We start from the raw sequence: 57,671 nt of genomic DNA on the forward strand, positions 1-57,671 counted from the left end.
CAATATGTATTACCTAGAATATTGCCGTGTGATGCAAAAAGACGGTCGTGTACTTTATCTTACCGAAGCGAAAAAAGAGAATCTTTACTTCAATATCCCCATCGCTAACACCACTGTATTACTTTTAGGAAACGGCACATCAATCACCCAAGCCGCCATGCGGATGCTCGCTCAAGCAGGCGTTTTAGTTGGATTTTGTGGTGGTGGAGGAACCCCACTGTATATGGCTTGTGAGGTAGAATGGTTTACCCCGCAAAGTGAATATCGTCCTACCGAATATCTTCATGGTTGGCTGCAATTTTGGTTTGACGATGAAAAACGCCTAAGTGTCGCCAAAATATTTCAGCAACAGCGTATCGAGTTTATTGAAAAAGTATGGCAAAGAGATCGCGACTTAAAAGGTGAAGGATTCGACTTTACGAGTCCGGTAATACAAAGCGCACTTGCCACATTCCATAGCCGCACCGACGCCGCCGAAAAACAATCGGACTTACTCCTGACAGAGGCGCAACTGACCAAGGTACTTTATAAGTACGCCGCCAACAACACTGAGTTTGCCAACTTTACCAGACAACACCAATCTCAAGATAAGGCCAACGATTTCTTAAATCATGGCAACTACTTAGCTTATGGCCTTGCCGCAAGTTGCTTATGGGTACTTGGTATACCCCATGGTTTCGCTGTAATGCACGGCAAAACCAGACGCGGCGCCTTAGTGTTTGATGTGGCCGATTTAATTAAAGATGCACTAGTGTTGCCATGGGCGTTTATCTGCGCCAAAGAAAATGCCACCGAGCAAGAATTTCGCCAACAAGTATTGCAAGCCTTTACCGACCACAAAGCCCTCGACTTTATGTTCGATACGGTTAAACAAATTGCCTTACAAAACTATTCAAATGAAGACGTTGAGGCACTAAACCTATGATGGTCACCTTTGTCAGTCAGTGCGAAAAAAACTCGCTCAAAAAAACACGACGCGTACTCGATGCTTTCGCCAACCGCATCGGCGACAACACTTGGCAGACTCTTATAACAGAAGATGGTTTGCTCACCGTTAAAAAAATGCTACGCAAAACAGCCAGCCGCAGCACAGCTGTGAGTTGCCATTGGATCAGAAGTCGTTCACGTAGTCAGTTATTGTGGGTGGTAGGGAATAGATTGAAATTTAATGAACAAGGTGTAGTGCCAGTGAATAGAACCTCTCTTAACTTAGATCATAAAGAATGGGAGCAAGGCTGGTATTTAAATGAAATAGTGGTTTTGGCCTCAAGTATTGCAGGGTTATTTCATGACTTTGGTAAAGCCAATGATTTATTTCAACAAAAGTTAAAAGGTTTAACTGAATCAAAAGGAGAGCCTTATCGCCATGAATGGGTATCACTGCGTCTATTTGAAGCGTTCACAAAGGGTAAAACAGATAATGAATGGTTAAATCAATTAGTTAGTATTTTTGAAAATAGTCAAGGTGTTGAAGTAGAAAAATACGTGCTCAGAAAGTTGTTTGTTGATGGTAAAGGCAATCAAGGTGCATTTGACGACCTTGCTCCTTTTGCAAAGTTAGTTGGCTGGTTAATTGTATCGCATCATCGACTACCTATGGCCAATGGTGGTGCAGTCCAAATTAAAGATATTGATAAGTGGTTGTCTCATTGCTTTGATTGTCATTGGAATTCGCCCAATGCTCTTGACCTTGATAAATACAGCGCCAAAACCATTTCACAAAACTGGCTATTTACGCAAGGTACGCCCTTTGTCAGTAAACCTTGGCAACATAAAGCGAGCCGTTTAGCAAAGCGAGCTTTAAATACGCCTTTATTGTTTACTGGCGAAATACAGTGGTTTGAGCAACGCTTTGTCAGCCACATGGCGAGATTGTCGCTAATGCTTGCTGATCACTACTATTCCTCATTGCCAATTGAAAAGTCAAAAATAGTATGGCGAGATAAAAAATACAAAGCGATAGCCAATACGGATAGACAAAACGCAAAGCAAACAAGTCATAAGCCCAAGCAACAGCTTGATGAACATAATATTGGTGTTGCAGCTAATGCACAGCACTTTGCACAAAATCTACCTGCGCTAAAATATACGCTGCCCGTAATAGCACAACATAAATTATTTAGTAAGCATGCCGAACATGATAAATATCGTTGGCAGGATAAGGCGTTTTCTCATGCAAAGGCAATTTCAAAATCGACTGAAAAACAAGGTTTTTTTGGTGTAAATATGGCATCAACGGGCTGTGGTAAAACAATTGCTAATGCCCGCGTTATGTATGGTTTGTCAGATGAAAGAGAAGGTTGTCGATTTTCAGTTGCACTCGGCTTACGTACCCTTACCCTACAAACAGGGGATGCTTACCGTGATTTATTGAAACTCGGCGATGACGAGTTAGCAGTATTAATCGGCTCTCAAGCGGTTAAAACATTACACCAGCTTAATAAAGAGCCGGAAAAAGTAAACTCTGGAAGTGAATCAGCCGATGAGTTATTTGATCAACTATTTGTTAGTTATGACGGTCAAATATACGATGGCCGTTTAAAGCATTGGCTTAGCGCTAGCCCTAAGTTAGAACAGCTAATTAGTGCGCCTGTGTTAGTGAGCACCATTGACCACCTCATGCCAGCAACAGAGAGCAAACGAGGCGGAAAACAAATAGCCCCAATGTTACGTTTACTCACATCTGATTTAGTGTTGGATGAACCTGACGATTTTGGTTTAGAAGACTTGCCTGCATTATGCCGCTTAGTTAATTGGGCTGGAATGCTTGGTTCGCGGGTGTTACTTTCCTCAGCCACGCTACCGCCTTCATTAATAAAAGCGTTATTTAATGCTTACCAATCAGGGCGTCAGCACTTCAATCAAGCACAATTTCCTCAAAATAAAGAGCTACCTATTTGGTGTGCATGGTTTGATGAATTTAAAAGCCAAACCATCGAAATCGCAAACAAAGAAAGCTTCATCACAACACACAAAAAGTTTGTTGAAAAGCGCGTAGAAATACTCGCCAGTGAGCAAAAAATATTACGTAAAGGTGAAATCATCAATATAGAGCCTTTAGCATCAGAGCGCGCAGATAATCATTCTGTTCCTTGCGAGTATTTCTGTACCGCTCACACTATTTATGAACACATACATCAACTACATAATGCCCACCATGTTATTCACTCATCGGGTAAAAAAGTCTCATTAGGTGTGGTACGTATGGCCAATATTAACCCAATGATCGAGGTGGCTAAATGTTTAACTAGTACGGCGCCTCAAGCAGATCATCATATTCACTTTTGTGTTTATCATTCGCAGTTTCCTTTGGCATTGCGTTCATTTAAAGAAAGTCGTTTAGATAAAGCACTCAATCGCCACGATGAACAGCAACTATGGCAACAGCCAGAAATACGACAAGCTATACAAAATAGCTCAGTTAACAACCATATTTTTGTTGTGCTCGGTACATCCGTAGTTGAAGTTGGGCGCGATCATGATTACGACTGGGCGATAGCCGAGCCTAGCTCGATGCGTTCCATTATTCAGTTAGCGGGGCGAGTACAGAGGCACCGCCAGCAAGTACCAAAAACCAGTAACCTTCGGGTATTGAATAAAAATATCCGCGCGTTAAAAAACGAAACCCCTGCTTATTGCAAACCAGGATTTGAAAGTAAAGCACTGCCATTAGCAGAGCACAACCTAAATGAATTAGTCACAAACGAGCTAACTCATATTTCAGCGATATCTCGGATCATAGAACCTAAATTCACCCTAGGTGATTTTGAAGTGGTTGAAAAATATGGTGCTGCAAAAGCAACGAGCCAATTTATGGTACAAGAGCATCGTGCATTGCGTTTTCATTTAGAAGCAATGGACGGTGGGAAATTTAAAAAAGAATTCTACCGAAATTATAAAGAAGCCGATATATGGTGGAGCGACAGCACCGCGGCACATGCTGGTTGGAATGCTGAGTTTATTAGCCAAACAGAGTTCCGAAAATCTCAGATGCAAGAAGCGTTTGTTTTACGCATTAATGAAGATGAGCAGCTCACGTGGAGTCAGTTAGATGCTACGCAAAAGCCCTACAGCTATACACCAAAAAACAGTCGTTTTAATAATGACGACATTACTTTAGCAAAGGGCTGTTATTGGTGGTTTGAAGAGACTCCAACAGATATTTATCAACACTTTGCAGAAGCACTGAATTGCAACCAACAAAAAGCCAGTCAGCAATTAGGCGAAATAAATTTAAGAGCAGAAAAAAAAGAGCAACTAATCACATGGTCATGGCACCCGCAATTAGGTGTTTATGAACAACAAAAAATAAGGAAAACCAATGGAACTGACCTTAAGTGAGGCGATTGCCGATTATATCGAGCAACGCAAAATAACTAAATTAGAGCCGCTACAAAAAGCGCGCGATAAGGTGCTAGAAAAAAGTGACGACGCTACCGAAATCAGTATGGCTAAGTCGCAATACCATGAAGCAGCAGCGCCGATTGAAGCGGCATTTAAGCCTGTTGATTGGTTAACGGATGCTGCTAAGCGAGCAAAGCAAATAAGTTTAGCGACACATGCCGCAAAGTTTACCCACAGTGACGCTAAAGCTAGTAGTATTCTGGTGACTGCCACAGAGCAACAAAACTCAGGGTATGTCACGACGGCTAGTTTGCAGTCTAAAGAAATAGATGCAGTTTGTAATGCAGCTTTACTTGATGTTGCCAAGTTTTTAAAAATAACTGCCAACGGCAAAAGTTTAATTGATCAGTTACAAAATAAGCATGTTGATGCTTTAAAGGCCTTTACCGATGACACTGCGCTACTTGCCGAGTGGCAGTCTGGCTTTGAAAAAGCGTTAGGTGATGAAAAGCGCTCAGGGCATACCCTGACAAAACAGCTTTATTATCCTGTTAATTTAGATGGCGCTGAAAAGTATCATCTATTGTGCCCGCTGTTTTCATCGTCACTTGCTCATGAGTTACACAAACAGGTTACTAAAACGCGTTTTGGCGAGTCTAAAGATATACGAGAAGCGCGAAGAAAAGGGAATTTCCATCAAGCGTTGGATGAGAGCTTTCCAGCAACTGCAGTGCAAATTTTTGGCGGCTCGCAGCCTCAAAACATCTCTCTTTTAAATAGTAAAAGTGAAAGGGGGGGGAAATGTTTTTTGCTCAATTGCGCGCCGCCAACCTACCAAGCACAGAGTAAACCACCGTTAACCAGTGCATCGATATTCAATCGTGAATTTGGTTTTAAAACGTCAAAGCTTATTCGTGAGTTTAAAGCCTTTTTAATCGGGCTTACTGAGCAAGATAGAAACTTTAAAACGCGTTATAAACGTGATTATGGCTTTGTTCAGCCTTTACTCGACAGCTTGTTTAATTATGCAGTGCAAATTCAAAGCTTAACCGAACACGCGGGGTGGGCAAATAATGATGAATGCCAAATGAAGCGAGAACACGCACTTTGGCTAGATGTAAATAACCCTAGCGCTGCTTTTCAAACTGAGCGCGAAAAGAACGATTGGCTAGCCGTTATTGCCAACGACTTTTCACTTTGGCTGTTGCGCAAACTTGAAAATAAACAGCACTATTTATTGGGAGATGTTGAACAACAATACTTCAAAAAGCTGTGTTTACACGAATTAAAAGCCTTTGAGCGCCATACGCCAAAGTTGGGGGAACAATAATATGCAGCAATATATTCTGCTTAAAAAACTTACCGTGCAAAATGCTAACGCGATTGCAGGCTTAACTTATGGTTTTCCAGCTATCACTAATTTTTTAGGTTTTGCTCATGCGCTATCGCGAAAACTACCAGAAAACCTTCAAGTGAAGTTTGGTGGTGTAGCAGTGATCAGTCATAAAAATAACGTCCATGCTCGCCAGCCTAAAGGATGGGGAGATTACGTTTTCGCTTTAACGCGTAACCCACTTACTCAACAAGGTACTACAGCCCCTATTAATGAGGAAGGTCGCATGAATATGCAAATCTCTTTATTGATTGAAGTGGAAGGTTTAGTTGCAGGCGATCAAACGACACAGCAGCTATTGCAAGAAGAGTTAAATAATTCAATTCCTACTATGCGCCTAGCCGGTGGACAGATAACTGATTTTGAATCGTGTGAACTGTTAAATGACGAGCCGTCACAACAACAAGCCTTGCGCCGCTTAATGCCGGGCTTTGTGTTGCTAGATAGAAGTGACTACCTTGAAGCGCATTTTTCAGCACTACAAGCTAAGCAACCAAATGCAAGCTTATTTGATGCGTGGTGCGATTTTGCCAAATTAAAATTCCAAGCCACGGCACTTGAAAATCAACATTGTGATAATGCTCAAGCGGAGCCAGAGCCAGACAGCGACGAAAGCACAAAAATAAAAGCCACGTGGGACTATGTTGCAAAACCCAATGCAGGTTATTTAGTGCCCATAGCGGCAGGTTATTTCGCTATTTCAGAACTGTATTCAGCCGGTGAAGTCGATAATGTGCGCGATAAAAACGTACCAGTCGCATTTGCCGAAACTGCATATAGCGTTGGCGAGTGGCAAAGTGTACACCGACTAAAAGAGATTAATACTGGCGTATGGCGTTATACCCATCAACACCCTTGGTATCTTGCCAAAACAGCATCAAACATAACAACGATTTTAGAACCAGATACAGAATTACAAACCAGTGATACTGTATTTGACCCTGACTTTTTATAAAAAATGGAGATTTAATCATGGCAGACGTAAAACTAAAAACCCCTTCAGTATTAGCTTTTGAAGCAAAACTAATCCCATCTGATGCCCTGATGTTCGCAGGGAATATTGATGAAAACACATGGCAGCCTATTTTAGTGGGCGAAAAAGCAGTACGTGGTACTATTTCAAACCGTCTTAAAGCTGCTGTAGCAAATGATCCGGCTAAGCTGGATGCCGAAGTATCAAAAGCGAACTTACAAACGGTTGATGTTGCGGCATTACCTCACAGTGCAGATACATTAAAGTTAGTCTTTACCCTACGCGTGTTAAACAACTTACATGTTCCTTCGACCTGCAATGATCCTGCATATCAAAGTGCACTAGCTGAAAAAGTAAAGCAATACCAAATTTCAACAGAATTTAAAGAGTTAGCGAAACGTTATGCACATAACATTGCCAATGGACGTTTTTTATGGCGTAACCGTGTAGGTGCTGAAGCGGTTAAAGTGGTTGTTACTGCGGGCAATAAAGAAAATAGAAAGCAATTTACCTTTAATAGTTATGAATTTAGCCTTCGTGATTTTGAAGAAAACCAACAAGTAGATGAATTAGCAAAAATTATTCAGCTAGGGCTGACCGAAGATCACGCGTTGATTAAAGTAGAAGCTTATAGTCAGCTAGGGCAAGGACAAGCCGTATACCCGTCACAAGAATTAGTAATGGGTGGGGGCAAAGGCGATAAGAGTAAGTTTTTATATCAATTAGATGGCCAAGCAGCAATGCATTCACAAAAAATAGGAAATGCATTACGTACCATTGATACATGGCATTCTGAAGCGGGTGAAATTGGAGCAATAGCAGTAGAACCTTATGGTTCGGTTACAAATCGTGGTGCAGCATACCGTCAGCCAAAAGAAAGTATGGACTTCTATAAGCTGCTTGATGGCTGGATGCTAAAAGGCAAAGAGCCAGACCTCGAGCAACAACATTACATTATGGCTATGTTGATTCGCGGTGGTGTTTTTGGCGAATAAGGAGTAAGCATGAACTACTACCTCGACATCACTTTACTACCAGACGCCGAAACGAATCTTGGTTTCTTGTGGCATAAAGTGTATCAACAAATTCACCTTATGTTGGTAGAAAACAAAGTCAGTGAGAAAGATTCAGCTATAGGATTATCTTTCCCTAAATACGGCAGTAAGGACTTTCCGCTAGGCGATAAATTAAGGCTGTTTGCTAAGAGCGAGCAGGAGCTGACAAATTTAAGCGTTAATCAATGGTTAGGGCGTCTTGCGGATTATGTGCACATAAAAGCACTAAAAGCAGTGCCAAACGATGTGAATGAATTTGTTTATTTTAAGCGTAAACAGTTTAAATCGCCGGATAAGCTACGTAAAAATGTTGATTTGCGAGCGGCAGCCATAGCCACTAAAAACGGCTTTGACATTACTGAAGTAAAAACACGTTTGTTAGCGTCAATAGATAACCTTGAGCAGCAATCAACATTACCCTTTATTAACTTACGTAGTTTATCTACAGATAAAGCGCTAAGCCCTGCTGAACATAAAAAGTTTTTATTGTTTATTGAATGTCAAAAGACCATAAAACCGAGTGATAGCTCATGGTTATTTACTTGTCATGGATTAAGTCGACGCTCAGATGAACATCAATCTGCAGTGCCTTGGTTTGAAGGTTGATTTTTATCCCAAATAACCATAATTTTTTGCTCTTTAAAAATATAATATAAAAACAGCAAGTTACAACGGGTCGTTTTTTATAAGGTTAAATTGAAGTTTTTAACCTAACGACTTGTTGTAACTTATTTTTATACTGATAGTCTATTGTTCACTGCCACACAGGCAGCTTAGAAAGCCTGCGCGCTGTTGTATCCTGCGGCGTACAAGTTCACTGCCACACAGGCAGCTTAGAAAAAAAGCGTTACGCCGTTCCTGTCGAGCGTGGAGTTCACTGCCACACAGGCAGCTTAGAAACAGCGGCGACCCGCGCACCGCAGTGGTGGTAAGTTCACTGCCACACAGGCAGCTTAGAAAGACCAAGACGACGCGATTGTTAAGCGGTACGAGTTCACTGCCACACAGGCAGCTTAGAAAGTTACGTCCCGAGTTGATCCGCAAAGGTGACTGTTCACTGCCACACAGGCAGCTTAGAAAAGCGGATTAAATATTTCATTATTCATTTCAATGTTCACTGCCACACAGGCAGCTTAGAAAGTGAAAAAGACCGAGGTCTTTAAGTTCTAAAGAGTTCACTGCCACACAGGCAGCTTAGAAAGTATAAGTGGGGGACAAATAATATAAATAATAGTTCACTGCCACACAGGCAGCTTAGAAATTAATGTTTTTTGTTACATGTCACATTATTGGGTTCACTGCCACACAGGCAGCTTAGAAAAACAGCAGACTTCATAATTGGATTAATAAGCCGTTCACTGCCACACAGGCAGCTTAGAAAACCAATGGTAAATTTACTTTCTTTTTCTTTCTGGTTCACTGCCACACAGGCAGCTTAGAAAGCACCGGTGACACAACCGACTTTGTAACTTTCGTTCACTGCCACACAGGCAGCTTAGAAATAACATTTAGACCATTCTGTGTGATGTCATCAGTTCACTGCCACACAGGCAGCTTAGAAATTAACCACAAAACAATCAGAATGACGATTGTTGTTCACTGCCACACAGGCAGCTTAGAAAGATAGGCGAGATACTCAAGGGAATTATGCGTGGTTCACTGCCACACAGGCAGCTTAGAAATTAATGGCACTTACTTTGATGGTTGGCTCTATGTTCACTGCCACACAGGCAGCTTAGAAAACGAAACAAAGGCGAAGTGATTAAATTCCGTCGTTCACTGCCACACAGGCAGCTTAGAAATATAGATAACGGAAACTTTATCACGGTCAAATGTTCACTGCCACACAGGCAGCTTAGAAATAGGTCGATTTTTTGGACCGAACTCAGATTAAGTTCACTGCCACACAGGCAGCTTAGAAATCTAAGATCGTGGTATCAAGCTGTTCAACGTAGTTCACTGCCACACAGGCAGCTTAGAAACGAAAGAGAAAATAGCAATCCAGCGGGATAACGTTCACTGCCACACAGGCAGCTTAGAAAAGGAATGATTTCAACACCAAAGACAACAGTTCGTTCACTGCCACACAGGCAGCTTAGAAACTAAAATAATCTTTATGGTTACGGGGTGGCTGGTTCACTGCCACACAGGCAGCTTAGAAAAGCAAAGAAAGATAAAGACGAGGCTAAATCGTGTTCACTGCCACACAGGCAGCTTAGAAACAATTATCTAGTAGGTAGGTGCCGTTCTGTTCGTTCACTGCCACACAGGCAGCTTAGAAAAACACCTTCAGACCAGTATCGTTTGAAAAGATGTTCACTGCCACACAGGCAGCTTAGAAAACTGGGATAGTGTACCCCGCCGCCTCAAGCTCGTTCACTGCCACACAGGCAGCTTAGAAATTGGTTACTTGGCAAATGAAATGGGGGCCAAAGTTCACTGCCACACAGGCAGCTTAGAAAATCAATACCACCCTTGAACTCTCCAGTCTTAGGTTCACTGCCACACAGGCAGCTTAGAAAGGTTAAGCAATAATTTACTAAGGCAATACCCAGTTCACTGCCACACAGGCAGCTTAGAAAGTTGACAAGACGTCTGCAGGGCTAAACACACTGTTCACTGCCACACAGGCAGCTTAGAAATGCCAAAACATTAGCGAAGGTATTAACGTAAAGTTCACTGCCACACAGGCAGCTTAGAAATAACTGATGATTCAAAAGAGCCAGAAACAGAGGTTCACTGCCACACAGGCAGCTTAGAAAGTTGACAAGACGTCTGCAGGGCTAAACACACTGTTCACTGCCACACAGGCAGCTTAGAAATAACTGATGATTCAAAAGAGCCAGAAACAGAGGTTCACTGCCACACAGGCAGCTTAGAAAGTCGTACTGAATTACAGACACCTCGTCTAAATGTTCACTGCCACACAGGCAGCTTAGAAAGCCCATCATTCGATAGCGGTGGTTTTATTTTGGTTCACTGCCACACAGGCAGCTTAGAAATACTGACAAAGTTATCACTCCCAAGCCATGCAGTTCACTGCCACACAGGCAGCTTAGAAAAGAAACAAAACAACTTGGATTGGTAAAAACGCGTTCACTGCCACACAGGCAGCTTAGAAAGATAATTTAAATCTAGGCACTCATCAAGCTGGGTTCACTGCCACACAGGCAGCTTAGAAAGCTTGGCGCTTTGACTGTAAAATCATTTGAAGGTTCACTGCCACACAGGCAGCTTAGAAATCATTTCTTATCTAATGCGTTTGAGAATTCAGGTTCACTGCCACACAGGCAGCTTAGAAAATGAACTTAATTGCTTTCTCAATTGTCCCTTTGTTCACTGCCACACAGGCAGCTTAGAAATTGATATGGATTCATTCGTCTTGTTTGACGCGGTTCACTGCCACACAGGCAGCTTAGAAAATGATGTGAAATTTTGGCGTATCGAATAAGTTGTTCACTGCCACACAGGCAGCTTAGAAAAATGCCGATATTTACCCAGTGCTGTTTATGGGGTTCACTGCCACACAGGCAGCTTAGAAATTTCCTGAGATAATTTTCAGGTGAACCCCCTAGTTCACTGCCACACAGGCAGCTTAGAAACCCCCCTATAGATTTATATTAGCCTCACATGAGTTCACTGCCACACAGGCAGCTTAGAAATCCAGACGAATCGGATAAAGAGGATACCGATCGTTCACTGCCACACAGGCAGCTTAGAAATACTGACAAAGTTATCACTCCCAAGCCATGCCGTTCACTGCCACACAGGCAGCTTAGAAAACTCCCTAGAATGAGCCCTTGTCCTGAATACCGTTCACTGCCACACAGGCAGCTTAGAAAAGCTCGGTCGGGTGCAAAAAGTGCGCGATTTAGTTCACTGCCACACAGGCAGCTTAGAAAAGAAAAGCTTTTGTGTTAGTAGCTAGATTTGAGTTCACTGCCACACAGGCAGCTTAGAAAGAACGATAACGATTATTAGTGAAAACAGTAGAGTTCACTGCCACACAGGCAGCTTAGAAAGATCCAATTCTAAGCCCCCCCCCACAAAAAAAGTTCACTGCCACACAGGCAGCTTAGAAATCAAGATGCAATCAATCTTCCTAGGCATGTTCGTTCACTGCCACACAGGCAGCTTAGAAATACTGTGAATGCAGAGGAATCAGGAGAGGGTGGTTCACTGCCACACAGGCAGCTTAGAAATTTGCGCCCTCAACTGCGTTGAGCATATGATCGTTCACTGCCGCACAGGCAGCTTAGAAAGGACTCGTTCATAACAAAGCAATTGAGCCAAGGTTCACTGCCGCACAGGCAGCTTAGAAAGCTATCGGTGGGGTACTGACTGATGACAATAAGTTCACTGCCGCACAGGCAGCTTAGAAATGTAATCGGAGTTAGTCCATCATCTTCACATGGTTCACTGCCGCACAGGCAGCTTAGAAAAACGGTCAACACCAACACCGCAGTTAATAACAGTTCACTGCCGCACAGGCAGCTTAGAAATAATCAACCTGGCGTTAGCGACTTCAACGACTGTTCACTGCCGCACAGGCAGCTTAGAAATGAGAAATAAAAAACGGCGCTTGTGACCACTTGTTCACTGCCGCACAGGCAGCTTAGAAATGATGATGGTTCCAATCCATTACCACCAGTAAGTTCACTGCCGCACAGGCAGCTTAGAAATTGTAAATCATGAGTGATACCAGCATCAGCAAGTTCACTGCCGCACAGGCAGCTTAGAAAATTAGATATAACAGTTGCATGGATTGGGAGTGGTTCACTGCCGCACAGGCAGCTTAGAAATTAATCGGCCCTCGAAATAGACGGGGCGATTAGTTCACTGCCGCACAGGCAGCTTAGAAATTGGGTTAGCAGAGCAACTGGGCCTGATGCATGTTCACTGCCGCACAGGCAGCTTAGAAATGATGGATAAAGGCGGCGAGCGCTCATCTATAGTTCACTGCCGCACAGGCAGCTTAGAAAGTTAAAATGTAAATTTCGCACCATTAATTATCGTTCACTGCCGCACAGGCAGCTTAGAAATTAAGAGGCCGTGTTGCCTCTCGATGTGGTGAGTTCACTGCCGCACAGGCAGCTTAGAAATATGACAAAATTCACGTTAACTATGCTGGCGTGTTCACTGCCGCACAGGCAGCTTAGAAAACTACTGCGAGTGATACCCAGCATCCTACTGAGTTCACTGCCGCACAGGCGGCTTAGAAACTAACGGTATACAGGGAAGAGATATAAACACTGTTCACTGCCGCACAGGCAGCTTAGAAACTGTGCCGTTGCGTTCAATGCAAACAACTTACGTTCACTGCCGCACAGGCAGCTTAGAAAAATTGATTACTTCAATCAAATCACACGTAAATGTTCACTGCCGCACAGGCAGCTTAGAAATTTTAGAGTTTATCTTAATAACCTAATCAACCGTTCACTGCCGCACAGGCAGCTTAGAAAACAGTGATTCATCAGGACTAACACTAGTTTGTGTTCACTGCCGCACAGGCAGCTTAGAAAAGTTGTCAGCGCAAGACAACCAATAAGGGGGCGTTCACTGCCGCACAGGCAGCTTAGAAAAAATGTCGTGCACTCATTGGATAGCTCTCACCGTTCACTGCCGCACAGGCAGCTTAGAAAAAACGCGCCCGCACCCTCTGGAAAATACTTATGTTCACTGCCGCACAGGCAGCTTAATTAAAGTAGACTTGGTGACTAAATTGGTGACTAAAACCTAGTTAATTATCACCAAATAAACACAACAATCTGAATATTAAGGATTTAAATTTCAAGTTCAACATTCAGATCCAAAACGTAGAATAAATACCTCGCTCTTAGCAAAAAGCCTCAATATGAGGCTTTTTTCGTTTTGAGATGCTGTAAAGCCAAAATGTACGTCCTCACATGATAGAAGGTCTTTTGGCGGAGCTGCTCTCTAAAATTAAGATAGACAATATCGACAAGAGTCTCAGCCAGATGATGAAAATGCATCACCCTGTGGCTGCAACCAGACTTTAAAGGTGACGCTTGGCATGATAAAAAATATCTCCAGCGTGAGCGGCGACATTCAGCTAGCGTTCACTCCAAATAGGGTATAATCGATCCTCAGGTGCCAACCCACAGGCAACATAGAAAAATGGAGCAATCATGTCAAAACGGAGTAAATGGCTACAGTTATTAGTGATTCTCATCGCCCTAGCCCTACTTATACCCGGTCTCAGCCTGCCAATGTTAAGCCTAGATGGCCACGCTGATAAATCCCAATTTGCCCAGACCACCATAGAGTTAATGACTCAAGACAGTGAAACACGCGGTTTGCTCGGCTCGGTATCAGCATTCCTCGGTTTTAACCAGCTGGAGGGCCAGGTGGAAATTTATAGCAAGCACCGTAGTATACTGGGGACGGTACAAGACCTGATACAAAGTGGTAACCTGTTGGTCGGGCTCTTGATTGTCACCTTCTCGGTAATTATTCCTACCCTCAAACTACTGGCGCAAGCCGTTCTGCTTTTCACTCAGGGCAGCACGGCGATAATACTTACACGCGTTATCGACGCCATAGGTAAATGGAGCATGGCCGATGTATTTGTGGTCGCCATCATTGTCAGTTATCTCGCCGGTAACGCCAAAGATCAGATGGGCGAATTGATAGTGATGCACGCCCAACTAGAAATCGGCTTCTGGTTTTTCACCGGCTATTGCCTATTTGCTATCGCTTCTAACTTATTGATGAGTAGACCTAAATATACGTCATACTAATGCTGCCCTTTGCTTCTTTCTGTCCCAGCTCATCGAAACAGGAGTGACAGGTTTGAGGAAAAGGGGCTGATGCGCGACCAGCCAAAAGACCTCAACATAACCAATGCCATAACAGTAAACACCAGGATAACCTTATCGGTATCCTAGCTTGTCTATTAGGGCTGACGCTTCGGCCTGGTTGGCAAAGAATGCTCCCAGAGAACGAGTCAAAGTAGTGCGACTCAAGAGGGAATAAGCCCCTTCGCAGAGGCTATATGTTTATTACAAGATGGAACTAAACCGTGAGTCCCCACATATCGAAGGTTTCTTGGCAAAGCTGCTCTCTAAAATCTGGGTGAGCGATGTCGATTAAGGCGCGGGCTCGCTCTCGCAGTGATTTACCTCGCAAATTGGCGATGCCATATTCGGTGACGATGTAATGTACATGAGCCCTGGTGGTCACCACGCCTGCACCTGGTGATAGCACAGTGGTGATACGTGACACACTTCCGCGCGCTGCAGTGCTTGGCAGTGCGATCACCGAGCGGCCGCCTTCTGATAGGCCCGCACCGCGAATAAAGTCCATCTGCCCACCTACGCCAGAATAGATACGCGTGCCTAATGAGTCGGCGCAAATTTGTCCCGAAATATCCACTTGCAGCGCCGAGTTTATTGCCATCACATTGGGATTTTTACGGATAATCGAGGTGTCATTGACCTGCTCAATATCCATAAAGATCACCGATGGGTTGTCGTCGACATAGTCATAGAGTCGCTGGCTACCGAGGGCAAAACCCGTGACCAATTTACCAGGATGCACTTTTTTGCGGCTATTGTTGATCACCCCAAGTTCGACCAGATTGAGCACGCCATCGGAAAATAGCTCAGTGTGCACACCTAAGTCTTGATGTTCGGTTAAGCAGGCAAGCACGGCGTCGGGGATCGCGCCTATACCCATTTGTAAGCAATCACCATCACGCACTAGTTTTGCCACATTTTGACCTATCGCCAAACTGGTGACATCGCTGGCAGCGAGTGGGTGTTGTGGTAAAGGCATACTCTGCTCATACACAGCGGCAAATTTTTGATAATGAATAAATCCATCACCGTGAGTGCGCGGCATCATAGGGTTGATGTGAGCGATGATTTTTTTAGCTACTTGGCAAGCGGCCAAGGTGGCTTCTACCGAGATACCTAAAGAGCAGATACCGTGTTTATCTGGTGGCGACACTTGAATGATAGCGGTGTCGATGGGTTGCTCGCCCGAGCGAAACAGTTTGGGGACTTCCGAGAGGAAAATAGGTACATAGTCGGCATCGCCACGCTGTAACAATTGACGCGTTGGCAGGCCACCAAAAAAACAGCGGTGTCGCAAATGCCCTTTCAGATTGGATGAGCTAAGCGACTCGGCACATTCGGTATGCAGCTGTAATAGGGTTAAGTCTTGAATCGTCAACGCATGCTGCGCTAGCGCATCGAGTAGCACCTTAGGCGTCGCCCCCATAGAGTGTGTCCACAGGGTTTCACCGCTTTCGATTAAAGACACAGCTTCTAGGGCAGTGTTACAGATAATGGGGGCCATCAATGGTTATCCAATGTTATTAATCTGTAAGCAGTGTAAGGGCTTATGCAACACTTTAATAGTGATTGCGAGGATGAGTTGCACCTTAGTTGATCTTGAGCAACCTAGCCAAATATTGCCGGGAGCCTCAACGGGCATAAACCAAAAGAGCGCATTATTTTGCGCTCTTTTACTTGATTAATCGCTATTGTGCACAGGCTATTGAAAATACTTTTTCAACGTCGCTTGTTGGTTCAATAGGCTTTGATACAAGGTAAACTGATTGGCCGCTCGATCGAGATTATGGGTGTCATGCTGCACATGGAAGTAGCTATCGCCATTGAGATAGTCGGTCAAAAAGCGGACCCCAATCATTAGGCAGATCACTCGCGCGCCTAGCCACAGGCTGCGCTTTTCATCCACAGTTAACACATCACCTAGCTCAGCTAAGTAGCCACGGCAGATAGCGGCAAATATCGACTCGCGAACTTCAACCTTATCAAGGTTGGTGGAATCCTCCTCCTCGGGCGAGGTAAAGGTGCGCACCATATCGCCAAAATCATACATTAAATGCCCTTTCATGCAGGTATCTAAGTCTATGATGGCTAAACTGCTCATGTCGCGCTTATCGTAAAGCATGTTATTGATTTTTGTGTCGTTATGGCAGGTTCGCAGCGGTAATGTCTCAGCCAACAGAGCCAATTCATCAAGTAGATGAGTCTGCGCCAGTGCAAAATCAACCCAGTGTTGGCAGTGTACTAATCGACCCACCATGTCTTGGGTGGCGGCCTGGTTAAGCAGCGCTATTCGTCCGGGAAGATGATGAAATTGCGGGATCACATCTTCCAAGTCGGTCGCATCTAGATCACTCAAGGCGCGTGAAAAATGGCCAAAGGCTTTAGCGGCTGACTCAGCCTCTTGCTCATTAGATACCACTTCGATGCTATGACTGTGGGGTAAGTAATTAATCGCGCGCCAAAAACCATTGTCGGCTAAATCAACATATAAGGCGTTATCCATGGTCAATACAGGTGCCACCACACTTAAATGATAATCACCGCACGCCGCTTTCACTTGCAAGTGGCTGGCTATCTTTTTTGCGTTGTTCACCAAGGCTTCTGGCCTCTTGAAGACTTGAGTGTTAATCCGCTGTAAGACTAACTCGCCCTGCGGTGAGCGCACTAAAAATGTGTCATTGATATGACCATTGCCAAGGGGCGACACTTTAGCGCAATCGGTTATGCCAAAGTGGGGCAGCACCTGCTGCCGAATAAGCTCAATCACCCAATAACTCCATTAATTTTTGTTTGACCCAGAGGGCATCTTGCGGATATGTCACGCCCATCCAGGTGTCGGCGCTAATATTAACGTAAACCGGTTTGACGCTGATATTATGGTCTTGCTGATGCTGTGACGGTAGGCAAGTCTGCACCACAGCGGGCAAGTAACATTCACTGCCAGCAAGATGACCACTATCTTTGATGAAGTGAATCAAGGCCTGCTCTAACACCCTAAAAATATCGACCGAAAACCCCCAGCATGTCATCGACACTAGGCTTTGTGGATCCAGCTCAGCTTGGTGCTGACCATTGTGTCCCAGCAGTTTATCACCTTGCCATGCAATATCGAGCCACTCCTGGACACTGCTTAAATAGTCCCCTTGTGTTTGGCAAATCCCCCGATTAACGCCACCATGTTGTGACAAGGTTTCATTGAGGCAATAAGCCACCATTTGCCACCGTTCGCTAGCGTGTTTAAAGCCATCGACCAGCAATTTAAAGGCATTATCACCATAATAATCATCGGCGTTAATCACTATCATAGGGCCATTAACCCAATGCCTGGCGCACCAAAGTGCGTGGGCAGTCCCCCAGGGCTTGCCCCGCCGCTTAGCTTCACCTTGCAAAGGCAAACACTCGGCTGGTAAGTCATCGGTTTGTTGCACACAAAAATGCAGTGCAAAACCGTCTGGCAAGGCGGTTAACCGCTGCTGCAGCGGTTCGATAAGCTCGGCGCGGGTGATAATCACCGCCGCCGAACATCCTGCCTTTATCGCACTCGCCAGCGAGAGCTCAAGCATGGTTTCGCCATGCGGCCCTAGGTTTGCCAGTTGTTTATCGCCGCCGAAACGACTACCTAAACCAGCTGCCATGATCACCAGCGTGACATTATTGAACTCATTATCGGGTGTACTAGAAGAGTGCGTCGCAACCATTGTCTACAACCAACTGGACTAGGGGCGGCGCGCTGGCCACCGACCATTAAAAATGTAACCGACGAGTTTAATCAGTTATGACGATGAACACCAGCGCCAATGGCCGCCATTCCCCCCCTATTGTATAAAGCTAGCTGTGATAGATCTCGCCGATTAATCACCCGTTCATAGTGTTGAACACTAGCCTAAAGATAGGGACGAAACGCCGCTTGTTTCGCCAACGCCGCCTGACTGCCTTTGAGACTAAACTGATACCCACACAACTTAAGGCTGCCGCGCATGGCGACATCGTTAAGAATGGCTCGGGTATCGAGCGGCGAAAATCGGGCTAACGTCGATGAGTCAGGCAATAAACTCACCTCCATCGGGCGATATTGAGCACCATTATTAAAGGTTAACTCTTGGCAGCTACTATCCCCTTTACCAGTGGCTAATGACCACAATAATCCTGGCTCGCCGCGCTCACCCAACCAACTGATCATCAGCACATCTTCATCGAGTAGTATGCTAAAACCGTCGGGCATTATTGCCTCTTGATAAGAGGCCGTTTGGTTTATGCTACCTGATGCTTCGGCGCTGTTCTGCTGCACACTCTGGGTAGAGCTAGGTTCATCCGACCACATTAACACTAATGCGCTCACTAACATCAAGCTGCCAGCGCCAAGCAAACTGGCTCGGGGCCGGGCTTTAATCACCTTAATGGCACGCAAAGCACCTTGACCTATCACCTTTATGATACTTGCGAGGGCTTCACTATTATGTGTACTCGCGCTGTGAGTACTAGAGCCGATAGCATGCTCAAAAGATTGTTGGTCATTAGCCTGATGCCCCTGATATCGATAGGGGCGCTCATTGGGGTCATCATCAAGCTCAAGGGACATAACAGCGTCGCGCGCATCGCCAGCAATCACAGGCTCGACACGCCTTACGCGGCGATTCGCCGGTGATAATGGCCCCTGATAGCCGTAACAGCTTGCCGTAAATTGGCTTTTAGCTGGCGCTTGCAGCACCACAAACACGCAGGCTGCCAACTCCAGTAACACACCACAACCAATAACTATGGTATTAGCTTCATTAATCAGGCCAACACTCAACAATATCAGCCCAGGCACAGGCAAAAAAGCCCATATGATGGGCCGACCTTGCAACCGACGCTTAGCACTTAAGCTAGCAAACAATGCCGCAGCCAGCCCAACTAACAATAGCGATACATGGCCGTTTAGTAGCACATAGAAAATCAATACGGCAAAGAATGCGGCGAGATTGATCAGCGCAAAACGCACACTGCTATCCACGCCTTGACGACAAAAAAAGGTATTAAACTGCATAAAAATCCTACTACATTGGCTATCGGTTCACAGGTTCAGCCAAGAGTCTACGCTATCGACTCTGAGCTAGAACTTAAAAACTACCATAAATTACCCACTTTGGCGGACAAACAGTGACACTAATAGGCTAAATCACTAGCCTAATTTTACCGCTAGGCTGTATAATGTCTGGCTACCTAAATCAATCAGCTTTTGGATAGCACGCTCATGACCGCTCGCGGAAACCTGTTTATTATTTCAGCGCCTAGTGGTGCCGGTAAGTCTTCTCTTCTTAGCGCTATTTTGCAGGATAATCCTGCCGATATGAAAGTGTCTGTATCGCATACTACGCGCCAGCCACGTGTGGGGGAAGTCGACGGCCAACATTATCACTTTGTCTCGGTTGATGAATTTAAAGCGCTTATTGAAAAACAAGCTTTTTTTGAGTGGGCTGAAGTGTTTGGTAACTACTACGGCACCTCTCGCGAAGCGATTGAGGTGATGCTCGCCCAAGGGATCGACGTGTTTCTCGATATTGACTGGCAAGGCGCGCAACAGGTGAAACAGATGATGCCAGAGGCCATAGGGGTATTCATCTTACCGCCGTCAAAAGCTGAACTTGAGCGCCGTCTTACTGGCCGAGGTCAAGACAGTAGCGAAGTGATTGCTGGCCGCATGGCACAAGCCACTTCTGAGATTTCACACTATGGTGAATACGACTTCATCATAGTCAATGACGACTTTGAGCAAGCTCAGGTCGATTTAAAAGCAATTATTCGTAGCCAACGCCTTACTCGCGCTGGTCAAATTCATACTCTAAATGATATGCTTAACGATCTGTTGGCAGACTAACTGTCATAATGTATAATTTTGCGTCATTTTTTCACCCATAATCACTGGAGTTTCAACACATGGCTCGCGTAACTGTAGAAGACGCCGTAAACCAAATCGGCAACCGTTTTGATATGATCCTGGTTGCAGCGCGTCGTGCTCGCCAAATCGCCGTGCAGGGTAAAGACCCTATGGTTGAAGAAGAGAACGACAAGCCAACGGTTATCGCCCTGCGCGAAATCGAACTTGGTTTAGTCACCGCTGACACACTTGATGCCGATGAGCGTCAAACTGTGCGCGAACGTGAAGCGGCAGAAATTGCTGCTGTTGCTGCTATCGCTGAAGGCCGCAACGCTATATAAGGAGTGCTGCCACTTGTATCTGTTTGAAGGTCTCAAGGAGTCTGCGTCAGCTTATTTAGAACCGACGCAAGTAGAATTACTCAAGCAGGCCTATCAGGTTGCGCGCGATGCTCATGAAGGGCAAATGCGTACCAGTGGCGAACCTTATATTACCCATCCGGTTGCGGTTGCTCGCATCCTGGCCGATATGCGTCTCGATCATGAGACGCTAATGGCCGCTCTGCTGCACGACACTATCGAAGATACCCCCGTCACCAAAGAAGAGCTGTCCGAACTTTTTGGACCCGCCATTGGTGAGCTGGTTGAGGGCGTCTCTAAGCTAGACAAACTCAAGTTTCGCGATAAAAAAGAAGCCCAAGCAGAAAACTTTCGCAAGATGATGATGGCGATGACCCAAGATATTCGCGTCATCTTAATCAAACTTGCCGACCGCACCCACAATATGCGTACCTTAGGTGCACTGCGTCCCGACAAACGCCGTCGTATCGCCCGTGAAACCTTAGAAATTTACGCGCCGATCGCCAACCGCTTAGGTATCCACAACATTAAGACCGAGCTCGAAGATTTAGGTTTTCAGGCTTACTACCCGATGCGCTATCGCGTACTCAAAGAGGTAGTCAAGGCGGCTCGCGGTAACCGTAAAGAGCTGATCCAGCGCATTGAAGTGGCGATAAAAACCCGCTTAGAAGATGCGGGCATCAAAGGCACGGTAAAGGGGCGAGAAAAAAACCTTTATTCCATCTATAACAAGATGCGTAATAAAGAACTCCAATTTCAAGAAGTCATGGATATCTATGCCTTCCGCATCATAGTCGACACCATAGATACCTGTTATCGAGTGGTGGGCGCGATGCATAGCTTATACAAACCACGTCCTGGGCGGTTTAAAGATTATATTGCCATTCCTAAAGCGAACGGCTACCAATCGCTGCACACCTCGCTGTTTGGCCCCCATGCGGTTCCTGTTGAAGTACAAATTCGTACCGAAGATATGGATCAGATGGCAGACAAAGGGGTCGCGGCTCACTGGCTCTATAAAGGCGCCGGCACGCAACAGCAAGGCACCACCACCCAAGTGCGAGCACGCAAGTGGATGCAAAGCCTATTGGAGCTGCAACAAAGCGCCAGCACCTCCTTTGAATTTGTAGAAAACTTTAAGACTGAGCTGTTCCCTGAAGAGATTTATGTCTTCACCCCTGAAGGGCGCATCTTGGAGCTGCCTGTGGGAGCAACGCCGGTGGATTTTGCCTATGAAGTGCATACCGATGTCGGTAACACTTGTGTTGGCGCGCGCGTCAATCGCCAAGCGTATCCCTTGAGTCAGCCGTTGATCTCGGGGCAAACCGTCGAAATCATTACCGCTAAAGGTGCCAGACCTAACGCAGCCTGGCTTAACTTTGTCGTCACAGGTAAGGCACGCGCCAAGATAAGGCAACTACTCAAGAGTCTCAAGGAAGATGAGGCGGTGGTTTTAGGTAAACGTCTACTCAATCATGCATTAGGTGATGTCAAACTTAAAGACATTGCACCAGAACAGATTGACAAAGTCGTGCATGAAACCAAGCACAAAAACCTCGAGTCCTTACTCGCCGATATCGGTCTAGGCAATGCCATGAGCATTGTTATTGCCCAACGTCTTAAAGGCGATAGAATAGAAACCCAAGAACACAAAGAAGCCAATATGATGCCCATTCGCGGCGCCGAAGGGATGCTGGTATCTTTTGCTAACTGTTGCCGCCCCATTCCTGGCGATGCCGTTATTGCTCATGTTAGCCCTGGTAAAGGGTTGGTGGTGCACATGGAAAGCTGCGCCAATATTCGTGGCTATCAGGGCGAACCCGATAAATATATTCCTGTGCATTGGGATAACGCCGAAGGTATCGAGTTCCAAGCCAACTTACGTATCGAAATTGTCAATCATCAAGGCGCACTGGCAAAAATCACCTCTATCGTGGCCGCCGAAGGATCTAATATTCATAGTTTGAGTACCGAAGAGCGTGATGGCAGAGTCTTTTTGATTAACTTACGGATCTCGGTGACCGACCGAGTTCATTTGGCCAATGTGATGCGCCGTATTCGAGTACTACCCGAAGTATTGCGTACCTCGCGCAACCGTTAAGTTGCGCGGCGCTTAGCCTGCATTTATTAACCCGTCGACATAACGACAACTATTAATAACGATAAGTAGGAAAATGTTTATGGCAGAGAAGATTATTATCGCAACCGACAAAGCCCCACAGGCTATCGGTACTTATTCTCAAGCAGTTAAAGTGGGCGGCACAGTGTATCTTTCTGGCCAGATCCCGTTAAATCCTGAAACTATGCAGATGGTCAGTGATGAGTTTGCTGCCCAAGTGGTTCAGGTATTTGATAATTTAACCGCCGTTTGTGAAGCCGCAGGCGGTTCACTGCAAGATATCGTTAAACTCAATATCTATATGACCGATCTAAGCAACTTTGCTACCGTCAACGAGATAATGGGGCGCTACTTTGAGCAACCTTATCCTGCCCGCGCCGCCATTGGCGTTAAGCAACTACCGAAAGATTCGTTAGTTGAAATGGACGGAGTGATGGAGCTTTAATCCAGCCATTACCCTTTAGGGCGCCGCGGCGCCCTTGCTACTTTTTGACCGACAAGTAACACCAATCGCCATGAGCCCAGAACGCTTCGCCCGCATCAATCAAATGCTAGACAATCGCCAAACCGACCTTACTGTTTGCCTCGATAAAGTCCACAAAACCAATAATATTGCAGCGGTTATTCGCACAGCCGATGCCGTTGGTATCCATCAAATCCATGCCGTATGGCCCGACATCGAAATGCGGGTATCGGGTAATACTGCCTCAGGTAGCCAGCAATGGGTGAACACCATAAAGCACTACCATATGGATGAAGCTGCCGTCCAGTTTGCTCAACAAGGCATGCAGGTGTTAGCGACCAACTTTTCTCCCAGCGCAGTAGATTTTCGCGAGGTTGATTACACCAAACCTACGGTAGTGATCATGGGTAACGAGCGCGATGGGGTCAGTGAAGCAGGGCTTGCAATTGCCGATCAGCACATCATTATTCCTATGGTGGGCATGGTGCAATCACTAAATGTGTCGGTCGCATCGGCGTTAATCATGTACGAGGCTCAGCGTCAACGCGAACATGCAGGCATGTATGGCACGCGCACCTTAGATGACGCTTACAGCCAAACCATGCTATTTGAACAGGGTCATCCCATTTACGCCAAGGCTTGTCGGCGTAAAAACATCCCCTACCCGCGCATCGATGATCAGGGACAAATTGTAGCCGATGACACCTGGTGGCAACGGATGCGCGCCCCCGATCCAGACGCGGATCAGTAAAGTATTATCGGCATAATTTAACGCCACTACCTAAGTTATCCTAATGCTAAATCTATGACAATTCGTCTATTATTCAAGCAAAAACAATTGTCATAGATCACATTATTCGCCATACTCATCTAGCGTGCACATATAAACAGAACAACTCGATGCGCTTACTTTCACCCTATGGATAACTATGGAATTGCAGATGGACTCACACTTTAAATCTCCGGTCGACATGTTGCAGCATTGGGTCGACCTCTATGGCGACAGCACCTACCTAAGACAACCCATCAACGGCAAATACGTCGACTTTAGCTGGCGAGAAGTGCAGCAAAAAATGCAGCAAATTGCAGGAGCGCTGCGTCACCTCGGCCTGCAGCCAGGTGAAAAGATTGCCGTCTTATCGAAAAACTGCGCCGAATGGTTTATTACCGATCTGGCGTTAATGCATGGCGGCTACATCAGCGTACCTATTTACCCAACGGCAAACGCCGATACCATTCGCTACGTGCTAGAGCACAGCGAAGCCAAAGCCATCTTTATTGGCAAACTCGATTACTGGGCCGATCAAGAAGCTGGCGTCGGCGGCGATATCCTGCGTATGGCGATGCCCTATGACACCATGCCAGCCCAATATCACTGGGACAATTTGCTCAAATTGGGCCAGCCTTTGATTGACGCACCGGTTATCACCTCAGATAAAATAATGACCATCATCTACACTTCGGGCTCTACCGGTAAGCCTAAAGGGGCGATACAAACATTCGCCAGTTTTGAATGGACCTGTAAAGCCGTGGTGCGCGATCTAAAAACCGATGTAGAAGATAGGCTACTATCATATCTGCCACTGGCGCACATTACTGAACGCGTGGCGATGGAAGGCTCCTCATTCTATTCCGGCAGTAGTGTGGCCTTCGTTGAAAGTCTCGACAGTTTTGTCGACGATGTTAAACGTGCCAGACCGACGGTGTTTTTCTCTGTGCCAAGGCTTTGGAGCCTATTTCAGAAAAATATTATCGATAAAATTGGCTATACCAAACTGAATTTCTTACTAAAAGTGCCTATCATCAGCAGTATTGTTAAGCGTAAAATCCGCCAAGGATTAGGGCTTGAACACTGTCATCTACTGGGATCCGGCTCAGCGCCTATTCCCCCCTCGCTGATCACTTGGTACCACAAGATTGGCCTAGATATTTGCGAAGCCTGGGGCATGACAGAAAACAGCGCTTACTCCATCATTAACCACCCTTTCAATGTGAGTAAAATTGGCACCGTTGGCCGCGCCGTAGAAGGCTGCAGCATAAAGCAAGCTGACAATGGTGAGCTGTTAGTTAAAAGCCCAGGCCTAATGACTGGTTATTATAAACAACCCGAAACCAGCGCCAGCAGTTTCGATGCCGAAGGCTATTTCCACACGGGAGACTTATGCGCTATCGATGATGAGGGTTATGTGACCATCACAGGACGAGTTAAAGACAACTTCAAAACCTCTAAAGGCAAATATGTGGCTCCAGTGCCAATTGAACGTAAATTGGCACAAGATCCTCACGTTGAGCTCATCTGCATCATAGGCTCGGGCTTACCGCACCCTATCGCCTTGGTGCAACTCTCAGAGGGTGCTGCGCTACAACCTAAAGAAGAGATCCGCGCTTCACTCAAGGCGACACTCGACAGCGTTAATCCGCATCTAGAGTCTCACGAAACTGTCGATGCCATAGTGGTCGTCAGTGAGCCTTGGGATATCGACAACGATGTCCTCACGCCGACACTCAAGATTAAACGCCACGTACTTGAAGAGCGCTTTAGTGCCAAAGTCGATGGGCTGCGCGGCGGTAAAATCCGCTGGGAAGATGAACTTTAAGCCCTTAGGCATAAATTAATCGGTGTAACAGCTAAAAGCACGTCTAAGACGTGCTTTTTTACTATTAATTTAACCGCTTATCTTAAATAAAATTTAATCTTGGTAGTGCGAAATTTTAGTTGCCTTCCGAGTGCGAAAGCCTATCCTTGCCGCCTAACGTTTATTGGAGGTAACCATGTTGACTTTATTAGCCATTATCGGTGGTTTTATTATCCTGACCGCGGGGGCAGAAGCCTTGGTACGCGGTGCTAGCTCGGTGGCATTAAAGTTAGGAATTGCACCTTTAATCATAGGATTAACTATTGTTGCATTCGGTACTAGTGCACCTGAACTGGCTGTAAGCCTTAAATCTGCATTAGCTGGCAACCCAGGTATCGCAATCGGTAATGTCATCGGGTCTAACATTGCCAATATTGGTTTGATCTTAGGCATCACCGCCCTTATTCGGCCAATACAAGTACAGACGCAAATGATCAAACGGGATATCCCCATCATGATCGGCGCCAGTCTACTGTTTTGGGGCTTGATTAACGATGGCGATGTCAGCCTGCTCGATGGTGCACTGCTCACAGCATTGCTAGTGGCCTATTTAGGCTTTAGCTATATCAGCAGCAAAGGGGAAGGAGCCGACGATATTCCAGGCTCAAGTTCGGTACATCCCTTGTTAGCGGCTCTACTCATCGCCGTGGGTATCAGCATGCTGGTTGGCGGTGGTATGCTGTTTGTCGATGGTGCGGTGACACTGGCACAGCAATTTGGGGTTAGCGAGTTAATTATCGGCCTGACCATAGTCGCGATCGGCACCAGCATGCCTGAACTGGTGACATCGGTCGTGGCGGCCCGTAAAGGCGAAAGCGATATCGCCATCGGTAATGTTGTTGGCTCTAACCTTTTTAATATATTGGGTATTTTAGGTATTACTGCACTTGTGCATCCTATTACCTCGGGTGGGTTACAAATTATCGATATGAGTGTGATGCTGGCGCTGGCGCTGATCTTACTGCCTGTGGCGTGGACAGGCTTACGCATTGGGCGCCGCGAGGGGGCCTTACTGCTAGTGGCTTACCTTGCCTATATGGGTTATCTCATTAATAGCGCTATGGGATAACACCGCTAATGAAGCAGCCTTAAACAAGGCCACCAAACCCAATAGCTCAACAAATAGACCTAGGCAAGAGTCCTAGGTCTATTTGTATTTGCCTCACCCCTCTCACGCTTCACCACGCACATGTGCTTTTTCCCTCGGACTGTCGCAGCCCACAGCACGTCAATTTGACTAAGATTGCGTTCAGAGTAAACTCTGATAATATATGTATATATTTACAGTGATTGAGCCAATAGTTGTTTAAATGACTCAATGAATCAAATGGGTATAAAGCGTGGATAGACTCGATCTTATGGCTGTTACAGAGCTAAAGGGCGTTGCGATTAAAATGGCGCAGCGGCTAGATAAGCTCGGCATAAAAACAGTCCAAGATCTCCTATTTCACCTGCCACTGCGCTATGAAGACCGCACCCAGATTTATCCCATTGCTGCGCTTTATCCCGGTAGCTATGGCACCATAGAAGCCGTGATTCAGTCATCGCAAATTATTCAAGGCCGCAAACGTATGCTCACCTGCACCGTACGCGATGACAGCGGCATGATGACCTTACGTTTCTTTAATTTTTCAGTCGCCCAGCGCAACGGTTTAGAAAATGGAGCGACTATTCGCGCCTATGGCGAAGTGCGCCGCGCTAAACATTCGGTAGAGATCATCCATCCAGAATATAAGGTCATACATGGCCCCAGCGATGCAGGGCTCAGTGAAACACTCACCCCTATCTACCCCACTACCGAAGGGCTAAAGCAAGCCAGCTGGATAAAATTGACCGACCAAGCGTTGGCATTGCTCGACAGTGGCGCATTGGCCGAGTTATTACCGCCAGCGCTGCGACCTAATCAGATGTCGCTCATAGAGGCGCTCAAATTACTGCATCGGCCACCCACAGGCACCGACCCTTTTACACTCGAACAAGGCTCTCATCCGGCGCAGCAGCGCTTGATCCAAGAAGAACTACTGGCCCACAATTTGAGTATGTTACAGCTAAGGCAACGCAGTAATCGCGACGCGGCCGTATCGCTCACAGGTAGCGGCCAACTGGTCAATCCGTTTTTAACCGCCTTACCCTTTAGCCCAACTGGAGCCCAGCAACGTGTGGTGGCAGAGATCAAGAGTGATTTACGCCAGCAACATCCTATGATGCGCTTAGTGCAAGGCGATGTGGGATCAGGCAAAACCTTAGTCGCCGCATTGGCGGCGCTACAAGCGATTGAGAGCGGTTATCAGGTCGCCATGATGGCGCCCACCGAACTACTGGCAGAGCAACATGCCAATAACTTTGCCGCTTGGTTTGAGCCACTGGGATTAACCGTGGGTTGGCTAGCGGGCAAGCTTAAAGGTAAGGCGCGCGGCCAGTCTCTGGACATGATAAAAAGTGGTGAAGCCCATATCGTTATTGGTACCCACGCGATTTTTCAAGACAAGGTCGAATTTAATAACCTAGCCCTGATCATTATTGATGAGCAGCACAGGTTCGGCGTACACCAGCGACTGGGACTACGTGAAAAGGGGATCAGTCAGGGCTTTCATCCACACCAATTAATCATGACCGCCACGCCTATCCCGCGCACATTAGCCATGACCGCCTACGCCGATTTAGACACCTCTATTATTGACGAACTACCGCCCGGCAGAACTCCCGTAACCACGGTGGCGGTATCCGATAGCAGACGAGCAGAGGTGATTGAGCGAGTCCGCCAAGCCGCTCTGCAACATAATCGCCAAGCATATTGGGTCTGTACCCTGATTGAAGAATCGGAAGTATTAGAGTGCCAAGCGGCAGAAGACACCGCAGAGGAACTCAAGCAGCAACTACCTGAGTTATCAGTAGGTCTGGTACATGGACGGATGAAGCCCGCAGAAAAGCAAGCCATTATGGCCGATTTCAAAGCGGGGTTGATTCAATTATTAGTTGCCACGACTGTGATTGAAGTGGGCGTCGATGTGCCCAATGCCAGCTTAATGATCATCGAAAATCCCGAACGCTTAGGTCTAGCACAGCTGCATCAGCTCAGGGGGCGTGTTGGCCGCGGCGCCATCGCCAGTCACTGTGTCCTCATGTATAAGGCTCCGCTGTCGGCAACCGCGACAAAGCGATTAGGCGTACTGCGTGACAGTAATGATGGTTTTGTTATCGCGCAGAAAGATCTCGAAATACGCGGACCAGGAGAGGTACTGGGCACCAAACAAACTGGTATTGTCGACATGAAAATCGCCGATCTTATCCGCGATCAAGCCTTGATCCCCAATATTCAAAAACTGGCGCAGCACGTGATGCAGCAGGCTCCAGAGAATGTCGATGCCATCATCATGCGCTGGCTCGGGAACAGGCAGCAATATGTGCAAGCCTAATCAGTGCTATAACTTAGGTTATATTCTTTGTTGAAGTTAAATATTTTTTATTTCAGCCAACTTAGCTAGACAAGTTGACTGAATTTTGCAGAATGGAGATAGGCCGTGTTGGCCCCTCCTCAAACACGAGCTATTTTTCAAGGAACTCTCATGCAAGTTAGTCAAGAAGATAGAATTGCCCCGCAAGAAAAACGTGGTGGTGCCAGCGCACTAACAATTGCTATTGTGGTGATTTTGCTGATCGTGGCCGCTGGCGCTTATTATTTCTTTGACAGCAAAGAAACCCAATCAGAGCCAGAACAACCTACAGCAGTGACATTGCCCGAAATCGTCCCCGAGCAGCCATTACCCACTGATGCTAACCTGCCAGAGCCAGAAGCCGAGCCTGAGCCCGTTGTTGAGCCGCCAGTTGCGCAAGTAACAACACCACAAGTTGCACCCATTCCAACACTCGCCGACAGCGATAGTTATGTGAAAGCCAAAACACTCGACGTCGCCAATGGCATGAAAATCGACCCGATTTTAGTTGAAAAAGATATCATCAGACACTTTGTGGTGTTCGTCGATAATATCGCCCAAGGGCAGTTAGCCCGCAAAGTTAGCCCACTTAAGGCGCCTAACAGCCAATTTACTGTCTCAGATGTGAGTAATAGAACTTATCTTAATCCTGACAGTTACCACAGATACGATCTCTACGCCGACTTTATTAGCAACCTTGATGAGCAGCAACTGGTCACCACCTATGAACAGTTAACGCCACTACTGAACCAGGCGTTTGATGAACTCGGGTACAGTAATGGCAGTTTTAACGAACGCATGATCGACGCTATTGACGTGGTGCTGGCTGCGCCCATTATTGAGCAAGCCATTGAACTCAATAGCGTTAGCGTTAACTATAAGTTTGTCGACCCACAGCTCGAATCGTTACCCAATGCACAAAAATTGATGATCCGTATGGGCCCCGAAAACAGCAAAAAAGTTAAAATGGCGCTACGTAAGCTAAAAAAACAGCTGCAAGAGTAGTTACCGCCAACACTTAAAAAACCGCCTTCCTAGGCGGTTTTTTTATCGATTAGCGCTGTATTTTATCTCGCTTGGTCTTCCATAATTACCGCCATAACAGGGCAACATCTGCATAGCGCAAACCGTGCTTTTTCTCTACATATCGGTGTACAATGGCACAATTGATGCGGCCTAAAGCCCATCTTCCCTTGTTATGGAAAACGCAGCCGTGCGCTGCAGATTGAGGCAAAGCAGTGCAGTTAACCTTTAGGATCCAATCGTCAGGCGCTTGGTCACCACGCTACCAACAGATAGCCGATTGGCAACAATGGCCTCACTCGCTCTGCGATGAAGATCATCTGGCGAGTGCACCAACACTGCCTCAAGTTCCTGCGATGCAGCGGCGACGCTTTAGTAAGCTGACCAAAATGCTGCTCGATGCGGCATTTCAATGTGATGCCCCAGCTCAATGCCGCACCATTTTCGCTTCGCGTCATGGCGAGCTCAATCGCACCGTCGAACTCCTCGAAGATATTGTGCAAGAACAGCCCATTTCCCCCATGGGCTTTAGCCAATCGGTACACAATACTGCTAGCGGTATCTTTAGTATTTTGACCCATAACCGCGCGGCCTCAACCTCTATCGCCGCCTGCGAAACTACGCTGGAACAAGCTCTTATTGAGGCTTATGGCCAGCTTTTTGAGGACAATAGCGATGTACTGCTGGTATTTGGCGATGAGCCAGTCTCTGATGTGTATAAAGAGTTCACCCATGAACCTGAGCTGCCTATCGCTATCGCGCTGCAATTGTCGCTGCCAACGCCTGACTCGCCACCCGCCACGTTGCTGCAATTACACACCCAACCCAACGCCCAACAGTATCTCGATGCGCCACCCTTAAGTTATGGCCAACTGCTCCATGCTATCGCCTGCAAACACCCCCTATATGGGCGTTTAAACCGCTTCATCTGGCAACTCTCCCATGGCTAGCACAACAGGCACAGGTTTACACTCACTGGCCTATATTCCGCGCTGGTTAGCAGGCGTCAGTTGTTATGTGGCTTTCGGCCTCGGAGGCTTACTGCTCTCTTTAACAGTGATCCCTGTGCTGAGGATATGCTCAAGCAATCCACAGCAACGAGCCGCGCGCGTCCAGCGTACGGTTCATAGGATGTTTGGCGGCTTTGTCACCTTACTGACTTGGTCAGGGGTAATCAAAGTGACCAGTCAAGATCTGCATCGCCTTAATGGCGCTAAGGGCAAAGTGATTATCGCCAACCATCCCACACTGGTGGATGTCGTGGTGCTTATCAGCCTAATGCCTAATGTGGGCTGCATCGTTAAGCAAAGCTTGTGGCGTAACCCCCTGTTACGCGCCGTGCTTTCTAGCGCCGGCTATATCCCTAATCGCGGTGCTGATCTACTCTTAAAAGATTGCCAAGCGGTGTTGCATCAGGGCACTTGCCTAATCATCTTCCCCGAAGGCACCCGTACTCAACAAGGAGCCATCATCAACCCATTTGCGCGCGGGGCGGCCAATATCGCCCTACGGACGAAAACAGACCTGATCCCAATTGTATTGCGCACCAATGCCGTTGGCCTCACCAAACAGCAGCCTTGGTATGAAATACCTCGCCAAACCATAGGCATGCATGTTGAAGTAGGCGAAACCATTGCCCATATCGGGTATGATGCTGGCCCAGGCGGCGAAGCCAAGATGGCGCGTCAACTGACTCGAGATCTTGAAAACTATTATAAACAACAACTTGATACTAATTATGAGCTTACAAAACGAAATTAAACAACTGATCATTGATTGCCTCGATCTTGAAGACGTCAGCATCGACGATATCGACACCGACGCCCCCCTTTTTGGTGAGGGCTTAGGCTTAGACTCAATAGATGCACTAGAACTGGGCTTAGCGATAAAGAAACAGTTCGATGTAAAAATTGAAGCCAACTCCGAAGCGACCAAGGCACACTTTTTCAGTGTGGCTAGCTTAGCCGACTTTATTGAATCGCAACGCGCGTAGGGGGTTACATGCAAAATCGTCAACAGATCCTCGACATGCTGACAAAAATATTAGTCGAAGAGTTCGAAATTGAAGCGCAAGATATTACCCCTCAGGCCTCATTATATGACGAGCTCGATCTCGACAGCATAGATGCGGTCGATTTGGTGATCAAACTGCAACAACTCACGGGCAAGAAAATCCAACCCGATGAGTTTAAAGCGGTGCGCACGGTCGATGATGTAGTATCTGCCATCGAAGGACTCGTTAAGCAGTAATGCGCCTGATAATACAAGTAATTAGCACCCTGCTGTTATTGGGCTACCCCATAGCCGTATATTTTGGGCTGCATTACTTGCCACCAGGCGTGATTGCTTTAAGCCTATGCCTTTTGTTGGTGGCACGCTTAGCCATTCAACAACAGCGCGTCAAGGCGATGGCCCTGCCGCTACTGGCTGGCATCGTCTTGACCGCGGGCAGTTTTATTGCCAAGCGTAACGACTGGTTACTCTACTATCCTGTGGTGATCAATCTGACTATGTTGGGGTTGTTTGCTTATTCGCTTAAACACGGCCCCAGCATGATAGAGCGTCTGGCGAGGTTGAAAGAACCCAAGCTGCCTGACGCGGCGATACCCTATTTGGCCAACGTCACCAAACTCTGGTGCGGGCTATTTATTGTTAACGGCGTAGCGGCCTGGTATACGGCCCACTACACCAGCTTAGCAACTTGGACCCTGTACAACGGTCTCATCGCGTATCTGCTTATTGGGCTGCTACTCGGTGGGGAATGGCTATATCGAACACTGTGGTTAACAAAGTCATGACAGAGCTATTAAAAACTTGGCTGTCTCAAGGCCCCTCGAGCCAGCAACTTATCAGCTTCAATCACCACGACATCGTCACGGGTAGCGCATTTACCGCCCAAGTGGCCGCCCTGCATGCTAGCCTAAGTGAGCAACCCGCCAAGCGCTGGTTACTGGCAAGCGACAGTAGCGATCTCTTCGCCATAGGGTTGTGCGCGGGGTTGCTTGCGGGTAAACAATTGATCTTACCTAGCAATACCCAAGCTGGCACCTTGAGTGAACTGACACACGAGTTTGACGGCATCTTGTCTGACAGTTGCCTGTGTGAAGGTAAGCTGATGTTGACGCTCAAAAAAGAGCACTCTGGCGCCGAATCTCACTGGCCGCCCCTTGCAGATAACGCTGTCGTGGGTGAACTGGTGCTCTTTACCTCAGGCAGCAGCGGCCAACCCAAAGCCATTACCAAGACCCTAGCCCAGCTCGATGCCGAAGTCAGCGTACTGGAGCAAACATTTGCGGCGCACCTGCCCCATTGCAGCGTGATATCGACAGTGTCACACCAACATATTTATGGGCTCTTGTTTAAAATTCTCTGGCCGTTAGCCGCCAGTCGCCCTTTTCTGAGCGATCTGGTGGAGTACCCAGAAACCTTAACCTATTACACTAGCTTATTTCCTAACTTATGTTTGATCAGTAGCCCGGCGCAACTGTCGCGACTTCCCGAAGCACTCGAGCATCAGCCACAGCTGCATTCGCCCAGCTTAGTCTTTAGCTCTGGCGGGCCGCTCAATTTCCAAGCGGCAGCAGAAATCGCCCACTGCTATGGCAAACCGCCCATTGAGGTGTACGGCAGCACTGAAACCGGTGGCATCGCTTATCGCCGTCAAAGCGCCGACAATCAACCTTGGCGCATTTTTGCCTCACACCAGATTAAGCAAGATACAATGGATGGCGCGCTGCTGCTCAAATCGCCTTATCTGGACAATGACGACTGGCTAAAATGTGACGATAAAGTCAATCTTGTCAGCGACAGCGAGTTTCATCTGTTGGGTCGACTCGACCGCATCGTCAAAATTGAAGAGAAACGTATCTGCTTAGTGCAGATGGAACAGTTACTAGAACGCCACCCCATGGTGTCTCAAGCCATGTTAATGGTATTAGAGCAACCACGCATGCAGCTTGGCGCGGCCATCGTACTATCGGCTCAAGGGCAACAACTGCTCAACAATGAAGGTAAGTTAGCGGTGAATAACCTGCTCAAAGCCCACCTGTTAACCCAGTTTGAACGGGTCACTCTGCCTAGACGCTGGCGCTATCCTGAGGTGCTTGAGCTGACCCCGCAGGGCAAGCGTGATAATCAACGATTAATCGAGTTATTTAGCCATGATTAAGTCCAGTTTACCGCCCATTATCGGTAAGACCACACTCGCCGATGGCGTCGAATGGCACCTCGATATTACGGCAACCCTACCCTATTTCGACGGCCATTTTCCACAGCAAGCCGTGTTACCCGGGGTGACTCAGTTAGATTGGGCGGTGCAACTCGGCGCGCACGAATTTGGCTATGAAGCACAAGTCGACAGCCTTGAAGTACTAAAGTTTCAGCAACTTATATTACCTAACAGCCAGGTGTTTCTCAAAATCAGCCTCAATGCCAGCAAGCATAAACTCACCTTTGCCTATTACGATGGTGACAAACGTTTTGGCTCGGGTCGTATCGCCCTGAGCGGCGCTAAACTCGAGGAGAGCGCCTGATGCAATTAGCGTTAGTCATTCCCAATTACAACCATCAACAGGCGATTAAGCAAACCCTTGAGCGTTTAGCGCCGCTGGCCCTGCCCTGCTATCTGGTTAACGATGGCAGTAACGATGAGACCCGCTACCTATTAAGCCAATTAGCCGAACAATATGATTGGGTTACCCTACTGCATCACCCCTATAATCGGGGTAAGGGAGCCGCGGTCACCACGGGACTAAGGGCGGCTTACGCCGATGGTTTTAGCCACGCCTTGCAAGTCGATGCCGATGGTCAGCATGATTTGGACGATATTCCGGCCTTTATCGAGCACGCCAAAGCCCATCCAGAGGCGGTGATTTCCGGCCAGCCGCAATACGATGACTCTGTGCCTAAAGGCCGTCTCTATGGCCGCTATATCACCCACTTTTGGGTCTGGGTAGAGACCTTAAGTTTTGAGATAAAAGATGCCATGTGTGGCTTTCGCGTCTATCCGCTGGCGGCGACAGAGCGACTATTTTTAACCGAGGCGCTAGGCGAGCGCATGGACTTTGACATCGAGATCTTAGTCAAACTCTACTGGCAAGGCACACGTATCGTGCACCTGCCCACCAAGGTGATTTATCCAGAAGATGGTAGCAGCCACTTCCAAGCGGTACGCGATAACCTACGCATCTCAGCCCTGCATACCAAACTGTTTTTCACCATGCTCAAACGCCTACCTAAGCGACTGCTGCACCAGCCCGAGCCACAACAAGCCAGACACTGGTCGCGCATCAGCGAACGCGGCAGTTATTGGGGCATCAAGCTGCTCGCAAGTAGCTATAAGATTGGCGGCCACTGGTTATGCCGCGCCATTATGTATCCGGTGATCGGCTATTTCTTTCTTACCGGCAGCAGCGCTCGAGCCGCCTCTTTGCAATTTTTACAGCAAGTTAAAAGCGTTGAACCCCAACACCCCCAACTCAAGGGCAAAATAGGGTGGCGCCATAGCTTAAAACACTTCATCAGCTTTGGTAATGCCGCCTTAGACCGTATCGATGCCTGGTGCAATCGGCTACAAATAAGCCAAGTAGACTTCGCGAACCGCGAGCTACTCAACCAACAGATTGAACAGGGGAAAGGCGCGGTATTGCTGGCCTCACACTTAGGTAACATAGAGCTGTGCCGAGCGATATCCAGCCACCAGCACAAGATTAAAGTCAATGTGATGGTGTTAACCGAGAACGCCGAAAACTTCAATCGGGTACTTAAACAACTCAACCCAGACAGCGCACTAAACCTTATCCAAGTGAGCGAACTGGGCCCCACCACCTCCATGCTGCTGCACGAAAAAGTCGCCCAAGGAGAGTTAGTGGTTATCGCAGGCGATCGCACCTCATCGCGCAGCGAAGGCCGAGTGGTTTACGCCCCCTTTATGGGTAAACCTGCGCCATTTCCTCAGGGGCCCTTTATTTTGGCAGGGTTACTCGACTGCCCCGTATATTTAATGTTTTGCTTGCGAGAGCAGGGCCGCTATCGCGTCTATTTAGAACACTTTAGCGACACCCTGAAAGGGCCACGCGCCGGACGCATGCAACGCCTAGAGCAAGCCATTGGCCGCTACAGCGCAAGGCTTGAATACTACGCACGGCGCGAGCCACTGCAGTGGTTTAACTTTTTCGATTTTTGGCGCAAGGATGACGAGCACCTGCGCGCGGCGAGTGTAACTCGCCCCTCAACCGCTAACAGGACAGATAAATAGATGACGCAACCCGCAGTAAACCTCATTGAGTTCGGCCAACGCTCATTGACGCTAGAAGAGGTGGTGGCCATTGCCAAAGGCGCTCAGGCCAAACTCAACCGCCACCCAGATTACCAAGAGTCGATTCAAAAAGGCGCCCGCTTTATCGACAGCCTACTGGCCGAAGAGGGCGTGGTTTATGGTGTCACCACAGGGTATGGCGACTCCTGCACTGTTGCCGTGGGGCTGGACTTGGTCCATGAGCTGCCGCTGCACTTGTCACGCTTTCATGGCTGCGGACTCGGCGACACTTTCAGTGAAATGCAGGCCCGCGCGGTAATGGCGTGCCGGCTCAACTCGTTGGCACTGGGTAAGTCTGGGGTGAGTTATGAGCTGCTGCAGCGCATCGAAACCTTGCTCAATCTTAATATTATTCCCGTGATCCCCCAAGAAGGTTCGGTCGGCGCCAGTGGCGATCTCACCCCGCTCTCCTATTTAGCGGCGGTATTGGTCGGCGAGCGCGAGGTGTTTTATCAAGGCAAGCGCCAAGCGACAGCCCAGGTGTACGCCCAGCTATCCATCACGCCGCTCACCTTACGCCCCAAAGAAGGGCTCGCGCTGATGAACGGCACCGCGGTAATGACGGCGCTGGCTTGCCTTGCATACGACAGAGCCCAGTATTTAGCCCGCCTGACCAGCCGCATTACCGCCATGGCCTCGTTAACGCTTAAGGGCAACGCTAACCACTTCGATGAGATACTGTTTGCCGCCAAGCCACACCCAGGGCAAAACCAAATTGCCGCTTGGATCCGCGCCGATTTGAATCACCATGAACATCCACGCAACTCTGATCGCTTACAAGATAGATACTCTATCCGCTGCGCGCCCCACATTATTGGCGTATTGCAAGATGCCCTGCCGTTTATGCGCCAGTTTATTGAGACCGAACTCAACAGTGCCAACGACAACCCCATTGTCGACGCCGAAGGTGAGCATATTCTCCATGGCGGCCATTTCTATGGCGGCCACATCGCCTTTGCCATGGACTCGATGAAAAATACAGTGGCGAACCTTGCTGACCTTATCGATCGCCAGATGGCCTTGGTGATGGACCCCAAATTTAACAATGGCTTACCGGCTAACTTGTCGGGGGCGACCGGCCATCGCCGCGCCATTAACCATGGCTTTAAAGCGGTGCAAATTGGCGTATCAGCCTGGACGGCCGAAGCGCTAAAAAACACCATGCCCGCCAGCGTCTTTTCACGCTCGACCGAGTGTCACAACCAAGATAAGGTCAGCATGGGCACCATTGCCGCGCGAGACTGCATGCGGGTATTACAGTTAACCGAACAAGTCGCGGCCGCCGCCTTACTCGCCATGACTCAAGGCATTCATTTGCGGGTAAGCCAACAAGAGTTATGCCAAGCATCCTTGACCCCATCGGTGGCGAAAACCCTGCAACAGGTGAGCGCTGACTTCGACTTTTTAAGCGAAGACCGGCCGCTAGAGCAGGTATTACGCCAAACGGTCGATAAAATACAGCAAGGGTTATGGGAAGTGTGCCACTAAGGAATGATGCCGATGAAAGCCATATTGACAACCGAAATGGACATGCTGATCCCCTTCCATGATGTCGACTCCATGGGGATCACTTGGCACGGTAACTACCTGCGCTATTTTGAGGTGATCCGCTGTCAGCTGCTGGATAAAATTGATTACGGCTATCGCAAGATGCAAGAGTCAGGCTATGGTTGGCCCATTGTGGATCTGCAGATCAAATATGTGCAGCCCAGCACCTTCGATCAAAAGGTGAAGCTCACCGCGTCACTGGTCGAGTGGGAAAACCGCATTAAAATCACCTATGAAGTCCGCGACCTCGCCAGCAACAAGCGTTTGACCAAAGGCTATACCATTCAAGCGGCGGTCGACATGCGTGACCAGCAGCTGTGCTTTGTGACCCCAGAGTGTTTTCGCGACAAGATTGCACATCTGCTCGACAGCAGCGGAGACTAGCCATGGCCACCTTAAGCCGCTACCTTTGCGCCCTATTGCTGGGCTTAATCCTCAGCACACCAAGCTATGCCGAGCAGGTCAGCCCTACTACCGATAGCACCTTTACCAGCTTGTTTGCTACGCCCGCAGATAAGCTCGCACTGCGGCAACTGGCCGAGCAGCTCAGCAGCGGCGACACTGCTCAAGGGCAATTTACTCAATATCGCTACTTAGCCGTGCTGCAACGCCCGCTTGTCAGCCATGGCGAATTTGTATTTCAAAGTGACTTAGGTTTAGCTTGGGTGCAGCTGCGCCCATTTGCCAGCACCTTAGTGCTGAGCCAAGACACCTTGGTGCAGATCGACAGTGACGGTCAGCGTCAGGTCAATCGAGCCGATGACAACCCTCAAGCACAAGCATTAGCACGCACCATACCTTTATTGATGAGTGCCTTGCTGCGTGGCGACATAGCGCCGCTCAGCCAGCAATTTAGCCTGCATCTCATCCAAGAGGCCAGTGGCTGGCAACTCGGTTTGATCCCAAAAGATCCCATGCTAGCGCAAGCGCTGCCCAAAATGGTGATGCAGGGGCAAACCCAGATAAAGTCACTCACCTTACTTAATAGCAATGGCGATCGTAGCCTCATTGAGTTTGAGCAGATAAGTGAGCAGCCATTATCGCCCCAGCAACGGGCGCTATTTGGCACCGACAATTTTGCCACCGACAATGATGCCGACAACCGGCCTGACGCGCGCCGATGATCGCCCTTCTCGCACGTCAACTCGACCGTCTATCGGCCAACAGTAAGCTGTGTATGTGGTTGCTGCTACTGGGGACTATGTTCGCCTTAGGCGCAGCGCAGCTGCAACAAGGCGCTAAGCTGCAAAGCGATATTTTGGCCATGCTGCCAACATTACAGCAAGATGCGCTCACACAAGCGGCCATTGACCGGGTTGAGCAGCAACTCAGCGACCGTATCTATATCGGGTTAGTTGCCGACACCCAGGCCCAAGCTATCGATGCCGCAAAGCGGCTCATGCAGGCACTGGCGCAACATCCAAACAGTTTTACCGACATCAGCAGCGCTAATAGCGATAGCGCCAACGCGTTTAATCACTTTTACTTTGCCCATAGGTTTAAGCTACTCACCGAGCAGCAGCGTAACTTGCTCAGCCAAGGTCAGCTAGACAAATTAGAGCAGCAAGCACTCGCCCAACTCTACAACGCCTTTGGTTATGCCAATAGTGCGCTGCTGAGCCAAGATCCACTGCTGCTGTATCCCGCTAACCTACAAGCCTTAGCGCCAAGCCAACAACTGCAAAGCGCGCAAGGGATCTTGCTTAGTACCCAACAAGAGGCTTCAGGGAAGACTCGCTACGGGGCCATAGTGATGGCTAAAGGCGTAGGCAGCGTTTTTAATCCTAACGCCCAGCAACAACAGATAACCGCCTTAGACGCCTCACTTAACCCGTTAAGCATGACTGGCGACATCGAGGTACTGAAAGCGGGGGCACTGTTGCATGCCAGCGCCGCGACAACCCAAGCCAAGCAGGAGATCTCAACCTTAGGAGCCGCCTCACTTATCGGGGTAATTGCACTCGTGTGGTTGGCGTTTCGCTCGATTTTCCCATTAGTGATAGCCAGCCTAACGATCGCCACCAGCTTGCTGTTTGCCTGCGTGACCACCTTGAGTGTGTTTGGCGAGCTACACCTACTCACCTTAGTGTTTGGCACCAGCTTGATTGGGATCGCCATCGACTACAGCTTTCATTTTTATTGTGAGCGCCTCAGCCAACAACAAGCGGCAGCACCTGCGATCAATGCAGTGTTTCCGGCGGCGTCCTTGGCCATAGTGACCACAGTGCTAGCGTACCTTGGCATTGGTTTAACACCGTTTCCGGGCATGCAACAGGTCGCCATCTTCTGCGCGGCTGGATTAATTGGCGCCTACCTGACATTACTGCTGGCCTATCCCAAATTAGCCAATAGCCCACTTAAACCAAGGTCGAGCACCTTGGCATTGGCTCAGAGTTACTTAACGCGATTAGCCTTGCTGCACCGCCGCCTGCGCAGCAAAGGGGCAGCGCCACTGGCGCTAATTATGGCGATGCTCTGTCTGTGGGGGCTGGTGCAACTGACTACAGATGATGATATTCGTAACCTACAACAGAGCCCGCTTGAGGTCGTGCAGCAGGAGCAGCGCCTGCGTCAGTTGCTCAGTGGCGGCACCGATAATCAATTTATCTTGGTCAGGGCCCAAGGCGCGCAGCCGTTATTACAACAACTCGAGCAACTTGCTGAGCCGCTCAAGCAACTGCAGCAGCAAGGCGTGATAGGCAATGCGATTAATTTGGCCAGCTATATCCCTAGCCATCAAAAACAGCAACAGGCGTATCAACTACAAGGCCTTATTTATCAAGATATTGAAACGGTTCTGGGCAGACTAGGGCTCGACCTAGGCCTAGCCCCAAGCCTGCACCAACAATACCTAGACAGTGCCAGTTTACTGATTGAACCCGACGCCTTTTTGGCGTCACCCGCTGGCATATCGCTCGCCCCGCTCTGGTTAAGCCCAAGCGGTACCGATCCTACGCCGCAATATGGCGCCATAGTATTGCTCGGCGGCATTACCGATCTGGCGGCGCTGCAAGCGAGTATTGCACCGTTCACTCAGGTAGAGCTGGTGGATAAAGTTGCCGATATCTCCAGCGTGATGGCCAAATACCGCGGCCTCACCTTAGCCTTGTTGGCACTGGCGCTGGTGCTGGCCTCGTTGATTTTCTCGCTGCGATTTGGCATCAAGCTGGCGTTATGGATCACCGCGGTGCCTGCATTGGCGGCGTTATTGACCCTAGCAACGCTCGGGCTGCTAGGTTCACCACTGACCTTATTTCATGCCTTGGCACTGATTTTAGTATTCGGGATCGGGGTAGACTACAGCCTATTTTTCGCCGAAACCCAACAGGGTGAAGGGGTGATGATGGCGGTGTTTATGTCGGCCTGCTCCACCTTAATGGCCTTTGGCTTATTGGCATTTAGCCACACGCCAGCAATACACTATTTCGGCTTAACCCTATTATTGGGTATCGCATTCACCTTCGTGCTTGCGCCCCTCATTTACACTTTCACAAGGATAGACAAGTGACCGACTCAACCCATGCTAACGCACCACTCACAGGCCATTATGATGTTGTCATCATAGGCGCAGGCCCATCAGGAAGCGTGGCAGCCAGTCTACTGCATCAGCAAGGTAAGCGAGTCTTGGTGATTGAAAAGCAGCATTTTCCGCGCTTTTCTATTGGCGAAAGTCTACTGCCTTGTTGTATGCAGATGCTAGAAGAAGCCAACATGCTAGCGGCGGTTAATCAGGCGGGTTACCAATTTAAAAATGGCGCTGCCTTTAATTGGCAAGGCCGCTCGACCATGTTTGATTTTACCGACAAATTCACCCCAGGTCCCGGCACCACTTACCAAGTCGAGCGCGGCCATTTCGACAAATTATTGGCCGACACTGCCGCTAAGCAAGGGGTTGAGATCCGCTATGGCGATACGGTAACTGCCGTTGACTTATCGGCGACGCCGACGCTCACCATTGTCGATAGCGCCCAACGCACCTATAACATCAGCGCCGAGTACCTGCTCGATGCCAGCGGCTACGGCCGAGTGTTAGCGCGCCTCTTACAGTTAGAGCGCCCCTCGAGCTTACCTAGCCGCACCGCCATTTTTACCCATATCGAAGACAATATCGATAAGGTTGAGCTGGGCAATCGCCCATTCGATCGCAATAAAATCTTAATTAGCGTGCATCCTGATAATCGAGATATCTGGTACTGGCTGATCCCCTTTAGTAATGGCCGCTGCTCACTGGGCGTGGTGGCAGAGCCTCACCTATTGGGCGACTTAGAGACTGATACTAGCAACATATTGATGCGCTTAGTAAACCAAGAGCCGTACCTAAAACAGCTACTGGCTAAGGCCAAGATTGTCAGAGAATGTGGTCGCCTAGCGGGCTATTCGGCCAACGTCAGCACGCTGGCAACCGACAAGTTTGCCCTATTAGGCAACGCGGGGGAGTTTCTCGACCCGGTGTTTTCATCTGGGGTCACCATCGCCATGCAATCGGCGTCGATGGCAACGCGCTGCATTGTCAGGCAGCTAGAGGGGGAAAGCGTTGACTGGCAAGCCGAGTACGCCACGCCACTCATGCGCGGCGTCGATACCTTTCGCACCTATGTGCAGGCATGGTATGACGGCCGTTTTCAGGACGTGATTTTTTATGAGTCGCCCAACCCCAAAATCAAACAGATGATTAGCGCGATTTTGGCCGGCTACGCTTGGGATGAAAACAACCCCTTTGTGACAGAGTCTGAGCGGCGACTCAATATGATTGTCGAGCTATGCCAATGACCGCAGTTAAGCGCCTAGGTTTTACGCTAAGCGTATTTATCGTGTTTGCCCTTAGCGGATGTAGCCAACATCTGCAGCGGCAAACCTGTATGCCGCTAGCCAGTGAGGTCAGCTACTGTTTAGCGCCGCTGCTCAATGAGCCACCCCGCAGCCAAAGCCAGCAGGTTAACTTAAGCATCGCAGGCAATCGGCACCAATTATTGAGCCAACTCGAACTCAGCCCGCAGCAGCTGACCTTGGTCGGGCTCGCGCCACTGGGGCAAGCGCTATTTACCTTAACCTTCGATGGTCAGCGACTCGACAGCCAACAAAGCCGCATACTCGGCGAGCAGTTTAAAGCCGAATACCTGCTGGGGTTACTGCAACTTATCTATTGGCCCACCGACACGGTTAATCGCCATTTACAAGGCGCGACAATGGCGACGGTTAAATGTGATGCGCCGCTGTGCCGCAGGCTTTATGCTAACGATAACGAGGTCAACATTATTGATATTCGCTATAGTCAGCCACAACCATGGCAAGCTCAGGTGGAGCTGGCGGTTATCCCAGCGCAACTAACACTGCACATAACGCCGGTTGAGTAACCTAATGCCACTCTCACAAACCATAAGAACCAACACGATGACAGAGATAGCAATCACCCATTTAGGCTTATGTACCCCACTGGGCCAGACTCAAGAGCAGGTATTACAACGCCTGCTCGATGGTGATACCCAAGGGATGCAGTGGCGGGAAGATCTGATCCCCCAGCAGCGGGTATTAGTCGGCGCCATCGCAGAGCCCTTGCCGGCCATCCCAGAGGTTTATCAGCGCTTCGACTGTCGTAACAATCAATTACTCTTGGTGGCCGCCATGCAGATTGAGGCACAAGTGACGCAGGCTAAAGCCCAGTATGGCGCCGATCGCATTGGCATTATTTTAGGCACTAGCACCTCGGGTATCGCCAAAGGCGAAAAGGCACTGGCTTATCGCGCGGCGCACGGAGTACTGCCCGATGATTACCTCTATTCCAAACAAGAACTGGGCAATAGCTGCGACTTTTTACAACACTATTTTGACCTTAAAGGGCCATGCTATACGGTATCGACAGCTTGTTCATCCAGCGCCAAGGTGTTTGCCAGTGCCAAGCGCTTATTGGCCGCTAACCTGTGCGATATGGTGATTGTTGGCGGCGCCGATAGCCTGTGTAAATTGACGTTAAATGGCTTCTATTCGTTAGAATCTATCTCCAAAGGTCACTGCCAACCCTTTAGCGCCAACCGCGACGGCATCAATATTGGCGAAGGGGCGGCGCTGTTTACCCTGATCAGAGGCCGCGCCGATGTGATGCTTGCCGGTGTGGGAGAGTCGAGCGACGCACATCATATGTCGGCGCCTCACCCTGAGGGACTTGGCGCCATCGCCGCTATCGAAATGGCGCTTAACCAAGCCAATATTAGCGCCAAACAGATCGACTATATTAATCTGCACGGCACCGCGACTATCAAAAATGATGCCATGGAAAGCCGAGCATTAACCCAAGTGTTTGCCGATGACTTACCTTGGGCCAGCTCCACTAAACCCTTAACAGGCCACGCCCTTGGCGCAGCGGGTGCCATCGAGGCGGCCTTTTGTTATTTACTCTTATCAGCCAGTAACCCAAGTGGACGCTTACCGCCGCAGTTGGGCGATCAGCTGTGGGACGATAGCAATCCGCCACTGCGCTTTGTCCCCGCTCACAGCGATAATGCCCATGTGCGCACGCTACACTATGTAATGAGTAATTCTTTTGCTTTTGGTGGCAGTAACGCCAGCGTTATTTTTTGCCGCCCCGAGATGTAACCCAATGAACCAGAGCAACACCCACAACCCAAACTACCCATTAGCGCTGCTCGATGTGGCCGATTATCTGCCCCATCGCGCGCCCATGATCTTGATCGACCGGCTGCTTGAGCATCAGCCAGATACCTTGCTAAGCGAAGTATTTATTCAACCCGGCAGTCCCTATTTTGATGACAATACCCAATCGGTGCCCAACTATGTGGGAATAGAATATATGGCGCAAAGCATCGCCGCACTTGCGGGAATTGAAGCCGCCGCCAAGCAGCAACCTATCCGCGTCGGATTTCTACTGGGCACCCGTAAACTCCAGCTGCACATTAAGGCGTACCAACTGGGGCAGCGTTACCAGATCAGGGTCAGCCGCCTATACCAAGAGGAGAGCGGACTGGCGGTGTTTGACTGCCAAATTCTGCAGCAAGATACCCTTGTGGCGACGGCCAATGTCAATGTATTTCAGCCGCAAGACACACAAGCCTATATCGCTCAAAGCAGCCAAGACAACAGGGAAGATAACTCATGAACAAACGCGTATTAGTCACCGGCTCTAGCCGCGGAATAGGTAAAGCCATCGCCCTCAAACTGGCGGCCAATGGTTTTGATATTGCGCTACATTTTCACCGCAATCAAGATGCCGCTAACGCCACCCAAACGCAGTTGCAAGCCTTGGGCGCACAGGTCAGTTGCCTGCAATTTGATGTGGCCGATCGCGCTGGCGTCAAGGCGGCCATTGAGGCCGATATCGCACAGCACGGCGCCTATTATGGCGTGGTGTTAAATGCCGGCATTAATTGCGACACCGCCTTTCCCGCCATGAGCGAGCAAGAGTGGGACAGCGTGGTGCACACCAATCTCGACGGCTTCTATAATGTGATCCATCCCTGCACCATGCCGATGATCCAAACCCGTCAAGGCGGGCGCATTATCACCATGGCGTCTGTATCTGGGATTGCGGGTAATCGCGGCCAGGTCAATTACAGCGCCTCTAAAGCGGGGATTATTGGTGCAACCAAGGCACTCAGTTTAGAGCTGGCGAAACGTAAAATTACCGTTAACTGTATCGCGCCGGGTCTTATCGAAACCGACATGGTGACCGATATTCCAAGCGATATGGTTAAACAACTGGTGCCGATGCGCCGCATGGGCACGCCGGCAGAAATCGCTGGGCTGGCGAACTTCTTAATGTCTGAAGACGCCGCCTATATCACACGTCAGGTTATTTCAGTTAATGGTGGCATGATTTAATGACAAGCTCGACAAGACGCGTAGTGATCACCGGAGTCGGTGGTGTGAGTGCATTGGGCCACGACTGGCCAACCATTGCCAAGCGGTTGCAGGCACAACAAAATTGTGTGCAGCGCATGGATGAGTGGGACAAATATGACGGTTTAAATACGCGCCTCGCCGCCCCCGTCAGCGACTTCGATAAACCTGCGCACTATTCGCGTAAAAAGATCCGCGCCATGGGACGCGTCTCTATCATGGCGACATGGGCTAGCGAAAAAGCCTTGATCGATGCCAATCTACTTGACGACCCTGTGGTGAGTTCTGGCGCCATGGGCATCGCCTACGGCTCATCGACGGGCAGTACAGATCCGCTAATCGCCTTTGGTGACATGCTGAAAACTGGCGATATGTCTGGCGTCACCGCCACCAGCTATATACGCATGATGGCTCATACTACCGCGGTCAATGTGGGGGTGTTTTTTGGTTTAAAAGGCCGAGTGCACACCACCAGCAGTGCCTGTACGTCGGGCAGCCAAGGCATAGGTTATGCCTATGAAGCGATCAAATTTGGTCTGCAAGATCTGATGTTAGCCGGCGGCGCCGAAGAGCTTTGCCCAACCGAAGCTGTGGTGTTTGATACCCTGTTTGCCACCAGCACTCAAAATGATCAGCCCAGCATGACGCCGCGCCCTTTTGATAGCGATCGCGACGGGCTGGTTATCGGTGAAGGTGCCTGTACCTTAGTGCTAGAAGAGCTTGAACACGCCAAGGCGCGCGGCGCAAAAATTTACGCCGAACTGGTGGGCTTTGGCACCAATGCCGATGGGTTACACGTGACCCAGCCCAATGCCGACACCATGGAAGTGGCTATCCGCTTGGCATTAAAAGATGCCCAGCTCGCGCCCCAAGCCATAGGCTATGTTAACGCTCACGGCACGGCCACCGACCGCGGTGATATTGCCGAAACCCAAGCAACTGAGGCAGTATTTGGTCAGCAGATGCCTATCTCGTCGCTCAAAAGCTACACTGGCCATACACTCGGGGCGTGCGGCTCGCTAGAGGCTTGGTTAACGATTGAGATGATGAATGCGGGGTGGTTTGCGCCGACGCTAAACTTGCAGCATGTGGATCCGGCCTGCGGCAAACTCGATTATATTAAAGATGGCATTCGCTACCTAGAAACAGATTATGTAATGAGCAATAACTTTGCCTTCGGCGGGATCAATACTTCACTGATCTTTAAGCGCTGGCGCGGCTAGGCTGGCAACACAAAAAGACGTAATAGACTATGCCATCATTGTTCATTGACAGTGGCGTCATAGGTCATTGATTGGTCATTTGAAGTGCCGCAATTGACCGTGGCACAATGAAAAATGGCGTAACCTAGGTTACGCCATTTTAATATTCGGCCTTATTCAGTCAAGGCAGCCACACTGCCAAAGCTTAGAGGCTGCGAGCTTATCTGAGCGGATTACGCGACCAGCAGCTTAATCTCTTGCTGCGCCTGCTGTATTCCTTGCTCGGCGGCTTCAGGGCCCATATTGAGCGCTTCGGCGTAAACGGTATCGACATTTTCAATACCAATAAAGCTTAATACCGTCTTAAGATAAGGTACAACATGGTCAGTCGCTCCGGCTTTATGCACACCGCCACGAGTGGTGACGACAACGGCCCGTTTACCTTGGATCAAGCCTTGAGGGCCGGTATCGGTATAAGTAAAGGTCACACCGGCACGAGCGATCAGATCGATCCAGTTTTTTAGCTGCGTCGGAATGCTAAAGTTGTACATGGGCGCAGCGATAATCAGGGTATCGTGAGCCTTAAGCTCGGCAATCAGCTCATCAGACACTGCAACTGCTTGCTGCTGCTTATCCGATAGATTGTCAGCACCTCTTAGTGCTAGTGCAATTTCACCGTCAAGCACGGGTAATGTTTGCTCAGCTAAATCTCGCACCGTCACTTGAGAGTCCTCTACTTGCCATTGTTGTAGTAACTCATCAACTAACTTAGCCGATTGAGAATACTCACCCAAAATACTCGATTTTAAAACCAATACACTCGCCATAACACACTCCAATACCGACTAAAGATGAGCCATTATAAATATCGATTAATCGAAACTAAAGCGCATAAAATGCGACACAACAATCGATAAAATCGAATGTTAAAGCCTGCCTTCTCTCTATTGACCGATGCGAATTTAAAATAAGTAAAAGCTAAATTATATCGCATTGATTTTATTTGATTAATTAACGAACAACGTAATGAGTCGTTTTTTTATACACTTTTTTGTGATCTTGTGATCTTATCTCGCCGTAGATAGCTGATGTTAATCAACTGTTATAGAGGAAGGATGCATGAAACGGATATACCCTGCGATACTACTCAGTACAAGCGTGATGTTTGGTTTGAGCGCGTGTAATGACGATGATGACGATATTATCAAGTTACCTGAGCCCGTGCTTGAAACACAGGTACGTGTGATCCATGCTGGCGTCGATGCACCAAAGGTGAACGTCAATGCCAACGGCGTCGAGTTACTCACTGACGTCGATTATGCCGTGTCCAGTGGTTTTACGACCGTTCCAGTTGATACCTATGCCATTGGTGTCGATGCCCAATTAGCCGATGGCTCAGTGCTTGAGGTGTTAACCGCTGAGCTTGATGCCATGGCAGAGATGCAATATACCGCCGTCGCCGTAGGCAAGGTGGCAGACGACACTTTGCAACTCAAACTTATCGCCAATGCGGTCAGTGACATCGCTACCGATTACGCCCGCGTGCAAATATTGCATGGCGCATCTGATGTCGGTTTAGTGGATATTTATGTCACCGCACCGGGAGCCGATATCACAACTCAGGCGCCCACCTTGTCGGCTAACTTCCTCGATGTCAGCGATCAACTTGAGATCTTAGCTAGCGATTATCAGATCCGCATTACCGCATCTGGGCAAAAAACGCCGGTATTTGATTCTGGCACTGTCCCATTGCAAGCCGGCAATGATTACCTGATAAGCGCCATCCCTAATGCTGCCACCGGTGATTCACCTGTAGCACTTCTGGTTGCCTTAGATGATGCACAGGTGGTGCTACAAGACACCATGACAGGCAGTGATGTGCGAGCCATTCATGCAGTAGCAGATGCCCCTGCGGTCGATATTTTCCTCGACGGCGCGGCCACACCAGCGGTTAATATGCTTAGCTTCAGCGAATTTACCGACTACCTTAATGTGCCTGAGGGCGACCATACCATTACCGTGGCTGCCGATGCAGACAACAGCGTAGTCGTAATTGATGCCGCGCCAGTGACGCTAGCGCAAGGCGCCAGCTATAGCGTATTGGCGGTAGGCTCGTTAAGCGATAGTGATATTGCACCATTAGTGGTGACGGAAGATCGTCGCCGAGTCGCAACTGAGGCAAAACTCAATATTATTCACGCCTCCTATTCGGCGGGTAATGTGGATATCTACCTCACTCCAAGCAGTGACATTACCGCTGCCACACCAGCACTTAGCAATGTGCCATTTAAAGCCACATCTGGCAGTTTGTCCGTGCCTGCTGGCGACTATGTGGTCACGGTGACAGGTACTGGCAGTAAAACGGCAGCCATTGGGCCACTTAATGTTACGCTCGCGGCGGGTAACCTCTACAGCGTTGCGGCGGTAGATGCCGCAAATGGTGGCGCTCCACTTGGTGTGATTTTAATGGATGATTTTGTGCCCGCGCTTTAGTTACAGTTAAGCGACTTGGCTTGAGTGACAGCTCTTTAAACTGCAACGCTTTAGCCATAGCGCTATGATGATAGCGCGTTAAAGCACAGCATTACGCTGACCATAGTTCACTGCCGCAGTCATTATTGATGAGGCTAACCACAACAGCGCCTAATATAGGCGCTGTTTTTTTATAAAAGTGGCTCTATCTCAACCCCTTTTTGCCCGTCTAGAGGTGACAAATTAGGGTGTCACTGCCATTTTCTGGTATTCTCTGCATTATTAAAAATGACTTGAATGCATACATAATCATGTCCAAACAAGACTCTTTCTGGTTTAAATCATTACGTTGGATACAAAAGAAGCTGGTTCATACCATAGTGGTTCCCCAGCACCCTTTTGATGACCTTAATCTAGATTCAGATAGACCTCTGGTCTACGTAATGAAGACGAAATCCATCAGCGATATCGCCGCATTGAGCGAGATAACCGCTAAACTCGGCTTACCGAGTCCCTATGAAGCACTCGATGTGTGCGGCGAAAAAGTGTCGCGCGTGGTTTGTCTCGAAGGGGCGAAACCCTTGTTTGGTGAGCGCGAGAGCAACGAGTATTACCTCGACAGTTTCACTCGCCTGCTAAGTGCACACAAACAACACCCTGAGCTGGACATTCAACTTGTACCAGTCAGCTTGTACTGGGGGCGTACTCCAGGCAAAGAAGATGACACCATGAAGGCGGCAGTTTTCGAGCGGGAAAACCCGACATGGCTGCGTAAGTGTCTGATGATTTTGTTCTTAGGCCGACACAACTTTGTGCAGTTTTCTAATGCGATGTCGCTGCGATACATGGCCGATGAACACGGTACAGATAAACGCATCGCGCAAAAACTGGCGCGAGTGGCACGGGTGCATTTTCGTCGTCAACGCAAGGTCATGACCGGGCCTGTATTACCTAATCGCCAAAATTTATTTCACTCGCTGCTTAAATCTGAGTCGATGAAAAAAGCGATTCAAGAAGAAGCCCATAGCAAAAAAATCTCCGAAGCTAAAGCCCGCGAAACCGCACTCGAATACCTAGATGAGATCGCGGCGGACTACTCCGACAGCCTAGTGCGTATTGCCGAACGCTTCCTCACTTGGCTATGGAATAAACTGTATAAAGGCATCAATATCAAAGGCGCAGAGCAGGTTCGTCAGCTACACCATGATGGCCATGAAATTGTCTATGTCCCTTGTCACCGTAGCCATATGGACTACCTGCTGCTGTCTTATATCCTCTATTACCAAGGCATGGTGCCACCGCATATTGCCGCCGGAATTAACCTTAACTTCTGGCCCGCAGGCCCCATGTTCCGCCGTGGCGGCGCCTTCTTTATTCGCCGCAGCTTCCGCGGCAATAAGTTATACACTGCTGTATTTCGTGAATATTTAGACCAGCTGTTTGCCAAAGGCTATTCGGTTGAGTATTTCACCGAAGGTGGACGTTCACGCACAGGTCGCTTGTTAGCACCAAAAACTGGCATGATCGCCATGACACTTAACAGTGTGCTGCGCGGGGTCGAGCGCCCAGTCACCTTAGTGCCTGTGTATCTGGGTTATGATCATGTAATGGAAGTGGCCACTTACCATAAAGAGCTCAGCGGTAAGAAAAAGAAAAAAGAGTCACTATGGCAGGTGTTTGGTGCCATCCGTAAATTGGGCAATTTCGGTCAAGGTTACGTTAACTTTGGTCAGCCTATCACGCTACACAACTTCCTCAACGAGCAAGTACCAAACTGGCGGGAAGAGCTGGCCAAAGACCGAGAACAAAAACCCACTTGGCTCACCCCTGTGGTCAACACTTTGGCTAATCGCGTGATGACGCGCATTAACGATGCCGCCGCAGTCAGCTCAGTGACCTTAACCAGTTTAGTGTTACTGGCCTCAGAGCAACATGCGTTAGAACGCTCACAGCTAGAAAAACAGCTAGATCTGTATCTGACCATACTCAAAAAGCTGCCTTACACTGAGTTTGCCTCGGTCGTTGAAGGCGACGGCGCCAAATTGATAGAGCAGGGTCTTGAGCTGAAAAAGTTTAAACTCGACAGCGACCCACTGGGTGACATCATCTCTATCGATGAGAGCCAAGCGGTGTCTATGACCTATTATCGAAATAATATCATTCACTTAATGGTTATTCCGTCGTTAATCGCCAGTTGCCTAACCCAGCACGATAACTGCACTCGTCAAACGATTATCGATACTGTTGAAGACTTTTATCCACTGCTACAAGCCGAACTGTTTATGGGGATAGACGATATACCTGAGTATGTCTCTCAGTTGTTGGATCTGCTGCTTGAGCAGGGGCTTATCAGTGAAGCAACAAGCTTTAGCGTCAATCCAGAGCATCTCAATCAGCTATTGCACTTAGCGGGCACCATCAGCGAAACCATGCAGCGCTACGCCATTATCTTCAATATCTTGGCCGCAGCACCTAACATTGAACGCTCAGAACTTGAGAGTGATAGCCATCAGTTAGCTCAGCGTCTTGGCGCATTGCATGGCATTACTGCACCTGAGTTTTATGATAAAAAACTCTACGGCACCCTAAGCGTTAAGCTAAAAGAGTTAGGTTATCTGGCCGGCGATGCTAAGCAAGCCGATGTGCAGCGTATTCGCTCACGAGCGAACCACCTGCTGCATACCTCGGTAAAACAAACGATTGTCGACAGTGTCGCTGCGGAGCACCACGCGTAATGGCCAACCATATGAATGCCGCCAAGCATAAAGCCTCTGGCAAATCATTATTGGGTGGCGCAATGATTATCGCAGGTACCGCCGTCGGTGCCGGGATGTTCTCTCTGCCTGTCGTCGGCGCGGGTATGTGGTTTAGTTACTCGCTAGTGATGATGTTAGGCGTGTGGTTTTGCATGTTGGTCTCAGGGCTGTTACTGCTCGAAACCAATTTACACTTTGAACCCGGCGCCAGTTTTGACACCCTGACCCGCGACACATTAGGCAACTTTTGGCGCATCGTAAACGGCCTGTCCATCGCCTTTGTGTTGTACATTCTGGCCTATGCTTACATCAGTGGTGGCGGCTCCATCGTCAACCATAGCCTAGTGGGTTTAGGGATTGAATTACCCCAAAGCTTAGCCGGACTCATCTTCGCCGTTGGCTTAGCCATAGTGGTGTTTATCAGCACTAAGGCGGTCGATCGCATCACCACCATTATGCTGGGCGGGATGATAATCACCTTCTTTTTGGCCATAGGTAACTTGCTTATCGAAATTGAGCCCATCAAGTTGTTTAACCCCAATGGTGAGACCCGCTATTTACCCTATATGTTGGCGGCGATCCCGTTTGGTTTAGTCAGCTTTGGTTATCACGGCAATGTGCCAAGCTTAGTAAAGTACTATGGCAAAGATGCCAATACCATAGTGAAAGCCATCACCTTGGGCACCTTAATTGCGTTTGTCATCTATGTCTGCTGGCTCATGGCCACCATGGGCAATATCTCGCGTATCGAGTTTATCGACATTATCGCCCAAGGGGGTAATATCGGCGTGTTGGTGGCGGCGCTATCGGATGTAATGAGTAGCAGTTGGCTTAATACCATGCTAACCCTGTTTGCTAACTTGGCGGTAGCCTCGTCGTTTTTAGGGGTGACCTTAGGGCTGTTTGACTACCTTGCGGATCTATTCGGTTTTGAGGAAACTCGCGCTGGCCGTTTAAAAACCGCTACGATCACATTTTTACCGCCAACCCTGCTTGGGCTGCTGTTTCCCAATGGTTTTTTAATTGCCATTGGCTTTGCGGCCATCGCCGCCACCATTTGGGCCGCCATTGTACCTGCCTTGATGGCGTATCGGGCGCGGCAGATGTTTCCTCATAGTCAAAGCTTTAAAGTGCCTGGCGGCACAGCAGTGATCGCTATCGTCATTGGTTATGGCGTACTGACGGCGGCCTGTCACCTGCTTGCCATGGCTGAATTGCTGCCAGTATACGGCTCGTAATTCACCTCACTGTTACCCAATAAAAAAGGCGCTCTTAGAGCGCCTTTTTTTGTTTACTGTTGTCATTTACAAGATAAGTAACTAGGTATTAGCGTCATCCTTGCTCAACTTGCGACCGTAAATCAGCAAATACAGCGCGGGTAACACAAACAGCGACAGCAACGGCGCGGTTATCATGCCGCCCACCATAGGCGCAGCAATCTTTTGCATCACATCGTTACCCGCGCCCGAGCCCCACATGATAGGCAACAGGCCAAAGAAGATGGTCGCGACCGTCATCGCCTTGGGACGAATACGCATCACAGCCCCCTCGATAAGCGCCGCTTTAAGATCGCCAATGACCACATAGCTGCCGGTCTCTTTACGGTGCTTAATGGCATTATTAAGGTAGACCAACATCACCACCCCAAACTCGGCGGCCACACCCGCTAACGCGATCATCCCAACGGCCACCGCTACCGACATATTAAAGTCGAGCAGGTAGAGCAACCAAGTGCTGCCCACCAAGGCGAAGGGCAAGCTGAGCATGATGATAGAGGCCTGCATTGTTGAGCCAAAAGTCATCATCAGCAGAATAAAGATCACTGCCAGCGCCATGGGGATCACCTTTTTCAATTTAGCGTCCACCCGCTGCATATATTCATACTGCCCGGCAAAGCTGTAACTGTAACGCGGCGGCACCACCAACTGTCCATCTAGCGCGGCTTGCGCTTGGGTGATGTACTCACCAATTGAGGTGCCCGCAATATCGACAAATACCCACGAGATCAGGCGACCATTTTCACTCTTTAACATAGGCGCGCCATCGCTAATGCTGATATCGGCCAAGTTGCGTAGCGGCAGGTAATGCCCTGACTTAGTGATCACCGGAAGCTCTCTTAGCTTGTCGATATTGTCACGCAGCTCTCGGGGATAACGCAGGTTGATAGGGTAACGCTCGGCGCCCTGCACCGACTCACCAATTTTCATCCCCCCGATGGCATAGCGCACCACATCTTGGATATCACTCAGCGACATACCATAACGGGAAGCCACATCTAACTTAGGGGCGATATCGATATAACGTCCGCCGCCAACACGCTCGGCATAAGCCGATTTGGTATGTGGCAACTGACTGAGGATCGCCTCGATATCGGCGCCCACTTGCTGCAACTCATTGACATCGGCGCCAGTGATCTTAATCCCTACCGGGGTTTTTATCCCCGTCGATAACATATCGATACGGGTCTTAATCGGCTGCACCCAGGCGTTGGTTAAACCGGGCACTTTAACGGTTTTTTGCAGCTGATCTATGATGTCGCTTAACTCAATACCCTCGCGCCACTCGGCTCTGGGTTTAAGCATGATAGTGGTTTCTAACATGGTGAGCGGCGCCGGATCGGTCGCGGTTTCGGCGCGCCCCACCTTACCAAACACTCGCTTAACCTCAGGCACGGTTTTAATTAACCTGTCGGTCTGTTGCAGAACTTCGGCCGCTTTACTGGCACTGATCCCCGGTAAGGCGGTGGGCATATACAGCAGATCGCCCTCTTCCAGTTCAGGCATAAACTCGCTGCCCATTTGCGTCACCGGATACCAAGCACTACCCAGTGCCACGAGTGCCACTAACAAGGTGACTTTAGGGAAACGTAGCACCAGCGTCAGCGAAGGCTTATACAGGGCAATTAATACCCGGCTAATGGGGTTACTGCTCTCTTTAGGAATGTTGCCGCGAATAAAAAAGCCCATGAGTACGGGAACTAAGGTTATCGACAGCACGGCTGCGGCCGCCATCGCAAAGGTTTTAGTGTAAGCCAGCGGGCTGAACAGCCGTCCCTCTTGCGCCTCTAAAGCAAATACCGGCACAAAGCTTAAGGTAATGATAAGCAGTGAGAAAAATAGCGCCGGCCCCACCTCGACCGAGGCCTGGGCCACGATGTGCCAATGCTCTTTATTATCTGGGCCACGCTGATGCTCTTGCCTAAAATGCTCCAGATGTTTGTGCATGTTCTCTATCATCACAATGGCCCCATCGACCACGGCGCCAATGGCGATGGCGATGCCGCCCAGACTCATGATGTTAGCGTTCACTCCCATCTTATTCATTACGATAAAGGCGATGAGAATAGACAGCGGCAGAGTGATCACCGCCACCAATGTCGAGCGTGCATGCAGCAAAAACAGCAAGCAGACCACGCCGACAACCACCATCTCTTCAATCACCTTGCTGAACAAGTTGTCGACCGAACTTTCAATCAAATGCGATCTGTCGTAAGTGGGGACAATTTCGACGCCTTGGGGCAAACCGGCTTTAAGCTGCTCTAACTTGGCTTTAACTGCCTCAATAGTGGCTAAGGCGTTTTCACCGTAGCGCATCACGATAATACCGCCCACCACTTCACCTTCACCATCGAGCTCGGCAATGCCACGGCGCGACGCTGGGCCTTTACGCACCGTCGCCACATCCTTAAGTAACAGAGGCGTTCCCGACGGGCTAGTGATCCCCAAGGGGATTTCACGAAAATCATCTAAGGTTTGTCGGTAACCTTTAGCCCGCACCATATATTCTGCTTCGGCCATCTCAATCACCGAGCCGCCGGCTTCGGTGTTCGATTTCGCGATGGCATTTTTAATGGTAGCGATATCTAAGCGGTAGATAGCCAACTTATCTGGCTCTACGACGATTTGATAGGTTTGCTCCATGCCACCAACGGTGGCGACTTCTGACACTCCCGCCACACTTTGCAGCTCTAACTTTAAGTACCAATCTTGCAGACTTTTTAATTGCGACAGATCTAAGCTGCCGGAGCGATCCACTAAGGCATATTCAAAAATCCAGCCCACCCCCGAGGCGTCAGGCCCCAATGACGGTTGAACGCCAGGCGGTAAGCGACTACTTACTTGGCTTAAGTATTCCAGTACCCGTGAACGGGCCCAGTAGATGTCGGTGCCATCTTCGAAGATGACATACACATAAGAGTCACCAAAAAACGAATAACCGCGCACGGTTTTCGCGCCCGGCACTGCGAGCATCGCGGTCGATAAAGGATAAGTGACCTGCTCCTCTACCAGTTGAGGGGCCTGCCCCGCAAAAGGGGTTTTGATGATCACCTGTACATCCGACAGATCCGGTAAGGCATCTAGCGGGGTATTTCTGAGCTCTTGTACGCCCCACACGCCAATCATAATAGTGATGATCAGCACCATCAGCCTTTGCTGGATGGCCAGTTGAATAATTTTGGTTAACATAATGTCCCCTAGTGCTGATGGCCGCTGCTAAGGCGCATTAAACTGCCTTTTAGACTGGCTTCTGAATCCAGCAAGAACTGCCCCGAGATCACCACGTTTTCCCCTTCGCTTAAGCCGCTGAGGATCTCCGCTTTGCCTTGAGACATCATGCCCACAGTAACTTGACGTGCCACAAAACTGTTGTCGCTCTGCTTAACAATCACTCGGTTTTCATGCCCAGTTTGGATTAAAGCCTCTTGTGGGATCACTAAGGCATCACGATTAGGGCCGCCGAAAATGGCGATCTTGGCTAGCGTATTGGGGCGCAGTGCCACATCGCTACTATTGAGTACGATTCTGACCCGTAAACTGCGGGTCACGGGATCAAGTTCAGGGTAGATATAATCGACTACGCCCTCGATATCTTGTAGCCCCATCGCGGGCACAGACACTTCGGTATGTTGCCCTAAAGCAATCCAACTCTGCTCATTCTCAAACACATCGGCAATCACCCACACCTTAGACAAGTTCGCTAATGACATCACCTCGGTGGCAGGCTGAATGTACATACCGTCTCTGACCGACAGCTGTTTAACGACGCCATCGG

44 protein-coding genes and 1 CRISPR repeat array (2 of these 45 cut by a window edge) are annotated in these 57,671 nt (G+C 48.8%); of the genes, 37 read left to right on the forward strand and 7 right to left on the reverse strand.

Features of this window, described 5'->3' with window-relative positions; genetic code table 11:
- From cas1f to AC0VXX_RS16105, 7 genes are all read left to right on the forward strand, one after another.
- Nucleotides 1–925: the 3' portion of a type I-F CRISPR-associated endonuclease Cas1f gene (gene cas1f, locus AC0VXX_RS16075; protein WP_475515080.1), read on the forward strand. Its footprint begins 53 nt before the window's first position; 925 of the gene's 978 nt are visible here — the last part of the coding sequence; its start codon lies beyond the left edge, outside the window; the stop codon is at nt 923–925.
- Nucleotides 922–4,341 carry a type I-F CRISPR-associated helicase Cas3f gene (cas3f, locus tag AC0VXX_RS16080; RefSeq protein WP_475515081.1) on the forward strand — a complete coding sequence of 1,140 codons (3,420 nt, stop codon included), beginning with the start codon at nt 922–924 and terminating at the stop codon, nt 4,339–4,341. Before cas1f ends, cas3f begins: the two co-directional genes overlap by 4 nt.
- Nucleotides 4,322–5,674: a type I-F CRISPR-associated protein Csy1 gene (gene csy1 / locus AC0VXX_RS16085; protein WP_475515082.1), complete on the forward strand. Its 1,353-nt coding sequence runs from the start codon at nt 4,322–4,324 to the stop codon at nt 5,672–5,674. Before cas3f ends, csy1 begins: the two co-directional genes overlap by 20 nt.
- 1 nt (nt 5,675) lies before the next feature.
- Nucleotides 5,676–6,692: a type I-F CRISPR-associated protein Csy2 gene (csy2, locus tag AC0VXX_RS16090; protein WP_475515083.1), complete on the forward strand. Its 1,017-nt coding sequence runs from the start codon at nt 5,676–5,678 to the stop codon at nt 6,690–6,692.
- A gap of 17 nt (nt 6,693–6,709) precedes the next feature.
- Nucleotides 6,710–7,705, forward strand: a complete 996-nt coding sequence (csy3, locus tag AC0VXX_RS16095; RefSeq protein WP_475515084.1) for a type I-F CRISPR-associated protein Csy3 — start codon at nt 6,710–6,712, stop codon at nt 7,703–7,705.
- A 9-nt stretch (nt 7,706–7,714) separates the two neighbouring features.
- On the forward strand, nt 7,715–8,371 hold the full coding sequence (gene cas6f / locus AC0VXX_RS16100; RefSeq protein ID WP_475515085.1) for a type I-F CRISPR-associated endoribonuclease Cas6/Csy4: 657 nt from the start codon (nt 7,715–7,717) through the stop codon (nt 8,369–8,371).
- Between the two features lie 146 nt (nt 8,372–8,517).
- A CRISPR array of direct repeats spans nt 8,518–13,467; the repeat unit is 28 nt; unit sequence GTTCACTGCCACACAGGCAGCTTAGAAA.
- Nucleotides 13,468–13,914: 447 nt separating this feature from the next.
- Nucleotides 13,915–14,526, forward strand: coding sequence for a paraquat-inducible protein A (locus AC0VXX_RS16105; RefSeq protein ID WP_475515086.1), 612 nt, complete (start codon nt 13,915–13,917; stop codon nt 14,524–14,526).
- Between the two features lie 274 nt (nt 14,527–14,800).
- On the opposite strand, the gene AC0VXX_RS16110 is transcribed toward AC0VXX_RS16105, so the two are convergent.
- From AC0VXX_RS16110 to AC0VXX_RS16125, 4 genes are all read right to left on the reverse strand, one after another.
- Entirely contained in the window at nt 14,801–16,087 is a 1,287-nt protein-coding gene (locus tag AC0VXX_RS16110; protein WP_475515087.1) for an acetyl-CoA hydrolase/transferase family protein, read from the reverse strand.
- Nucleotides 16,088–16,285: 198 nt separating this feature from the next.
- Nucleotides 16,286–17,350, reverse strand: a complete 1,065-nt coding sequence (locus tag AC0VXX_RS16115) for a phosphotransferase enzyme family protein (protein WP_475515088.1) — start codon at nt 17,348–17,350, stop codon at nt 16,286–16,288.
- The gene (locus AC0VXX_RS16120) at nt 17,343–18,281 is read right to left on the reverse strand and encodes an NTP transferase domain-containing protein (protein ID WP_475515089.1); all 939 of its coding nucleotides are present in this window, start codon (nt 18,279–18,281) and stop codon (nt 17,343–17,345) included. The genes AC0VXX_RS16115 and AC0VXX_RS16120 overlap by 8 nt, the downstream gene beginning before the upstream one ends.
- 185 nt (nt 18,282–18,466) lie before the next feature.
- Entirely contained in the window at nt 18,467–19,609 is a 1,143-nt protein-coding gene (locus AC0VXX_RS16125; RefSeq protein ID WP_475515090.1) for a hypothetical protein, read from the reverse strand.
- Nucleotides 19,610–19,816: 207 nt separating this feature from the next.
- On the opposite strand from AC0VXX_RS16125, the gene gmk reads away from it, so the two are divergent.
- The 27 genes from gmk to AC0VXX_RS16260 all read left to right on the forward strand — a co-directional run bounded on the left by gmk (nt 19,817) and on the right by AC0VXX_RS16260 (nt 47,412).
- A complete protein-coding gene (gmk, locus tag AC0VXX_RS16130; protein WP_475515091.1) occupies nt 19,817–20,440 on the forward strand; it encodes a guanylate kinase in 624 nt (207 codons plus the stop codon).
- A 59-nt stretch (nt 20,441–20,499) separates the two neighbouring features.
- Nucleotides 20,500–20,781, forward strand: coding sequence for a DNA-directed RNA polymerase subunit omega (gene rpoZ / locus AC0VXX_RS16135; RefSeq protein WP_012275521.1), 282 nt, complete (start codon nt 20,500–20,502; stop codon nt 20,779–20,781).
- Nucleotides 20,782–20,794: 13 nt separating this feature from the next.
- Nucleotides 20,795–22,900, forward strand: coding sequence for a bifunctional GTP diphosphokinase/guanosine-3',5'-bis pyrophosphate 3'-pyrophosphohydrolase (spoT, locus tag AC0VXX_RS16140; protein ID WP_475515092.1), 2,106 nt, complete (start codon nt 20,795–20,797; stop codon nt 22,898–22,900).
- Between the two features lie 79 nt (nt 22,901–22,979).
- Nucleotides 22,980–23,363: a RidA family protein gene (locus AC0VXX_RS16145; RefSeq protein ID WP_119978559.1), complete on the forward strand. Its 384-nt coding sequence runs from the start codon at nt 22,980–22,982 to the stop codon at nt 23,361–23,363.
- 70 nt (nt 23,364–23,433) lie between these two features.
- On the forward strand, nt 23,434–24,132 hold the full coding sequence (trmH, locus tag AC0VXX_RS16150; RefSeq protein ID WP_475515093.1) for a tRNA (guanosine(18)-2'-O)-methyltransferase TrmH: 699 nt from the start codon (nt 23,434–23,436) through the stop codon (nt 24,130–24,132).
- A gap of 190 nt (nt 24,133–24,322) precedes the next feature.
- Complete coding sequence (locus tag AC0VXX_RS16155) at nt 24,323–25,978, forward strand: AMP-binding protein (RefSeq protein WP_475515094.1); 1,656 nt, start codon at nt 24,323–24,325, stop codon at nt 25,976–25,978.
- A 175-nt stretch (nt 25,979–26,153) separates the two neighbouring features.
- Nucleotides 26,154–27,086: a calcium/sodium antiporter gene (locus AC0VXX_RS16160; protein ID WP_475515095.1), complete on the forward strand. Its 933-nt coding sequence runs from the start codon at nt 26,154–26,156 to the stop codon at nt 27,084–27,086.
- 271 nt (nt 27,087–27,357) lie between these two features.
- Nucleotides 27,358–29,433 (forward strand): ATP-dependent DNA helicase RecG, encoded by a 2,076-nt coding sequence (gene recG, locus AC0VXX_RS16165; protein WP_475515096.1) that lies wholly within the window; start codon nt 27,358–27,360, stop codon nt 29,431–29,433.
- 150 nt (nt 29,434–29,583) lie between these two features.
- A complete protein-coding gene (locus AC0VXX_RS16170) occupies nt 29,584–30,456 on the forward strand; it encodes a DUF3014 domain-containing protein (protein ID WP_475515097.1) in 873 nt (290 codons plus the stop codon).
- A gap of 233 nt (nt 30,457–30,689) precedes the next feature.
- A complete protein-coding gene (locus tag AC0VXX_RS16175) occupies nt 30,690–31,424 on the forward strand; it encodes a beta-ketoacyl synthase chain length factor (RefSeq protein ID WP_475515098.1) in 735 nt (244 codons plus the stop codon).
- On the forward strand, nt 31,417–32,235 hold the full coding sequence (locus AC0VXX_RS16180) for a lysophospholipid acyltransferase family protein (RefSeq protein WP_475515099.1): 819 nt from the start codon (nt 31,417–31,419) through the stop codon (nt 32,233–32,235). The genes AC0VXX_RS16175 and AC0VXX_RS16180 overlap by 8 nt, the downstream gene beginning before the upstream one ends.
- On the forward strand, nt 32,213–32,467 hold the full coding sequence (locus AC0VXX_RS16185; protein ID WP_110457601.1) for a phosphopantetheine-binding protein: 255 nt from the start codon (nt 32,213–32,215) through the stop codon (nt 32,465–32,467). The genes AC0VXX_RS16180 and AC0VXX_RS16185 overlap by 23 nt, the downstream gene beginning before the upstream one ends.
- A gap of 8 nt (nt 32,468–32,475) precedes the next feature.
- Nucleotides 32,476–32,724, forward strand: a complete 249-nt coding sequence (locus AC0VXX_RS16190) for an acyl carrier protein (protein WP_475515100.1) — start codon at nt 32,476–32,478, stop codon at nt 32,722–32,724.
- Complete coding sequence (locus AC0VXX_RS16195; RefSeq protein ID WP_475515101.1) at nt 32,724–33,272, forward strand: COG4648 family protein; 549 nt, start codon at nt 32,724–32,726, stop codon at nt 33,270–33,272. Before AC0VXX_RS16190 ends, AC0VXX_RS16195 begins: the two co-directional genes overlap by 1 nt.
- The gene (locus tag AC0VXX_RS16200) at nt 33,269–34,642 is read left to right on the forward strand and encodes an AMP-binding protein (RefSeq protein ID WP_475515102.1); all 1,374 of its coding nucleotides are present in this window, start codon (nt 33,269–33,271) and stop codon (nt 34,640–34,642) included. The genes AC0VXX_RS16195 and AC0VXX_RS16200 overlap by 4 nt, the downstream gene beginning before the upstream one ends.
- Entirely contained in the window at nt 34,635–35,006 is a 372-nt protein-coding gene (locus AC0VXX_RS16205) for an ApeI family dehydratase (RefSeq protein WP_475515103.1), read from the forward strand. The genes AC0VXX_RS16200 and AC0VXX_RS16205 overlap by 8 nt, the downstream gene beginning before the upstream one ends.
- Nucleotides 35,006–36,730, forward strand: coding sequence for a glycosyltransferase family 2 protein (locus AC0VXX_RS16210; protein WP_475515104.1), 1,725 nt, complete (start codon nt 35,006–35,008; stop codon nt 36,728–36,730). The genes AC0VXX_RS16205 and AC0VXX_RS16210 overlap by 1 nt, the downstream gene beginning before the upstream one ends.
- Nucleotides 36,731–38,278 (forward strand): HAL/PAL/TAL family ammonia-lyase, encoded by a 1,548-nt coding sequence (locus tag AC0VXX_RS16215; protein ID WP_475515105.1) that lies wholly within the window; start codon nt 36,731–36,733, stop codon nt 38,276–38,278.
- 12 nt (nt 38,279–38,290) lie between these two features.
- Nucleotides 38,291–38,722: an acyl-CoA thioesterase gene (locus AC0VXX_RS16220; protein ID WP_475515106.1), complete on the forward strand. Its 432-nt coding sequence runs from the start codon at nt 38,291–38,293 to the stop codon at nt 38,720–38,722.
- Between the two features lie 2 nt (nt 38,723–38,724).
- Nucleotides 38,725–39,462, forward strand: coding sequence for an outer membrane lipoprotein carrier protein LolA (locus AC0VXX_RS16225; RefSeq protein WP_475515107.1), 738 nt, complete (start codon nt 38,725–38,727; stop codon nt 39,460–39,462).
- Entirely contained in the window at nt 39,459–41,846 is a 2,388-nt protein-coding gene (locus AC0VXX_RS16230; protein ID WP_475515108.1) for an MMPL family transporter, read from the forward strand. Before AC0VXX_RS16225 ends, AC0VXX_RS16230 begins: the two co-directional genes overlap by 4 nt.
- Entirely contained in the window at nt 41,843–43,108 is a 1,266-nt protein-coding gene (locus AC0VXX_RS16235) for an NAD(P)/FAD-dependent oxidoreductase (protein WP_475515109.1), read from the forward strand. Before AC0VXX_RS16230 ends, AC0VXX_RS16235 begins: the two co-directional genes overlap by 4 nt.
- Nucleotides 43,105–43,692 (forward strand): DUF3261 domain-containing protein, encoded by a 588-nt coding sequence (locus AC0VXX_RS16240; RefSeq protein WP_475515110.1) that lies wholly within the window; start codon nt 43,105–43,107, stop codon nt 43,690–43,692. The genes AC0VXX_RS16235 and AC0VXX_RS16240 overlap by 4 nt, the downstream gene beginning before the upstream one ends.
- 37 nt (nt 43,693–43,729) lie before the next feature.
- Nucleotides 43,730–44,929, forward strand: a complete 1,200-nt coding sequence (locus tag AC0VXX_RS16245) for a beta-ketoacyl-[acyl-carrier-protein] synthase family protein (protein ID WP_475515111.1) — start codon at nt 43,730–43,732, stop codon at nt 44,927–44,929.
- Nucleotides 44,930–44,933: 4 nt separating this feature from the next.
- Nucleotides 44,934–45,449: a hotdog family protein gene (locus tag AC0VXX_RS16250; protein WP_475515112.1), complete on the forward strand. Its 516-nt coding sequence runs from the start codon at nt 44,934–44,936 to the stop codon at nt 45,447–45,449.
- Nucleotides 45,446–46,171, forward strand: coding sequence for a 3-ketoacyl-ACP reductase FabG2 (locus tag AC0VXX_RS16255; RefSeq protein ID WP_475515113.1), 726 nt, complete (start codon nt 45,446–45,448; stop codon nt 46,169–46,171). The genes AC0VXX_RS16250 and AC0VXX_RS16255 overlap by 4 nt, the downstream gene beginning before the upstream one ends.
- Entirely contained in the window at nt 46,171–47,412 is a 1,242-nt protein-coding gene (locus tag AC0VXX_RS16260) for a beta-ketoacyl-ACP synthase (protein WP_475515114.1), read from the forward strand. Before AC0VXX_RS16255 ends, AC0VXX_RS16260 begins: the two co-directional genes overlap by 1 nt.
- Nucleotides 47,413–47,624: 212 nt before the next feature.
- Here AC0VXX_RS16260 and AC0VXX_RS16265 read toward each other — a convergent pair whose 3' ends face one another.
- On the reverse strand, nt 47,625–48,218 hold the full coding sequence (locus AC0VXX_RS16265) for an FMN-dependent NADH-azoreductase (RefSeq protein ID WP_475515115.1): 594 nt from the start codon (nt 48,216–48,218) through the stop codon (nt 47,625–47,627).
- Between the two features lie 292 nt (nt 48,219–48,510).
- On the opposite strand from AC0VXX_RS16265, the gene AC0VXX_RS16270 reads away from it, so the two are divergent.
- The 3 genes from AC0VXX_RS16270 (at nt 48,511) to mtr (ending at nt 53,857) form a co-directional block, all read left to right on the forward strand.
- A complete protein-coding gene (locus AC0VXX_RS16270) occupies nt 48,511–49,884 on the forward strand; it encodes a DUF4397 domain-containing protein (RefSeq protein WP_475515116.1) in 1,374 nt (457 codons plus the stop codon).
- Nucleotides 49,885–50,174: 290 nt separating this feature from the next.
- Nucleotides 50,175–52,598 (forward strand): glycerol-3-phosphate 1-O-acyltransferase PlsB, encoded by a 2,424-nt coding sequence (gene plsB, locus AC0VXX_RS16275; protein WP_475515117.1) that lies wholly within the window; start codon nt 50,175–50,177, stop codon nt 52,596–52,598.
- Nucleotides 52,598–53,857, forward strand: a complete 1,260-nt coding sequence (mtr, locus tag AC0VXX_RS16280) for a tryptophan permease (RefSeq protein ID WP_475515118.1) — start codon at nt 52,598–52,600, stop codon at nt 53,855–53,857. Before plsB ends, mtr begins: the two co-directional genes overlap by 1 nt.
- An 81-nt stretch (nt 53,858–53,938) precedes the next feature.
- Here the strand turns inward: mtr and AC0VXX_RS16285 are convergent, their stop codons facing one another.
- Nucleotides 53,939–57,085, reverse strand: a complete 3,147-nt coding sequence (locus AC0VXX_RS16285) for an efflux RND transporter permease subunit (RefSeq protein WP_475515119.1) — start codon at nt 57,083–57,085, stop codon at nt 53,939–53,941.
- A gap of 8 nt (nt 57,086–57,093) precedes the next feature.
- Nucleotides 57,094–57,671 carry the 3' end of an efflux RND transporter periplasmic adaptor subunit gene (locus AC0VXX_RS16290; protein ID WP_475515120.1) on the reverse strand. The gene runs 1,027 nt beyond the window's last position, so 578 of the gene's 1,605 nt are visible here — the last part of the coding sequence; the start codon falls outside the window, past its right edge; it ends in the stop codon at nt 57,094–57,096.

It is taken from the genome of Shewanella sp. QJM3NY_23 (assembly GCF_056173105.1).

Coding starts and splice junctions, on each gene's coding strand:
- AC0VXX_RS16215 (WP_475515105.1), top strand. CDS start 36,731: ATGACGCAACCCGCAGTAAACCTCATTGAGTTCGGCCAACGCTCATTG.
- AC0VXX_RS16160 (WP_475515095.1), top strand. CDS start 26,154: ATGTTGACTTTATTAGCCATTATCGGTGGTTTTATTATCCTGACCGCG.
- AC0VXX_RS16260 (WP_475515114.1), top strand. CDS start 46,171: ATGACAAGCTCGACAAGACGCGTAGTGATCACCGGAGTCGGTGGTGTG.
- trmH (WP_475515093.1), top strand. CDS start 23,434: ATGAGCCCAGAACGCTTCGCCCGCATCAATCAAATGCTAGACAATCGC.
- AC0VXX_RS16110 (WP_475515087.1), bottom strand. CDS start 16,087: ATGGCCCCCATTATCTGTAACACTGCCCTAGAAGCTGTGTCTTTAATC.
- AC0VXX_RS16220 (WP_475515106.1), top strand. CDS start 38,291: ATGAAAGCCATATTGACAACCGAAATGGACATGCTGATCCCCTTCCAT.
- AC0VXX_RS16190 (WP_475515100.1), top strand. CDS start 32,476: ATGCAAAATCGTCAACAGATCCTCGACATGCTGACAAAAATATTAGTC.
- AC0VXX_RS16185 (WP_110457601.1), top strand. CDS start 32,213: ATGAGCTTACAAAACGAAATTAAACAACTGATCATTGATTGCCTCGAT.
- AC0VXX_RS16240 (WP_475515110.1), top strand. CDS start 43,105: ATGACCGCAGTTAAGCGCCTAGGTTTTACGCTAAGCGTATTTATCGTG.
- AC0VXX_RS16125 (WP_475515090.1), bottom strand. CDS start 19,609: ATGCAGTTTAATACCTTTTTTTGTCGTCAAGGCGTGGATAGCAGTGTG.
- AC0VXX_RS16285 (WP_475515119.1), bottom strand. CDS start 57,085: ATGTTAACCAAAATTATTCAACTGGCCATCCAGCAAAGGCTGATGGTG.
- AC0VXX_RS16200 (WP_475515102.1), top strand. CDS start 33,269: ATGACAGAGCTATTAAAAACTTGGCTGTCTCAAGGCCCCTCGAGCCAG.
- AC0VXX_RS16195 (WP_475515101.1), top strand. CDS start 32,724: ATGCGCCTGATAATACAAGTAATTAGCACCCTGCTGTTATTGGGCTAC.
- csy3 (WP_475515084.1), top strand. CDS start 6,710: ATGGCAGACGTAAAACTAAAAACCCCTTCAGTATTAGCTTTTGAAGCA.
- AC0VXX_RS16155 (WP_475515094.1), top strand. CDS start 24,323: ATGGACTCACACTTTAAATCTCCGGTCGACATGTTGCAGCATTGGGTC.
- plsB (WP_475515117.1), top strand. CDS start 50,175: ATGTCCAAACAAGACTCTTTCTGGTTTAAATCATTACGTTGGATACAA.
- AC0VXX_RS16265 (WP_475515115.1), bottom strand. CDS start 48,218: ATGGCGAGTGTATTGGTTTTAAAATCGAGTATTTTGGGTGAGTATTCT.
- AC0VXX_RS16230 (WP_475515108.1), top strand. CDS start 39,459: ATGATCGCCCTTCTCGCACGTCAACTCGACCGTCTATCGGCCAACAGT.
- csy2 (WP_475515083.1), top strand. CDS start 5,676: ATGCAGCAATATATTCTGCTTAAAAAACTTACCGTGCAAAATGCTAAC.
- AC0VXX_RS16245 (WP_475515111.1), top strand. CDS start 43,730: ATGACAGAGATAGCAATCACCCATTTAGGCTTATGTACCCCACTGGGC.
- AC0VXX_RS16205 (WP_475515103.1), top strand. CDS start 34,635: ATGATTAAGTCCAGTTTACCGCCCATTATCGGTAAGACCACACTCGCC.
- AC0VXX_RS16225 (WP_475515107.1), top strand. CDS start 38,725: ATGGCCACCTTAAGCCGCTACCTTTGCGCCCTATTGCTGGGCTTAATC.
- csy1 (WP_475515082.1), top strand. CDS start 4,322: ATGGAACTGACCTTAAGTGAGGCGATTGCCGATTATATCGAGCAACGC.
- cas3f (WP_475515081.1), top strand. CDS start 922: ATGATGGTCACCTTTGTCAGTCAGTGCGAAAAAAACTCGCTCAAAAAA.
- AC0VXX_RS16170 (WP_475515097.1), top strand. CDS start 29,584: ATGCAAGTTAGTCAAGAAGATAGAATTGCCCCGCAAGAAAAACGTGGT.
- gmk (WP_475515091.1), top strand. CDS start 19,817: ATGACCGCTCGCGGAAACCTGTTTATTATTTCAGCGCCTAGTGGTGCC.
- rpoZ (WP_012275521.1), top strand. CDS start 20,500: ATGGCTCGCGTAACTGTAGAAGACGCCGTAAACCAAATCGGCAACCGT.
- cas6f (WP_475515085.1), top strand. CDS start 7,715: ATGAACTACTACCTCGACATCACTTTACTACCAGACGCCGAAACGAAT.
- AC0VXX_RS16180 (WP_475515099.1), top strand. CDS start 31,417: ATGGCTAGCACAACAGGCACAGGTTTACACTCACTGGCCTATATTCCG.
- AC0VXX_RS16250 (WP_475515112.1), top strand. CDS start 44,934: ATGAACCAGAGCAACACCCACAACCCAAACTACCCATTAGCGCTGCTC.
- AC0VXX_RS16270 (WP_475515116.1), top strand. CDS start 48,511: ATGAAACGGATATACCCTGCGATACTACTCAGTACAAGCGTGATGTTT.
- AC0VXX_RS16105 (WP_475515086.1), top strand. CDS start 13,915: ATGTCAAAACGGAGTAAATGGCTACAGTTATTAGTGATTCTCATCGCC.
- AC0VXX_RS16120 (WP_475515089.1), bottom strand. CDS start 18,281: ATGGTTGCGACGCACTCTTCTAGTACACCCGATAATGAGTTCAATAAT.
- mtr (WP_475515118.1), top strand. CDS start 52,598: ATGGCCAACCATATGAATGCCGCCAAGCATAAAGCCTCTGGCAAATCA.
- AC0VXX_RS16145 (WP_119978559.1), top strand. CDS start 22,980: ATGGCAGAGAAGATTATTATCGCAACCGACAAAGCCCCACAGGCTATC.
- AC0VXX_RS16255 (WP_475515113.1), top strand. CDS start 45,446: ATGAACAAACGCGTATTAGTCACCGGCTCTAGCCGCGGAATAGGTAAA.
- AC0VXX_RS16210 (WP_475515104.1), top strand. CDS start 35,006: ATGCAATTAGCGTTAGTCATTCCCAATTACAACCATCAACAGGCGATT.